The sequence below is a fragment of the Nocardia cyriacigeorgica NBRC 100375 genome (assembly GCF_000308555.1).
Classification (GTDB): Bacteria; Actinomycetota; Actinomycetes; order Mycobacteriales; family Mycobacteriaceae; genus Nocardia; species Nocardia cyriacigeorgica.
This window is the reverse complement of sequence record NZ_BAFY01000326.1, coordinates 1-55,533: the sequence shown is the minus strand read 5'-3', so window position 1 is coordinate 55,533 and position 55,533 is coordinate 1. Positions and strand designations below refer to the sequence as shown.

The 55,533-nt window shown below is 67.3% G+C and carries 56 protein-coding genes and 1 tRNA gene (1 of these 57 only partly in view); 27 read left to right on the top strand and 30 right to left on the bottom strand.

All coding sequences use genetic code 11. The features are described 5' to 3' along the window. Window positions 1–871, top strand: the 3' portion of a protein-coding gene (locus RJ05_RS28470) for a beta-ketoacyl-ACP synthase III (RefSeq protein WP_036543119.1). Its footprint begins 167 nt before the window's first position; the window shows 871 of its 1,038 coding nt (coding positions 168–1,038); its start codon lies beyond the left edge, outside the window; its stop codon occupies window positions 869–871. A gap of 56 nt (window positions 872–927) precedes the next feature. On the opposite strand, the gene RJ05_RS29660 is transcribed toward RJ05_RS28470, so the two are convergent. Continuing rightward, window positions 928–1,293: a PepSY domain-containing protein gene (locus RJ05_RS29660; RefSeq protein WP_051017077.1), complete on the bottom strand. Its 366-nt coding sequence runs from the start codon at window positions 1,291–1,293 to the stop codon at window positions 928–930. A gap of 119 nt (window positions 1,294–1,412) precedes the next feature. Here RJ05_RS29660 and RJ05_RS28460 point away from each other — a divergent pair, with 119 nt between their 5' ends. Both RJ05_RS28460 and RJ05_RS28455 read left to right on the top strand, forming a co-directional pair. Then, entirely contained in the window at window positions 1,413–2,090 is a 678-nt protein-coding gene (locus RJ05_RS28460; protein WP_036543116.1) for a response regulator, read from the top strand. A 4-nt stretch (window positions 2,091–2,094) separates the two neighbouring features. Beyond that, complete coding sequence (locus RJ05_RS28455; RefSeq protein WP_036543113.1) at window positions 2,095–3,843, top strand: sensor histidine kinase; 1,749 nt, start codon at window positions 2,095–2,097, stop codon at window positions 3,841–3,843. A gap of 12 nt (window positions 3,844–3,855) precedes the next feature. Here the strand turns inward: RJ05_RS28455 and RJ05_RS28450 are convergent, their stop codons facing one another. Together RJ05_RS28450 and RJ05_RS28445 are read right to left on the bottom strand one after the other, a co-directional pair. Next, window positions 3,856–4,809 carry an acyl-ACP desaturase gene (locus RJ05_RS28450; RefSeq protein ID WP_036543110.1) on the bottom strand — a complete coding sequence of 318 codons (954 nt, stop codon included), beginning with the start codon at window positions 4,807–4,809 and terminating at the stop codon, window positions 3,856–3,858. 318 nt (window positions 4,810–5,127) lie between these two features. Continuing rightward, window positions 5,128–5,201, bottom strand: a tRNA-Ile gene (locus RJ05_RS28445). 114 nt (window positions 5,202–5,315) lie between these two features. Between RJ05_RS28445 and RJ05_RS28440 the strand changes: the two genes are divergently transcribed. Next, window positions 5,316–5,747: a nitroreductase family deazaflavin-dependent oxidoreductase gene (locus RJ05_RS28440; protein WP_036543107.1), complete on the top strand. Its 432-nt coding sequence runs from the start codon at window positions 5,316–5,318 to the stop codon at window positions 5,745–5,747. A 223-nt stretch (window positions 5,748–5,970) separates the two neighbouring features. Here RJ05_RS28440 and RJ05_RS28435 read toward each other — a convergent pair whose 3' ends face one another. Next, window positions 5,971–6,981, bottom strand: a complete 1,011-nt coding sequence (locus RJ05_RS28435; RefSeq protein ID WP_036543104.1) for a zinc-binding dehydrogenase — start codon at window positions 6,979–6,981, stop codon at window positions 5,971–5,973. Between the two features lie 450 nt (window positions 6,982–7,431). Next, a complete protein-coding gene (locus tag RJ05_RS30450) occupies window positions 7,432–7,716 on the bottom strand; it encodes a hypothetical protein (protein WP_081597605.1) in 285 nt (94 codons plus the stop codon). Between the two features lie 37 nt (window positions 7,717–7,753). Between RJ05_RS30450 and RJ05_RS28420 the strand changes: the two genes are divergently transcribed. Continuing rightward, on the top strand, window positions 7,754–8,272 hold the full coding sequence (locus tag RJ05_RS28420) for a UCP032817 domain-containing protein (RefSeq protein WP_051017068.1): 519 nt from the start codon (window positions 7,754–7,756) through the stop codon (window positions 8,270–8,272). A 54-nt stretch (window positions 8,273–8,326) separates the two neighbouring features. Here the strand turns inward: RJ05_RS28420 and RJ05_RS28415 are convergent, their stop codons facing one another. The 3 genes from RJ05_RS28415 to RJ05_RS28405 are packed head-to-tail and all read right to left on the bottom strand — an operon-like array spanning window position 8,327 to window position 12,102. Further along, window positions 8,327–10,099 (bottom strand): SDR family oxidoreductase, encoded by a 1,773-nt coding sequence (locus RJ05_RS28415; protein WP_036543099.1) that lies wholly within the window; start codon window positions 10,097–10,099, stop codon window positions 8,327–8,329. 12 nt (window positions 10,100–10,111) lie between these two features. After that, window positions 10,112–11,203, bottom strand: coding sequence for a PDR/VanB family oxidoreductase (locus RJ05_RS28410; RefSeq protein ID WP_036543096.1), 1,092 nt, complete (start codon window positions 11,201–11,203; stop codon window positions 10,112–10,114). Continuing rightward, entirely contained in the window at window positions 11,200–12,102 is a 903-nt protein-coding gene (locus tag RJ05_RS28405; RefSeq protein WP_036543092.1) for a metal-dependent hydrolase, read from the bottom strand. The genes RJ05_RS28410 and RJ05_RS28405 overlap by 4 nt, the downstream gene beginning before the upstream one ends. Before the next feature lie 215 nt (window positions 12,103–12,317). Here RJ05_RS28405 and RJ05_RS28400 point away from each other — a divergent pair, with 215 nt between their 5' ends. Further along, a complete protein-coding gene (locus RJ05_RS28400; protein ID WP_036543089.1) occupies window positions 12,318–13,706 on the top strand; it encodes a WS/DGAT/MGAT family O-acyltransferase in 1,389 nt (462 codons plus the stop codon). A gap of 54 nt (window positions 13,707–13,760) precedes the next feature. Here the strand turns inward: RJ05_RS28400 and RJ05_RS28395 are convergent, their stop codons facing one another. Beyond that, window positions 13,761–14,645 carry an alpha/beta fold hydrolase gene (locus RJ05_RS28395; RefSeq protein ID WP_051017066.1) on the bottom strand — a complete coding sequence of 295 codons (885 nt, stop codon included), beginning with the start codon at window positions 14,643–14,645 and terminating at the stop codon, window positions 13,761–13,763. A 214-nt stretch (window positions 14,646–14,859) separates the two neighbouring features. On the opposite strand from RJ05_RS28395, the gene RJ05_RS28390 reads away from it, so the two are divergent. Next, window positions 14,860–15,600 (top strand): glucose 1-dehydrogenase, encoded by a 741-nt coding sequence (locus RJ05_RS28390; protein WP_036543086.1) that lies wholly within the window; start codon window positions 14,860–14,862, stop codon window positions 15,598–15,600. A 13-nt stretch (window positions 15,601–15,613) separates the two neighbouring features. On the opposite strand, the gene RJ05_RS28385 is transcribed toward RJ05_RS28390, so the two are convergent. Beyond that, the gene (locus RJ05_RS28385) at window positions 15,614–17,152 is read right to left on the bottom strand and encodes an aldehyde dehydrogenase family protein (protein WP_036543083.1); all 1,539 of its coding nucleotides are present in this window, start codon (window positions 17,150–17,152) and stop codon (window positions 15,614–15,616) included. 209 nt (window positions 17,153–17,361) lie between these two features. On the opposite strand from RJ05_RS28385, the gene RJ05_RS28380 reads away from it, so the two are divergent. From RJ05_RS28380 to RJ05_RS28355, 6 genes are read left to right on the top strand one after another with little or no spacing between them, the layout of a single operon-like run. Then, window positions 17,362–17,817 carry a PhlB family protein gene (locus tag RJ05_RS28380; protein ID WP_036543080.1) on the top strand — a complete coding sequence of 152 codons (456 nt, stop codon included), beginning with the start codon at window positions 17,362–17,364 and terminating at the stop codon, window positions 17,815–17,817. After that, a complete protein-coding gene (locus RJ05_RS28375; protein WP_036543077.1) occupies window positions 17,814–18,314 on the top strand; it encodes a Zn-ribbon domain-containing OB-fold protein in 501 nt (166 codons plus the stop codon). The genes RJ05_RS28380 and RJ05_RS28375 overlap by 4 nt, the downstream gene beginning before the upstream one ends. Continuing rightward, window positions 18,307–19,377, top strand: coding sequence for a thiolase family protein (locus RJ05_RS28370; protein WP_036543074.1), 1,071 nt, complete (start codon window positions 18,307–18,309; stop codon window positions 19,375–19,377). The genes RJ05_RS28375 and RJ05_RS28370 overlap by 8 nt, the downstream gene beginning before the upstream one ends. Beyond that, window positions 19,374–20,528, top strand: a complete 1,155-nt coding sequence (locus tag RJ05_RS28365; protein ID WP_036543071.1) for a thiolase family protein — start codon at window positions 19,374–19,376, stop codon at window positions 20,526–20,528. The genes RJ05_RS28370 and RJ05_RS28365 overlap by 4 nt, the downstream gene beginning before the upstream one ends. A gap of 46 nt (window positions 20,529–20,574) precedes the next feature. Beyond that, window positions 20,575–21,774 (top strand): lipid-transfer protein, encoded by a 1,200-nt coding sequence (locus RJ05_RS28360; protein ID WP_036543069.1) that lies wholly within the window; start codon window positions 20,575–20,577, stop codon window positions 21,772–21,774. A 9-nt stretch (window positions 21,775–21,783) separates the two neighbouring features. Next, window positions 21,784–22,446, top strand: a complete 663-nt coding sequence (locus RJ05_RS28355) for a TetR/AcrR family transcriptional regulator (protein ID WP_036543065.1) — start codon at window positions 21,784–21,786, stop codon at window positions 22,444–22,446. Between the two features lie 142 nt (window positions 22,447–22,588). On the opposite strand, the gene RJ05_RS28350 is transcribed toward RJ05_RS28355, so the two are convergent. Next, on the bottom strand, window positions 22,589–24,181 hold the full coding sequence (locus RJ05_RS28350) for an AMP-binding protein (protein WP_051017064.1): 1,593 nt from the start codon (window positions 24,179–24,181) through the stop codon (window positions 22,589–22,591). Between the two features lie 159 nt (window positions 24,182–24,340). After that, entirely contained in the window at window positions 24,341–24,523 is a 183-nt protein-coding gene (locus RJ05_RS28345; RefSeq protein WP_138445820.1) for a hypothetical protein, read from the bottom strand. A 414-nt stretch (window positions 24,524–24,937) separates the two neighbouring features. Here RJ05_RS28345 and RJ05_RS28340 point away from each other — a divergent pair, with 414 nt between their 5' ends. After that, the gene (locus tag RJ05_RS28340) at window positions 24,938–26,131 is read left to right on the top strand and encodes an esterase/lipase family protein (protein WP_051017062.1); all 1,194 of its coding nucleotides are present in this window, start codon (window positions 24,938–24,940) and stop codon (window positions 26,129–26,131) included. Window positions 26,132–26,657: 526 nt separating this feature from the next. Here RJ05_RS28340 and RJ05_RS28335 read toward each other — a convergent pair. Next, window positions 26,658–28,211, bottom strand: a complete 1,554-nt coding sequence (locus RJ05_RS28335) for an acyl-CoA carboxylase subunit beta (protein ID WP_036543059.1) — start codon at window positions 28,209–28,211, stop codon at window positions 26,658–26,660. A 142-nt stretch (window positions 28,212–28,353) separates the two neighbouring features. Further along, complete coding sequence (locus tag RJ05_RS31210; RefSeq protein WP_156090877.1) at window positions 28,354–28,500, bottom strand: hypothetical protein; 147 nt, start codon at window positions 28,498–28,500, stop codon at window positions 28,354–28,356. A gap of 260 nt (window positions 28,501–28,760) precedes the next feature. On the opposite strand from RJ05_RS31210, the gene RJ05_RS28325 reads away from it, so the two are divergent. From RJ05_RS28325 to RJ05_RS28315, 3 genes are all read left to right on the top strand, one after another. After that, complete coding sequence (locus tag RJ05_RS28325) at window positions 28,761–29,984, top strand: serine hydrolase domain-containing protein (RefSeq protein ID WP_036543185.1); 1,224 nt, start codon at window positions 28,761–28,763, stop codon at window positions 29,982–29,984. A gap of 45 nt (window positions 29,985–30,029) precedes the next feature. After that, window positions 30,030–31,379: a WS/DGAT/MGAT family O-acyltransferase gene (locus RJ05_RS28320; RefSeq protein ID WP_036543181.1), complete on the top strand. Its 1,350-nt coding sequence runs from the start codon at window positions 30,030–30,032 to the stop codon at window positions 31,377–31,379. Between the two features lie 121 nt (window positions 31,380–31,500). Beyond that, window positions 31,501–31,704, top strand: coding sequence for a cold-shock protein (locus RJ05_RS28315; RefSeq protein ID WP_036543053.1), 204 nt, complete (start codon window positions 31,501–31,503; stop codon window positions 31,702–31,704). Window positions 31,705–31,762: 58 nt separating this feature from the next. Here RJ05_RS28315 and RJ05_RS28310 read toward each other — a convergent pair whose 3' ends face one another. After that, a complete protein-coding gene (locus tag RJ05_RS28310; RefSeq protein WP_174343982.1) occupies window positions 31,763–33,847 on the bottom strand; it encodes an MMPL family transporter in 2,085 nt (694 codons plus the stop codon). 113 nt (window positions 33,848–33,960) lie between these two features. Next, window positions 33,961–34,821: a MerR family transcriptional regulator gene (locus RJ05_RS28305; RefSeq protein ID WP_036543050.1), complete on the bottom strand. Its 861-nt coding sequence runs from the start codon at window positions 34,819–34,821 to the stop codon at window positions 33,961–33,963. Between the two features lie 116 nt (window positions 34,822–34,937). Between RJ05_RS28305 and RJ05_RS28300 the strand changes: the two genes are divergently transcribed. Together RJ05_RS28300 and RJ05_RS28295 are read left to right on the top strand one after the other, a co-directional pair. After that, complete coding sequence (locus RJ05_RS28300; RefSeq protein WP_051017060.1) at window positions 34,938–35,552, top strand: lipocalin family protein; 615 nt, start codon at window positions 34,938–34,940, stop codon at window positions 35,550–35,552. A gap of 13 nt (window positions 35,553–35,565) precedes the next feature. After that, window positions 35,566–36,927 carry a cryptochrome/photolyase family protein gene (locus RJ05_RS28295; RefSeq protein WP_081597607.1) on the top strand — a complete coding sequence of 454 codons (1,362 nt, stop codon included), beginning with the start codon at window positions 35,566–35,568 and terminating at the stop codon, window positions 36,925–36,927. A gap of 47 nt (window positions 36,928–36,974) precedes the next feature. Here RJ05_RS28295 and RJ05_RS28290 read toward each other — a convergent pair whose 3' ends face one another. Together RJ05_RS28290 and RJ05_RS28285 are read right to left on the bottom strand one after the other, a co-directional pair. Continuing rightward, complete coding sequence (locus tag RJ05_RS28290) at window positions 36,975–37,460, bottom strand: hypothetical protein (protein ID WP_138445791.1); 486 nt, start codon at window positions 37,458–37,460, stop codon at window positions 36,975–36,977. A gap of 207 nt (window positions 37,461–37,667) precedes the next feature. After that, window positions 37,668–38,225, bottom strand: a complete 558-nt coding sequence (locus RJ05_RS28285; RefSeq protein WP_081597604.1) for a TetR/AcrR family transcriptional regulator — start codon at window positions 38,223–38,225, stop codon at window positions 37,668–37,670. A 75-nt stretch (window positions 38,226–38,300) separates the two neighbouring features. Here RJ05_RS28285 and RJ05_RS28280 point away from each other — a divergent pair, with 75 nt between their 5' ends. Continuing rightward, entirely contained in the window at window positions 38,301–39,899 is a 1,599-nt protein-coding gene (locus tag RJ05_RS28280; RefSeq protein ID WP_036543045.1) for an FAD-dependent monooxygenase, read from the top strand. A 197-nt stretch (window positions 39,900–40,096) separates the two neighbouring features. Here the strand turns inward: RJ05_RS28280 and RJ05_RS28275 are convergent, their stop codons facing one another. Beyond that, window positions 40,097–40,531: a tautomerase family protein gene (locus RJ05_RS28275; RefSeq protein WP_036543042.1), complete on the bottom strand. Its 435-nt coding sequence runs from the start codon at window positions 40,529–40,531 to the stop codon at window positions 40,097–40,099. 83 nt (window positions 40,532–40,614) lie between these two features. Between RJ05_RS28275 and RJ05_RS28270 the strand changes: the two genes are divergently transcribed. Then, the gene (locus RJ05_RS28270; protein WP_051017055.1) at window positions 40,615–41,130 is read left to right on the top strand and encodes a winged helix-turn-helix transcriptional regulator; all 516 of its coding nucleotides are present in this window, start codon (window positions 40,615–40,617) and stop codon (window positions 41,128–41,130) included. Between the two features lie 80 nt (window positions 41,131–41,210). Here the strand turns inward: RJ05_RS28270 and RJ05_RS28265 are convergent, their stop codons facing one another. From RJ05_RS28265 to RJ05_RS31205, 7 genes are all read right to left on the bottom strand, one after another. Next, on the bottom strand, window positions 41,211–41,714 hold the full coding sequence (locus tag RJ05_RS28265; protein WP_036543038.1) for a GNAT family N-acetyltransferase: 504 nt from the start codon (window positions 41,712–41,714) through the stop codon (window positions 41,211–41,213). Window positions 41,715–41,942: 228 nt separating this feature from the next. Then, a complete protein-coding gene (locus tag RJ05_RS28260) occupies window positions 41,943–42,362 on the bottom strand; it encodes a DUF6463 family protein (protein ID WP_036543035.1) in 420 nt (139 codons plus the stop codon). Between the two features lie 218 nt (window positions 42,363–42,580). Continuing rightward, on the bottom strand, window positions 42,581–43,492 hold the full coding sequence (locus tag RJ05_RS28255; RefSeq protein ID WP_156090876.1) for an alpha/beta hydrolase: 912 nt from the start codon (window positions 43,490–43,492) through the stop codon (window positions 42,581–42,583). 33 nt (window positions 43,493–43,525) lie between these two features. Then, window positions 43,526–44,467: an NAD-dependent epimerase/dehydratase family protein gene (locus RJ05_RS28250; RefSeq protein ID WP_036543032.1), complete on the bottom strand. Its 942-nt coding sequence runs from the start codon at window positions 44,465–44,467 to the stop codon at window positions 43,526–43,528. Window position 44,468: 1 nt separating this feature from the next. Further along, complete coding sequence (locus RJ05_RS28245) at window positions 44,469–44,834, bottom strand: hypothetical protein (protein WP_255220974.1); 366 nt, start codon at window positions 44,832–44,834, stop codon at window positions 44,469–44,471. Between the two features lie 138 nt (window positions 44,835–44,972). After that, the gene (locus RJ05_RS28240) at window positions 44,973–45,722 is read right to left on the bottom strand and encodes an SDR family NAD(P)-dependent oxidoreductase (protein WP_036543029.1); all 750 of its coding nucleotides are present in this window, start codon (window positions 45,720–45,722) and stop codon (window positions 44,973–44,975) included. Then, window positions 45,719–45,856 carry a hypothetical protein gene (locus RJ05_RS31205; RefSeq protein ID WP_156090875.1) on the bottom strand — a complete coding sequence of 46 codons (138 nt, stop codon included), beginning with the start codon at window positions 45,854–45,856 and terminating at the stop codon, window positions 45,719–45,721. The genes RJ05_RS28240 and RJ05_RS31205 overlap by 4 nt, the downstream gene beginning before the upstream one ends. A gap of 83 nt (window positions 45,857–45,939) precedes the next feature. Here RJ05_RS31205 and RJ05_RS28235 point away from each other — a divergent pair, with 83 nt between their 5' ends. The 6 genes from RJ05_RS28235 to RJ05_RS28210 all read left to right on the top strand — a co-directional run bounded on the left by RJ05_RS28235 (window position 45,940) and on the right by RJ05_RS28210 (window position 51,453). Further along, window positions 45,940–46,644: a TetR/AcrR family transcriptional regulator gene (locus RJ05_RS28235; RefSeq protein ID WP_081597601.1), complete on the top strand. Its 705-nt coding sequence runs from the start codon at window positions 45,940–45,942 to the stop codon at window positions 46,642–46,644. Between the two features lie 251 nt (window positions 46,645–46,895). Then, on the top strand, window positions 46,896–47,273 hold the full coding sequence (locus tag RJ05_RS28230; protein ID WP_036543026.1) for an RNHCP domain-containing protein: 378 nt from the start codon (window positions 46,896–46,898) through the stop codon (window positions 47,271–47,273). A 4-nt stretch (window positions 47,274–47,277) separates the two neighbouring features. Then, window positions 47,278–47,697, top strand: a complete 420-nt coding sequence (locus tag RJ05_RS28225; protein ID WP_249040602.1) for an RNHCP domain-containing protein — start codon at window positions 47,278–47,280, stop codon at window positions 47,695–47,697. 169 nt (window positions 47,698–47,866) lie between these two features. Then, a complete protein-coding gene (locus tag RJ05_RS28220) occupies window positions 47,867–48,886 on the top strand; it encodes an alpha/beta hydrolase (protein WP_051017049.1) in 1,020 nt (339 codons plus the stop codon). A 174-nt stretch (window positions 48,887–49,060) separates the two neighbouring features. Next, window positions 49,061–49,714 (top strand): fasciclin domain-containing protein, encoded by a 654-nt coding sequence (locus RJ05_RS28215; protein ID WP_036543149.1) that lies wholly within the window; start codon window positions 49,061–49,063, stop codon window positions 49,712–49,714. A 170-nt stretch (window positions 49,715–49,884) separates the two neighbouring features. Next, complete coding sequence (locus RJ05_RS28210) at window positions 49,885–51,453, top strand: molybdopterin-dependent oxidoreductase (RefSeq protein WP_036543023.1); 1,569 nt, start codon at window positions 49,885–49,887, stop codon at window positions 51,451–51,453. Window positions 51,454–51,485: 32 nt separating this feature from the next. On the opposite strand, the gene RJ05_RS28205 is transcribed toward RJ05_RS28210, so the two are convergent. The 4 genes from RJ05_RS28205 to RJ05_RS28185 form a co-directional block, all read right to left on the bottom strand. Further along, window positions 51,486–52,205: an anti-sigma factor gene (locus RJ05_RS28205; RefSeq protein WP_051017047.1), complete on the bottom strand. Its 720-nt coding sequence runs from the start codon at window positions 52,203–52,205 to the stop codon at window positions 51,486–51,488. A 4-nt stretch (window positions 52,206–52,209) separates the two neighbouring features. Beyond that, entirely contained in the window at window positions 52,210–52,863 is a 654-nt protein-coding gene (sigK, locus tag RJ05_RS28200) for an ECF RNA polymerase sigma factor SigK (RefSeq protein ID WP_036543017.1), read from the bottom strand. A 362-nt stretch (window positions 52,864–53,225) separates the two neighbouring features. Beyond that, complete coding sequence (locus tag RJ05_RS28195) at window positions 53,226–53,495, bottom strand: GlsB/YeaQ/YmgE family stress response membrane protein (RefSeq protein WP_036543014.1); 270 nt, start codon at window positions 53,493–53,495, stop codon at window positions 53,226–53,228. 555 nt (window positions 53,496–54,050) lie between these two features. Next, the gene (locus RJ05_RS28185) at window positions 54,051–55,202 is read right to left on the bottom strand and encodes a 3-ketosteroid-9-alpha-monooxygenase, oxygenase component (protein WP_036543008.1); all 1,152 of its coding nucleotides are present in this window, start codon (window positions 55,200–55,202) and stop codon (window positions 54,051–54,053) included. Window positions 55,203–55,533: the final 331 nt, after the last annotated feature.

Sequence of the window (55,533 nt, the reverse complement as noted above, 5' to 3'; positions counted from 1 at the left end):
CGACGCCGACGAGACCATTGTCGGCATGAGCACCGCCGCCGCCCGTGACGCGCTGAAAGCCGCCGGCCTCGCCGCCGGCGAAATCGATACGGTGATCCTGGCGACGTCGTCGCAGATGGTGCTCGGCCCCTCGGCGGGCGCGGTGGTCGCCACCGAACTCGGCATGCACGACACCGCCGCGTTCGACGTGTCGGCCGGATGCGCGGGCTTCTGCTACGCGCTGGCAAACGCCGCCAATCTGGTGCGTGCGGGCCAGGCGCGGCATGTGCTGGTGATCGGGGTGGAGCGGCTGTCGGATCTGCTCGATCCGACCGACCGCAGCTGCGCCTTCATCTTCGCCGACGGCGCGGGCGCGGTCGTCGTCGGACCGTCGGAGACCGAGGGTATCGGCCCCGTCGCCTGGGGTTCGGACGGCAGCCAGACCGCGGCGATCAAGCAGGACAAGGATTTCCAGCAGTACTTCGCCGAGGTCGCGCAGGCCGAGGCCACCGGCGGAACCACCGAGCGGCCCTATATCCGCATGAACGGTCAGGCGGTCTTCCGTTGGGCGGTCACCTTCTTGGAGAAGGCCTGCCGTGACGCGCTCGACAAGGCCGGGGTGACCGTCGACCAGCTCGACGCCTTCGTCCCGCACCAGGCGAATATGCGCATCACCGACGCCCTCACCCGCGCACTGCATATTCCCGAATCCGTCGCCATTGCCCGCGACATCGTCGACACCGGAAACACCAGTGCTGCCTCGATTCCGATGGCTATGCACCAGCTGCTGCGTACCGGAGCATCGCAACCGGGCGATACCGCGTTGCTGGTGGGCTTCGGCGCCGGATTGGCCTACGCCGGGCAGGTCGTGCAGCTACCCGCCTTCGCCTGAGCCACGGATATGACGATCGGCCCGGCGCCGCCTCCGGGCCGATCGCGACGGCACCGTCAGTCGTGGTCGACGGTGCCGAGCACCTTGCCGGTGTTGGCATCGATGGTCACGTCGTATTCGACACCGGCCGGTGTGCGAACGTCGACCTCCCAGACCGGGGTACCCAGTTCGGTATCGAATTCGGCGGAGGTGGCGACGCCGTCCGGGACCTGCGCGGCGGCGGTGTTCATGGCCTCCTGGCGGTCGATACTCGGGTTCGCCATCAGCGACCATTCGGTGATCGGGCGGTCGAGGGAGATGGTGCTGTGCGAATCGTTGCCGAGAACCAGCGCGGCAATGCCGATGCCGGCAGCCGCGAGGACCACGACCCCGACGACGACCCAGCGAAGTCCGGCGGTGGCCCGGCGCAGGATGCTGACCATGGTGAAACCTCCTGTGGGAGTGTGCTGTCGAATGTGGTGACCACTGTGGCAGGGCAATGCTGAAGCCGACCTGAACCAACCTGAAGGACGTTTCAGCAAGAATCTGCCACTCTTGGCGCATGCGTCTGCTGATCGTCGAGGACGAGAAACGTCTCGCCCTCGCACTGGCAAAGGGTTTGGCCGCCGAGGGTTTCGCCGTCGACGTGGTACATGACGGTGTCGAAGGGCTGCATCGGGCCACCACCGCCGACTACGACCTGATCATCCTCGACATCATGCTGCCCGGCATGAATGGCTACCAGGTGTGCGCGGCGCTGCGGGCCGCGGGCCACGAGACGCCGGTGCTGATGCTCACCGCGAAAGACGGTGAGTACGACGAGGCCGAGGGCCTGGACACCGGTGCCGACGACTATCTCAGCAAACCGTTCTCCTACGTGGTGCTCGTCGCCCGCATCCGGGCCTTGCTGCGCAGGCGGACGCGTGTGGGCGCGCAGGTGCTGCGCGTCGGACAGCTCGTCCTGGATCCCGCCACCCGCCTGTGCCGGCGCGGCGACCAGGAGGTCTCGCTCACCGCCAAAGAGTTCGCCGTCCTCGAGCACCTGGCCATCCGCGCCGGCGAGGTGGTGTCGAAAGCCGATATCCTGGAACATGTCTGGGACTTCGCCTATGACGGCGACCCGAATATCGTCGAGGTCTACATCAGTGCCCTGCGCCGTAAGATCGACGCCCCCTTCGCCTGCCGGACCATCCTGACCGTCCGCGGCGCCGGCTATCGGCTGACGGCCGACCGTGGTTGACCGGATGCGCCGCCGCAGCTCGCCGTGGAGCTCGGTACGAGCGCGCACCACGACCGCCGCGACGGTCGTGGTGGCGCTGGCGTTGACCGCCACCGGTCTGCTGGTGCTCGGGGCGCTGCGCAACAACCTGGTCGAGAGTGCGAGCCTGCAGGCGGAAGGCAATGCGCGCGATATCGTCGCCCAGCTCGAAGCGGGAACCGACCTCACCCGGCTGCGCTTCCCCGACCCGGATGACGAACCAGCGCAGGTCGTCTCACTCGACGGGGCCGTCCTGGCTGCCGACGAAGAACTGACCATCACCGGGCCGCTCACGGACGTCACGCCACAGGCGACCGGTAGCGGTCAGAGCTCGTCCAGCGAAGGCGCGGGCGAGGGCGAAGAAGAGGACGGCGAGGAAGAGGAAGGCGAAGACGAAGATGACGACGAGGACGAGGAGGAGGAGGGCACCGAAGGCGTCGGCAATGGAGGTTCCGGGGACGAACCGGCGGAAGGCTCGTCGGCCACAGGTGCGAACGGTGCCGGGAGCGCCGGGCGCATAGGTGCAGGGGCAACGGGCGGCGGTGACCTCGCCGGCGCAGGTAACTCGGGAACAAGCAACAAGGCCGCGAGCGGCGCAGGCGGACCGGGTAGCGCAGGTGCGGCAGGCGTTGGCCCAGGTACCGGCGGCGCACACGATGGCGGTGCGGGCGCGCCCGGCTCCGCCGACGCGGCAGCCGGCGCCGCGGAAGTCACCTTCAGCGACGTTGCGCTGACCCCACCCGACGCCGACGCTCCCGAAAACTTCCGCGTAGCTGCCGTTCCGTCCACGCTCGCGACCGGGCAACCGGTCATCGTCTACGCGGCCGCCTCGCTGGAAACCGCTGAGAGCGCGGTGGCCGACGCGCGTCGCGCCATGCTGATCGGGCTGCCGCTGCTGCTGGCCGTGGTCGCCGCGGTGACTTGGCTGGTCACCCGCCGCGCCTTGCGACCGGTGGAAGCGATCCGCCGCGAGCTCGCCGAGATCATGCACGGTGACCTCTCACGCCGGGTCCCCGAACCGCGCTCGCGCGATGAGATCGCCAGGTTGGCCGCCACCACCAACGAGACGCTCGCCGCGCTGGAGAAATCCTCGGAACGCCAGCGCCGCTTCATCGCCGACGCCGCTCATGAGCTGCGCAGCCCGATCGCCAGCCTGCGCACCCAGCTCGAGGTGGCGCAGGCACATCCGGATCTGCTCGAAATGGACGGCGTGCTCGGCGATACCGTCCGGATCCAGCAGCTCGCGGCCGATCTGCTGCTGCTGGCCCGGCTCGACGCGGGTGAGCAACCGCGGGCCGACCGGGTTGATCTGCGGGCATTGATCGAACAGGAGATCTCGCACCGGATCGGCGACCGCATACCGGTGGAGTACACGCTGCCCGACGAGCCGATCGAGGTCACCGGAAGCCGCTCGCAGCTCGCGCGGGTGCTCGGCAATCTCGTCGACAATGCCCAGCGGCACGCGGCAACGTCGGTGCGGGTGGGTCTCACGCGCAACGCCGGCACCGCCGTCATCGACGTCGTCGACGACGGCTCCGGCGTGCCAGAGGCCGATCGGGAGCGGATCTTCCAGCGTTTCGTCCGCTTGGACGAGGCCCGCAGCCGCGACGATGGCGGTGCCGGCCTCGGCCTCGCCATCGTCCGCGAGGTCGTCGAGCGCCATGACGGCGCGATCGGTGTCGAAGGGGCGCCGCAGGGTGGCGCCCGCTTCGTCGTCGAACTCCCGGTGGCGTGAGACCCGGGTCCGCTATCCCACGCGAGCGGCTTCGCGGGCCGCCTCGCGGGCGAGGATGCGTTCGCGCTGCTCCTCGAACTTGATCACATCACGGGTCAGCTTCTCCATGTACTCGCCGAGTTCTTCCCGGCTGCGTTCGCCGCGCGGCCCGAAATCGTTGCGCTTGAATACATTCCAGATGCGCAGCACGGGCAGCACGACCTCGTCGAGGTGCTGGCGCAGATCGTAGATCCCGTGCTTGACCATCAGCACGCCGTTGCGTCGCCAGTTCGGCATGCCGGTGCCGGGCATGGAGAACGTCTTCACGATGTGGGTGACCGATTCCATCGTCTGATCCGGGGCGATGTCGAAGGCCGCCGCGGTGACGTTGCGGTAGAACATCATGTGCAGGTTCTCGTCGGCGGCAATGCGTTGCAGCATGCGATCGGCGATCGGGTCCTCGCACACCCGTCCGGTGCTGCGATGGCTGATCCGGGTGGCCAGCTCCTGAATGGTCACGTAGGCGACCTGATCGAGCACGCCACCGAACCCCTCCGGGGCGTGCACACCGCGCGTCATGTGCACCATCCGGTCGTTCTCCAGGGCGACCGGATCGACCGCCCTGGTGCAGATCAGATAGTCGCGCATGGCGATGGCGTGCCGATTCTCCTCGGCCGTCCACCGCCCCACCCAGGTGCCCCAGGCGCCGTCCTGGGAGAAGTTCTCCGAGATCACCCTGTGGTAGGAGGGCAGGTTGTCTTCGGTGAGCAGGTTGGTCACCATCGCGACCTTGGCGACCTCCGACAGCCGCGACTGCTCCGGATGCCAGTCCTCACCACCCATGGCCGCGAAGTTGCGGCCCTCATCCCACGGCACGTAGTCGTGTGGATGCCAGTCCTTGGCCGTGGCCAAGTGCCGGTCGATATTGGTCGCCACCACCGGTTCCAGCTCGGTGAGCAGCTCGAGTTGCGTCAAGCCCCTTGCCATGCAGCGCCTTTCAATTCGATGGAGCACACCACGAACATCCCGCTGATCACGCATCACTGACTGTGCGGCCTAACCGCACCCACACCCTAGACGAGCCCGATCGGTGTGGTGCTCGATTCGCCGAGCGGCCGGCATCCTGCTCGCCGCATCCCGTCGGTCCCGGCCGTCCACGGCCGTATCGAGCTGGTAGAAGAGTGTAGCGAGCCCCCCGCACCGCCGCGACGGGCAACGATCGCGCACATACATTGCTCCGACGGGAGAACCCGCGGATCGCCGGCCATTCGAACAACGCGTTTTCGCTGGCAGATAGGTGTTTTGTGGGGCGGGCGGGGCTCGAACCCGCGACCAATGGATTATGAGTCCACGGCTCTAACCGACTGAGCTACCGCCCCCGGATGCGGTGGGTCCGCAGGTGCTGAGAATGGTACCGGGTCGGGCGCGGCGTGGGCCAATCGGGATGGGGCGTGGTTAGGGTGGGGCGTTGGCGCTACTGCTGAGGGGTTTGTATGGCCGGGGTGTTCACGAAAGTATTGCAGGCACACCAGTGGATCTATGAGCACAGCGGCGGATGGGTGGGGCATCGGCTGTTGTTCGGGAATCCGACATTGTTGTTGCGGACGGTCGGGCGCAAGACCGGGAAACCGCGGACGTCGGCGCTCACCTACGCGAAGGACGGGCGCGATTATCTGGTGACGGCGTCGAATGGCGGTTCGCCGCGTCCGCCGGGGTGGCTGGCGAACCTGAAGGCGCACCCGGAGTGCGAGATCCAGATCGGGCGGCGCACGATGTGGGTGACCGCCCGGCCGACGCTGCCGGACGACCCGGAGTACGCGCGGCGCTGGGAGCTGGTGGATCGGGTGAATCAGGGTCGCTACAGCGAGTATCAGGCCCGCACGCGGCGGCCCATCGCGGTGGTGGTGCTCACCCCGGCCGGATGACCGGGGCGAGCATCACCGTCTAGGTGGAGGTGGACGGTCAGTACTGACGTTCCCGTTCTCGTTCCGTGCCAGAGCCGGCACTTCGCCGGTTCGGCACCGCCGCACCGCGTGGTGGACGGCTGGCGAGATGTACTACGGACGCAACGAGAATGAGGATCATGACAACTATGGCTGCGGTAAGCACGCAGGCACCATAGCCCCAGAATCCGCTACCCGCTGGTATTCATTTCGGTCGGTTTGTGTTACTCAACAGTGTGCGTCCGATGGCGCTGCGCGATTCGATCGCCGCGTGCGCCGAATTCGCCTCCTCCAGCGGAAAAGTCTGTCCGATCACCACTTCCACTCGACCGGTCGCGACTTCCTTCAGGGCACGTTCGGCCAGAGCCGACCAATCGGTCGTTTCGGAGGTGATATCGAACAGGCCGAGCACCGTGAGCGCACGGCGTTGCGCGGAATCGGTGTCCACGGCCGCGAATTCGCCCGCCGCGGCGCCGTACCCGATGAACCGGCCGCCGTCGGCGAGCGCCTCGGCCGCCGCGCCACCGAGTTCACCACCGGCGCCGTCGAGCACCACCCGCACACCGGCCCCTCCGGTCGCGGCGCGCACCTCGTCCACCCAGCCGGGTTCGGAGTAGTCGACCAGTACGGCGGCGCCGAGCCGTTCGGCCAGTTCGAGCTTGGCCTTGCCGCGCGCCGCCGCGATCACCTTGGCGCCCGCGGCGCGCGCGAGTTGGGTCAGCAGGGTGCCGAGCCCGCCGCCCGCGGCGGTGATGAGCACCCATTCGCCGGATTCGATCGCGGCCTTGTCGAAGACGGCCAGCGCGGTCTTGCCGTCGTGGCTCAGTGCGACCGCCTGCTCCAGGGTGACGTCATCGGGCACCGGGGTCAGCGTGTCGACCCTGGCCAGGGATTTCTCCGCGTACCCACCGATCGGCAACCCACCGCCGACCCCGCTGCGCACCGTCTGGGTGCTGACCCGTCTGCCGATCCAGGAGGGATCGACCTCCGGCCCGACGGCGACGACCACACCGGCGACGGCCCCACCCGGGACATACGGCGGCTCGACGGGAAAGAAATCGGTTCCCCACCCCGAGCGCAGCTTGGTGTCGAGGAACATGACGTCGGCCGCGGCCACATCGACCAGAACCTCTCCGGCCCCGGGGACCGGTTCGGGCACTTCACGCACCTCGAGCACGTCTGGACCACCGAACTTCGTGGCGTACACCGCTCGCATGACCAACCTCCATCGTTTCCGGTTCTTCGGATACGACAAGCCTCAACCCTGAAGTATGGTTCAGGTCAAGCGCAGTGTGGAAGCGGTCACCAATGCGTGCGCGGCTCAGCCACCGCCACCCCCGCAGCCACCGCCACCGCCTCCTCCCCCACCGCAGCCGCCACCGCCACAGCCGCTGCCACCCGAGCCGCCATCACCCGAACCGCCGCCCCCGATGCTCCACCACCCACCGCCCGCGGCGGCCGCCGACCCGGTGCCACGCCTGGCGCCGGCGCGGCGCTTGGTTCGGGACCGCTGGGAGTCTCTGGTGAGCTTCGACATGGTCGATTCTTCCGATCGCCGCTGCTTTATGAGGAACACGATCGCCACCGCCGCAGCGACCGCGATCAAAACCAGCGCGAGCCCGATGAGAAAATCCGTCATCGCCATGGAGTACCCCGCGTGGAGGTATCAGGAACCTCCACCGCCACAACTGGATCCGCCGCCGCCACCGCAACTCGATCCACCACCGCAACTCGATCCGCCCGAGTCCGCCCCGGTGCCGTAGTCGCCGTGGTCGTGGCCACCACCCCCGCCCGGATCTCCGGCGGATCCCGCCACCCAGTACTGCCCGCGTGGCGCGCCCCGATGCTGCGCACGACCGACGCGCTGGACAACGACAACGATCAGCACGACGCCAACGGCCACGATCGAGACCAGCGCGGTCAGGACGAACAGCGCGATCAGAATCTCCATGCTCGCAGCGTAACGACCGCCGGTCCTACACTGAACTGTGTTCGGATTCGGTAAACGCAGCATCCAGCCGGTCGATCTGGCCACGGTCGACCGCGTCGTTCGCGAGCTCGAATTGCCCGACGCCATCTACAAGAGCTGTCCGTGGCAGCCACGCGAACTGGTGGACACCGGTCTGCGCCAATGGTTGCGCTGCTGTGGTGCGGCGATGCGCGACGGTCAGGTGATCGGGATGCCGTCGCATGCGGTCGATGAGGCCTGGCACGGTTTCATTCTGTGCACCCGACTCTATGCCGAGTTCTGCACGGCCGCCTACGGCCGCTTCTTGCACCACTTCCCGGAAGGCGTTGCGACACAGTCCGACTCACATGGTTCTATGGCGGATCAACTGGGCCGCACCGTGGTCGCCTGGTCGATGGTCGCGGCCCCCGGTGAGCGCTGTGTGCTCTGGGATCTGGACACCCGGGTCGGCGTGGACCAGCCGTGGGGCATCGGCGCCGAGCGGGTCGCCGCCATCGAAGCCGAGCTTCGCAGAGCGGGCGCAACCAAGACCGAGTGAACCGGCGGCCACATGCGCGCTGCCTGACGGCCGCCGGCTCGGCTGTCACTCGGTTCAGGTGAGCTTCACCCGCGCCGCCACGAAACGCACCACACCGGGCGCGAATCGGCTGAGCCGATACTGGAGCTGGGACTCCGGCGTCACCGGGACGATGCTGCGGCCGCGGGCGACCGCCCGCACGATCTGCTCGGCGACCTTCTCCGGACCGTAGTGGCGCATCCGGTAGAGGTTGTCGTAGTGCTGCTGCTTGCGCTTCTCCTCATCGGCATCGACACCCGAAAAGGTGGTGGTGGCAACGATATTGGTGTGCACGATGCCGGGGCAGATGGTGTGCACCCCCACTCCGCGCCCCGCGAGTTCGGCACGCAAGCAATCCGAGAACATGAATACCGCCGATTTACTGGTGGCGTATGCGCTGAACCCCTGCTGCGGCGAATACGCGGCCATGCTCGACAGATTGACGATGTGCCCGGCACCGCGCTCGGCCATCGCGGGACCGAATGCCCGGCATCCGTTGACGACACCGCCGAGATTGATCCGCAGCACCCGGTCGAACTCCGCCGAGGGCGTATCGAAGAAGCCGCCCGCCTGACCGACGCCCGCATTGTTGATCAGGATGTCGGGCACGCCGTGCGCTTCCAGCACCGCACGGGCGTGGTCGTTCACCGCGGATTCGTCGGAGACATCGAGTTGGTAGGCGTGGGCGATCCCACCGGCGGCGGCCACCAGTTCGGCCGTCTCCTTGGCCGCGGCCAGGTTGATATCCGACAGCACGATCTCGGCGCCGCGGCGAGCGAACGCCAGCGCGGTCTCACGTCCGATGCCGCTGCCGCCGCCGGTGATCACCACCAGCTGATCGCCGAATTCGCCTCGGCGGCGGCCGATCTCGGCGCGCCGCAGACCACGCGGTATCGGCTTGCCCGCGAGCGCGTCGATGAGTTCGGTTGTCGCGCTCGCCAGCAGCTCGGGATGGGAGAACGGCATCCAATGCCCGGCGGGAACGTCGCGCCGCCACAGTCGTGAGACCCATGTGCGCTCGTCGTCGTAGCCCGCGGGGCGAACCGCCACATCGCGTCCGGCGACGATCAGCTGCACCGGAACCTCGGTGTGCCGCTCCCGCGGCGCGAGCATGCGCGGCAGGATGTTCGCGCGGTAGATCAGCAAACCGTCGACGATGTCCTTGCGAAAGGTGTTGCCCACCGACACATTCGACGACGAGGTCTCGTTCATCAACCCCACGAACTGCCGCCAGCGCCCCTCGGTGGCCAGCTGACCGAGCACGACGCGCGGCACGACCGGCGTCATGAAGAAGAACGTGTACGCCGAGGAGGCCAGCTGGGTCAGCGGCTGCCACACATTGCGCGGTGTCGGCCGCGACAGCCGCGCACGCACCCATTTGCCCAGGTGGTCGAGGTTGGGCCCGGAGACCGACGTGAACGAGGCAACCCGCCGCGCCGCGCCGGGTTCGCAGACCGCTTCCCAGACCTGGACCGATCCCCAGTCGTGGGCCAGCACATGCACGGGCCGGTCGGGGCTGACCGCGTCGACGACCGCGAAGAAGTCCGAGGCCAGCTCCTCGAGCCGGTAGTCGGCGGTGCGCTGGGTCCGGGTGGATTCGCCGTGCCCGCGGGTGTCGTAGCTGACGACGTGGAACCGGCGTGCCAGCAGCGGCACCACCTTGTCCCACAGGTGGTGGGTGTCGGGCCAGCCGTGCACCAGCACGACGGTCTCGGCGGCCGGGTCGCCGTATTCGTGCACCGCGAGCGCGAATTCACCGTTGTGCACGGTGCGCCGGATGTGCTCCGGTTCGGTTGAACGGGTGGTCACGGGTGGTCTCCTCTACAGGTCCAGGGTCAAACGTCCACCCGCCGAACGGGATACGCAGATGAGCATCTCCCCCGCGGCACGGTCGGCGTCGGTGAGTACGGTGTCGCGGTGATCGGGTTGTCCGGCCAGCACCCGCACCGCACAGGTGCGGCAGAAGCCCTGACGGCACGAGTACGGCCGGTCCGGCCGGGTGTCCAGGACGACGTCGAGGGCCGTCCGGTCGGCGGGCACATCCAGCACCTCACCCGTGGAGGCGATCTCGACCTCGAAGGGCACCCCGTCGACGATCGGCGGCGGTGAGAACCGCTCGGAATGCAGTTCCACACCGGGCAGGTGCCGGACCGCGTCGGCGACCATCCCGGTCATCGGTGCCGGACCGCAGCAGTAGACGGCGGTGCCGCTGGTGACGGCGGGCAGCAGCGCGTCCGCGTCGGGCAGACCGTGCTCGTCGTCGGTGCGCACGGCGACCCGGCTGCCGAAGCGCCGCACCTCGTCCAGGAACGGGATGGTGTCGCGGTTGCGGCCGGTGTAGACCATCGACCAGTCCACGCCGAGCCGGTCGGCAAGCCGCATCATCGGCAGGATCGGGGTGATGCCGATACCGCCGGCGACGAAATGCAGCCGGGTGGCGGGCGAACCGTATCCGGGGACCGCGAACGGGAAGGCATTGCGCGGTCCACGCACCGTGATCGGCGTGCCGGCGACGAGGTCGCGGTGCACCTCGATCGAGCCACCACCGCCCTCGGGGATGCGGCGCACGGCGATTCGATAGGCGCGGGTATCGGCCGGGTCGCCGCACAGCGAGTATTGGCGCAGCCGGCCCGACGGTAGTTCCAGGTCCAGATGCGCGCCCGGACGCCAGGGCGGGAGTTCGCGGCCGTCGGGGGCGCGCAGCACCAGGCTGATCACGTCGGTGTCGCGGGCTTCGATGCGGCGTTCGGCGACGACCACCCGGATCCGGCCGTCGTCGGCGCGCGGCGTCCGTGGCCTTCGGTGCACCAGTGCGGCCCACCGCAATCGGGCCTCGACCACCGCATCGAGCAGCCGCACCGTGCGGTCGTGCGGCCGCTTGCCGTACAGGTCGGCGGGCGGGGTCGTGGTCACGACGCGGCTGCCCGGGCTGCCGGGGACGCGGCCAGATACGCGATGGCCTGCGCGGTGGAACCAACGGTTTCCGGGGTGTAGCCCGGCTTGAAGGTCGACAGCGCACTGCGCAGCAGCGATGGCACACCCGGCAGCGCCCCGCGCCACATCGCGGCGAACACCGCGGGTACCAGCCGGGGGTAGCCGTAATCGGGCAGCTCCGGATCCTGGCGCACCAGAAACTTGGTGCCACGCAGGACCAGCCCGAGGAAGACCGGGAAGACCAACATCATGATCGCCGCTCGCCGCACATAGCCCGCGCCGAAATACACCGCGACATCGTGGGCGACGTGCCGATGCTCGACCTCTTCGGCGCCGTGCCACCGGAACAGGTCGGCCACCCTTGGATCGGCGTCGAACTTTTCCAGATCGGCATTGAGCACCCAATCGCCGAGATAGGCGAAGAAATGCTCCAGGCAGGCGATGACGGTCAGCCGTTCCACCAGCTGCTGATGGCGCGCATTGCCCGTGTCCTCGCGCGGCCCGAGCGAGATGCGGAACAGGTATTCGGCCTGACGCAAGTACGGCGCCGGATCGATGCCGTGGGCGGCCAGCACCTCGTGCAGCACCTTGTCGTGGGTCTGGGCGTGCATGGCTTCCTGGCCGATGAAGCCGAGCATGGCCTCGCGCAGCTTCTCGTCCCGCACCGACGGCAGGGCCTCGGTGTAGGTGGCGCAGAACATGCGCTCGCCCTCGGGCAGGAGCAGGTTCAGGGAGTTGATCAGATGCGAGGCGATCGGCTCGGCGGGCATCCAGTGCAGCGGCGTGCTCGACCAGTCGAAACGCACATTGCGGGCATGCAGCGCCACCGGGCCCGGATCGGTGTCCGGGCGCGGGCGGCCCCGGCGAAGTAGCTTCATCGATACTCCTCAGCGTGTCACGGCGCATCGGCGACGATCATCGTCGATCTTCCTTCACGACCGTAGCAACAGCATACACATAGATGCGACCATGAGTTACATACAGATTCCGGACCGAGATCACCCGGTCACGATCTGGCAATATCGCCCGCTACTGTGATCGACTTCGCGTCGAACGAGCGCATTTCTAGAACACGTTCTAGTAGTCTTTTGCTATGGAACAACTCACCGGACTGGACGCAAGTTTCCTCTATCTGGAGACCGGAACCCAGCATCTCCACGTCTGCGCACTGCTGATTCTCGACCCCGTCGAGGGCACCTACTCCTTCGACGAGCTGAAGGCCGAACTCGGCCGCAGGCTGCCGCTCATTCCGCATATGCGGCGCAAGGTGCACGAGGTGCCGTTCAACCTCGACCATCCGGTCTGGGTCGACGACCCGAATTTCGACGTGGACTACCACATCCGCCGCGTCGGGCTACCCAAACCGGCCGGGCGTGCCGAACTCGCCGAACTCATCGGCGATATCGCCAGCCGCGCGATGGACCGGGACCGGCCGCTGTGGGAGATGTCGGTGGTGGAGGGCCTCGACGACGACAAGATCGCGGTGATCTGCAAATACCACCACGCCGCCGTCGACGGCATCACCGGCACCAACATGATGATGCACCTGTGCGATCTGGAACCGGGCGCCACCCGCCCCGACCCGCAGCCGTGGCAGCCCGAACCGGAACCGAGCGATCTCGAGCTGGCGGCCCGGGCACTGGTGCGATTCCCGGGCAAAGTGGGCGTGCTCGGGATGGTGCCCAAGACCCTCGGAATGGTCGCGGGTTTCGCACAGCGGCGGCGAAAGAACCAGGCGGGCATGGCTTTACCGTTCTCGGCGCCGCGTACCCCGTTCAACAAGGCCATCACCGGCCACCGCGCCGTCGCCTTCACCAAGGCCGATCTGGGCGCGATCAAGGAGATCAAGGCGGCCTTCGGCGTCAAGGTCAACGATGTCGTGCTCACCATCGTCGGCGGGGTGCTGCGCACCTACCTCGACAGCCACGGCGAGCTGCCGGACCGATCGCTGATCGCCTCGGTGCCGGTCTCGGTACACGAGTCCACCCGGCACACCGAAGGCATCAACAAGGTCTCGACACTGTTCTGCCGGCTCGGCACCGATATCGCCGATCCCGAACAGCGGCTGGAGATGCTCGCCGCGGCGAACGAGGAAGCCAAGAAGGAGCACGACCTGATCGGCGCCGACTTCTTGCAGGACTGGTCGAAGTACGCACCGCCCAACACCTTTCAGCTCGCCTCGCGGGTCTACTCGTCGCTGAAGCTGGCCGAGGCGCATCCGGTGGTGCACAACCTGGTGGTGTCGAATGTTCCCGGACCGCCGATGCCGCTGTATTTCCTCGGCGTCCGGGTGGACGGCATGTATCCGTTCGGACCGGTCTTCCACGGTGCCGGGCTCACCGTCACCGTGCTGTCCAACTGCGGCGATTTGGATTTCGGATTCATCGCCTGCCGTGAACTGGTGCCCGATATCGGCGAGCTGGCCGATGCGGTACCCGCCGTGATCGCCGATCTGCTGGCCGCGGCGCGAGCTCGGGGCTGATCACCGCTCCGACCGACCGCCCTGTTCGCCACCGGCGTCGAACAGGGTCGTCATTCACAAGCGCGCCGCCACCGCCGCGCAAGCCTGGTCGAGCACCGGAACGAACCGGTCCGCGGCGAACGCACAGGCGGTATGCCCCGCGGGAACCGGATGGATGGTCGTCCCCGGTATCGCGGCCGCCAACTCGATCTGCCGGTACACCGGAATCGCCTTGTCTTTCGTGGTGATCACCACCGCCGTCGGCATCGTCAGGCTCGACAGCCAATCGGTCGCGTCGAAGCGTCCGATCTCCGCCAGTATCGGCGTCAACGCCCAGCCACTGGTGCTGCGGAACTCCCCCATCGCCCAGCGGCGCAGCTGCCCGGGAACCAAGGCCACCGGCAGCTCCGGCAAGGCGCCGGCCAGCCGCTCGGCCCGCCGATACGGGTAGTCACCCAGCGCACCCGCCACGGCCGCGAAGCTGCGATGGAAGGCCCGTTCGCGCCATTTGTCCTGGAAGCGATACGGCGTCGCGCACAGCACGAGCCCGGCCACCCGCTCCGGATGACGATGCGCGGCCAGCAGCGACACCACACCGCCCAGCGAATAGCCAACGCTGACAAAACGTTCCAGACCAAGCGCGTCGGCCACGGCGACCACGTCATCGGCGCAATCGTCGAGCCGGAACCGTTGGGAGCGAATGCCGCGCCCGTGCCAGCGTTGATCGAAGAGCACGATCCGGTAGCGCTTGGACAGGGTTTCCAGTGCGGGGAACCAATTGAGCATCGCGGTGCACGCCGTGCCGTGCAGCAGGATCAGCGTCGGCGCGTCCGGCGGGCCGGGCAGGTCGACGACGTAGGTGCGTCCGCGGCCCGGCAGTTCGAGCAGGCGTCCGCCGGGGATCTCATCGATCGCAGGCACCACGAACGGACCGGTCCGCACCGATCGGTCGGTTCCCATCGCGAACCTCCAGAGGCTCTTCCGCGCACATTTCTAGAACTCGTTCTACTCGATGATGCCACACCACGCCTACCCGCCCCCAGCGTCATCGATACGGAATCATCCGGCCACCGGACCAACCCAACCGAGAGCTTCACTTCGACAACGAATACGCGGCTACTTTCTGTAACGTGTTTCACCAATAGTCAGGGATAAACCGAAGAGGAGATCGGCAATGGCACGATTGACCGGCAAGGTGGCATTGATCAGCGGCGGATCGCGCGGGATGGGCGCCGCGCACGCCCGGGCGATGCTGGCCGAGGAGGCCAAGGTGGTGATCGGTGACGTCCTCGACGAGGAGGGCAAGGCGCTGGCCGAGGAGCTGGGTCCCGATATCGCCTACGTGCATCTCGACGTCCGCGAACCCGAGGACTGGCGCGCCGCCGTCGCCGCCGCGGTCGACCAGTTCGGATCGCTGAACGTGCTGGTCAACAACGCCGGCATCGCCAACGGCAACCTGATCGCCGACTTCGAATACGCCGAATGGCAGCGAATCATCGATATCAACCTGACCGGCACCTTCCTCGGCATGCAGGCCGCCACCCCGGCCATGATCGCGGCGGGCGGCGGCTCGATGATCAACATCTCCTCGGTGGAAGGACTGCGCGGCAGCCCCGGCCTGCACGGGTATGTCGCCAGCAAGTTCGGCGTGCGCGGGCTCACCAAGTCGGTCGCGCTGGAACTGGCGCCCCAGGGCATCCGGGTGAACTCCATCCACCCGGGGCTCATCCGCACACCGATGACCGAGGGCATCCCGGAGGACTTCCTGCAGATCCCGCTCGGCCGCGGTGCTGATCCGGAGGAGGTCTCGGCGCTGGTCACCTATCTCGCCAGCGACGAGTCCTCGTATTCGACCGGCGCGGAGTTCGTGGTGGACGGCGGGTTGACGATCGGCGTGCCGCACAAATCGTCCTGAACCCGCCTGTCCGTCACGACATGAGCTTGCGGGCGATGGCGCTACCGAACGCCAGATCGATCATCCGCTCCAGCGTCCGCACGGTCTTGTCGGTGTACGGGTACCAGATGTTCTCCTTCTTCAAGCCCCAGCGGTCCAGCAGGACCGGCTGGGCATGGGTGAAGCCGCGCAAGGCGTCCCGGCCGTTGACGTGGCCGAGCCCGCTGTCCTTACGCCCGCCGAACGGCGCCTCGGGCACCCCGTAGATCACCGAGGCGTCGTTGTGCACCACCGACCCGGTGCGCAGCTGCTTGGCGAGGCGGACCACGGTGTCGGGATTCTTGCTGAACACGCTGCCGCTGAGGCCGTAGGCGCAGTCGTTGGCCATGCGGACGGCCTCGTCCTCGTCGGCGACCCGCATGATCGCCACCACCGGGCCGAAGGTCTCCTCGCGCATCAGATCCATGTCATGGGTGACGTCGACGATCAGCGTCGGCTGGAAGAACACGCCGTCGGCGGTGTCGCTCTTGCCGCCGACCAGCACCTTGGCGCCCTTGGCGACGGCGTCGTCGACGTGCCGGGTGACGATGTCGAGCTGGCGATCCCAGAACAGCGGGCCGACATCCTTGCCGGTGCCGGGACCGTAGGTGACGGCCTCGGCCTTCTCCTTCACCTTGGCAATGAACTCGTCGGCGACGCTGTCCACCACGTAGATCCGCTCGACGCCGACGCACACCTGCCCGGTGTTGAACATCGACAGGTACACCGCACCGGCGGCGGCCCGCTCCAGATCGGCGTCGGCGCAGACGATCATCGCGTCCTTACCGCCGAGCTCCATGGTGCACGGGATCAGCCGGGCCGCGCAGGCCGCGGCGATCTTCTTGCCCGTGGGCACGCTTCCGGTGAAGGAGATCTTGTCGATATTGCTCGCGACCAGCGCGGCGCCGGTCTCGCCGTCACCGTGGATCACCTGGACGACGTCGTCGGGAACGCCGGCCTCAAGCAGCACCTTCACCGCCCACTCGCCCGAATGCGGGGTCACCTCGGAGGGTTTGAGCACCACCGCATTTCCTGCCAGCAGCGCCTGCGCCACCGGGTTGAGCGAGAGCACGAACGGTCCGTTCCACGGCGTGATCACGCCGACCACACCGAGCGGCTGATAGTTGATGACGAGCTTCTTCAGCGGGGCGATGTAGCCGTGCAGCCGCCGCTTCTCGTCGGCCAGATCCTTGCGGGCCCGGCCGCTCCAGTAGTTGAGGAAATCGCAGGAGGGCACGATCTCCACCGCGAGCGCCTCCACCCGCGGCTTACCGGTTTCCGCCTGCACGGTGGCCACGATCTCGTCGCGCCGCGAGACCAGCACCTCGACCGCGCGGCGGATGATGTCAGCGCGTTCTTCGACCGGCCGCGCGGCCCATCCCGGCTGCGCCACGCGGGCCCGCCGGACCACCTCGGCCACGTCGTCCGCGGTGCTCACCACGATCTCGCCGACGTCGTCGCGGGTCGCGGGGTTGCTCAGGCCGAGCCTGCGGTGGCCGTCGGCCGTGGCGGGCAGCGATTGGACTATGGCCATGGGAATCTCCTCACCCGAGGAACGCTTCTGAAACAAGTTCTACTTTCGGCGCCAGACTACGACATCACCGACCAGCTGTACATGCCCTCAATCACCTGATTGAAACAACCGATTGACACGCGGTGCGGCCCTGGGTCACGATCGACTCGCGGCCCGCTCCCCCGCCGGGGCCCGACCGCCACTTCCCGGTACCAGTCGGCAGGAGCCTCATGACAGCCGAAACACCCCAGGACAGCCTGAACGCGCCCTACAGCCTGCAATTCCCGTTCAACCGGACGGTCGGCCCCACGGTCGGGACCTTCCTCGGCGGCCTGCGCGAGGGCAGGCTCTTCGGCGCCCGCACCGATCGCGGCACGGTCCTGTGCCCGGCCGCGGAGTTCGATCCGGTGACGGCCCGCGCGACCGGCGAACTGGTCGAGCTCGCCGCGACGGGAACGGTGAAACACTGGACCTGGGTGCCGCAGCGCGCCGGCGACGACCTCCCCCACGCCTACGCCTGGGCGTTCATCAGCATCGACGGCACCGAGGGCTGCCTGTTCCATGCCGTCGACACCGGCGGCGACCCCGCGCGCATGACATCGGGCCTTCGGGTCACTCCGCGCTGGCGCGACGAGCGGGTGGGCAGCATCCGCGACATCGTCTGCTTCGAGCCGGTGGATTCATGAGCACCCGGCTGCCCGAACCCGTCACCGAGTTCACCAATCCGTTCCGGATGGACTACACCTACGTCGCGGGGGTGGGCCGTTCGGTCTTCCTGCGCGGACTATCGCAGCGGCAGCTGCTGGCGCGCCGCTGCCCGAGCTGCGCCCAGGTGTACCTGCCGCCGCCGGAATTCTGCTCACGCTGCCTGACCGAGCTGTCCGCACCGTTCGAACTGCCCGGCGACGGCACCATTTCGACGTTCTGCGTGGTGAATTTCCCGTTCCCCGGCCAGGTGTTCACCCCGCCCTACGTGGTGGCCCACATCCGGGTTCGCGGCGCCGACACCCGGCTGATGCATCTGATCCAGGAGATCGAACCGAGCCGGGTGCGCATCGGCATGGCGGTCGAACCGGTCTGGTGCGCCGACGACGAACTCGATACGTCCATGAACGCCATCCGGTACTACCGGCCCGTCTCCTCCGGCGAAACCGCCGCCGAGGCAGGGGGTTCCGATGCGTGAGGTGGGAATCGTCGCCTTCGCCCAATCGCCGTGCACGGCCGCCGACCGCCGCCACGATATGGCCGAGATCCTGCTTCCGGTGATCCGGCGTGCGCTCGACACCGCTGGCATCACCCGTGACGAGGTGGACTTCTTCGCCTCCGGCAGCCACGACTTCTTCGAGGGCCGCACCTTCGCCTACATCGAATCCCTCGATGCGGTGGGCGCGTGGCCGCCGATCTCGGAATCGCATGTCGAAATGGACGCGGCGTGGGCCTTCGCCGAAGCGTGGAGCTGGTTGCAGCTCGGCGAAGGCGATATCGCCGTGGTGTACGGCATCGGTCGCGGGTCCTTGCCGCAGGATCTGGATCAGGTGATGGCGGCGCAGCTGGACCCGTATTTCCTCGCGCCGTTGCGCCCGCATCGCGACGCCATCGCCGCGCTCCAGGCGGCCGCGCTCATCGAGTCCGGTGCGGTGAGCGAACGTCAACTGGCCGAGGTGGTGTCGCGCAGTCTCGCCGCGGCCACCGGTAACCCCGCCGCGCAGAAATCCGGGGAGTATCCGGTCGATCAGCTGCTCGACGCGCCCTACATCGCGTCGCCGCTGCGCGCCCACGATGTGGGGCCGGCCGGTGACGCGGCGGCCGTCGTGGTGCTCGCCGCGGGTGAGACCGCACGCAGGCTCACCGATCGGCCCGCGTGGGTGCGCGGCGTCGATCACCGGATGGACAGCCACTACCCGGGAACCCGCGACCTCACCCGCGCCGGCACGGTCGACGCCGCCGCCGCGCGTGCCGCCGAGCTCGCGGGCTTCGGTCCGGGCGAGGTCGATATCGCCGAATTGCAGTGCGAATACAGCTATCAGGAGCCATTGCTGGCGCGCACGCTCGGCCTAGACGGGGCCCGGATCAATCCCGGTGGCGGCCCGCTGGCCGGACGTCCAGCGACAGCGACCGGGCTCATCCGCATCGGCGAGGCCGCCCAGCACATCCTGGACGGTCGCGCCGACCGCACCCTCGCCCACGCCACCAACGGACCCGCACTCCAGCAGAACATGATCTGCCTGATGGAGGGAGATCGATGAGAACCGCGGTCATCGGCATCGGCCAGAGTAAGCAGGCCAAGAAGCGCGAGGTCACCATCGGCGGGCTGGTGCGCGAATCGGTCGACGCCGCCCTGGCCGACGCCGGACTCGAACACCGCGATATCGACGCCATCGTGCTGTCGAAGACGCCGGACCTGTTCGACGGGGTGATGAATCCGGAGCTGTACCTGGCCGACGCCATCGGCGCGCGTGGCCTGCCGGTCACCCGGGTGTTCACCGGCGGCAGCGTCGGCGGCCACGCCGCGATCTACGGCGCGCACCTGGTGCAGACCGGGCTCGCGCGCCGGGCGCTGGTGGTCGCCTATTCCAAGGAATCCGAGGGCGATTTCACCTGGGCGCTCTCGCGCGGCCTGCCGTTCAGCGCCAATCTCGGCGCCGGCGCGGGCGGGCATTTCGCACCGGTCATCCGCGAGTACGTCCGCCGCTCCGGCGCACCCGAGCACATCGGCTGGCAGGTGGCGGTCAATCATCGGCTCAACGCGACCCGCAATCCGTACGCGCACATCCAACGCCCGGATATCACCGTGGCGGAAGTGCGGGATTCGCGGATGCTGTGGGATCCGATCCGATACCTGGAGTCGTGTCCGTCCTCGGACGGATCGTGCGCGGTAGTGATCGCCGGCGAAGCCGACGCCGAGCACAATCCGCAGCCGCCCGCCTGGATCCACGGCATGGCCTGGCGCACCGAGACCGGCCATTTCGCCGGGCGCGACGAGGTGAACCCGGAAGCGGGCAGGCAATGCGCCGCCGAGGCCTACCGGCAGGCGGGCATCACCGACCCGGCCCGCGAGATCGACACCGCCGAGCTCTACATCCCCTACAGCTGGTACGAACCGATGTGGCTGGAGAACATCGGTCTGGCCGAGGCCGGAGCGGGCTGGAAGATGGTCGATTCCGGCCGCACCGCCTTCGACGGTGACCTGCCGATCAACCCGTCGGGCGGGGTGCTGTCGGGCAATCCCACCGGCGCCACCGGTCTGTTGCGTTTCGCCGAGGCAGCGCTCCAAATGCGCGGCACGGCGGGCGCCCACCAGGTGCCGGACGCCAGACTGGCCATCGGCCACGCGATGGGCGGCGCCTCGCAATTTCATGCCCTGTGGGTCGTCGGCAGCGACCGGCCCGAGCACTGATCACCACCACACAACAACGCGCACAGCGCTTTCGAGGAGAATCACCGTGAGTCAGCGAGCCTTCGTCATCGGCGTCGGGATGACGAAATTCGAGAAGATCGCCAGCCGCGACTGGCAGTACCCCGACATGGTCGCCGAAGCGGTGGGCAAGGCGCTGGCCGACGCCGGCATCGACTACGACCGGGTGCAGCGGGCGGCCGTCGGCTACGTCTTCCAGCCGTCCACGGCGGGCCAGCGCGCGCTCTACGACGTGGGGCTCACCGGTATTCCGATGGTCAACGTCAACAACAACTGCGCCACCGGTTCCACCGCGCTGATGCTGGCTCGCGAATGGGTGCAGGCCGGGCTGGTGGACGTGGCGCTGGCCGTCGGCTTCGAGCAGATGACCAAGGAGGCCATGGCGGGTTCGGGCACGCCGGCGGTCAGCACCATCGACCGGCATATCGCGGTCCTGAAGTCCACCAACGGTTTCGGCACCGCACCGCTGACGGCCCAGTTCTTCGGCGCCGCGGCCGCCGAACACATGCGCCGCTACGGCACCACCCGCGAGCAGCTGGCCGGCGTCGCGGTGAAGAACCACGAACACTCGACCCGCAATCCGTACGCGCAGTTCCAGGACGCGTACAGCCTGGACCAGGTACTCGGCGACAAACCGGTGCACGATCCGCTGACCCGCTCGCAGTGCTCGCCCATGTCCGACGGTTCGGCGGCCGCGGTCGTCGTCAGCGAGGCGTTCGTGCGCGAACACGGTCTCGCCGATCGCGCCGTGGAGATCCTCGGCCAGGCGCTGGCCACCGACGACACCACCTCCTTCGCCACCGAATCCATGATCGACGTGGTCGGTGCTCCGATGACGCGCAAGGCCGCCACCGAGGTCTTCACCGCCACCGGCAGCACCATCGACGAGGTCGATGTGATCGAACTGCACGACTGCTTCTCGATCAACGAGCTGATCACCTACGAGGCGCTCGGCATGTGCGCGCCGGGCGAGTCGGGTGCGCTGATCGACTCCGGTGCCACCACCTACGGCGGACGGTGGGTGGTCAACCCGTCCGGCGGGTTGATCTCCAAGGGGCATCCGCTCGGCGCGACCGGTCTGGCCCAATGCGCCGAGCTGACCTGGCAGCTGCGCGGAGAAGCCGGGCCGCGTCAAGTCGATGGCGCCCGCCGCGCGCTCGCCCACAACCTCGGTCTCGGCGGAGCGGTGGTCGTGACGCTCTACGGTGCGCCCGCACCGCTCGATTAGGGTGCGCACGTGAGCCGAGGACTTTCGACGGAAACCGCGCCGGCCGGGCCGGAAGACACCGCCCTACCCACCGACCAGCGCCTGATCCTCGCCGCCGAACGGCTGTTCGCCGAGCGCGGGATCGACGCGGTGTCGCTGCGGGCGGTGATGTCGGCGGCCGGCGCGAACGTCGCCTCGGTGCACTACCACTTCGGTTCCAAGGACGCGCTGGTCGAGGCCCTGCTCGAACAGCGCGGCGGGCAGGTGTCGCAGCGGCGGTCCGAAGTGCTCGACAGCATCGAGGCGTCCGGCGACGCCACTGCCCGCACCTTGGCCGAGGCGTTCGTCCGTCCGGTGGCCGAGCAGATCGCCGCCGGCGGGACCGCGTGGGTGACCATCGTCGCGGGGATCATCGGCAGCAGGCATCCCGCGCTGTCGCGGATCACCGACGGCTTCGCACCGCAGGCGCGACGGTTCACCTCGCTGCTCGCCGCGATCTATCCCGACGTTCCCGCCCGGACCATCCGGTTCCGGCTGACCCAGGCGATGAGCCTGACCTTTCAGGCGCTCGGCGATCTCGACGGCCTTCGCGACATGCTCGCACTCAGCGGGACGCGGTTGTCGCCGGACGAGGTGCTCGAGGAGCTGATCGATCTGGTGACCGCGATTCTCGCCGGGCCACCGGATCGCTGATTCTCGCAGCCGTTGTCGCGGTCCTGCCCATCGATCCGGAATCGCTGGTCGTCATTGGCATTCCGCATGCCGACGATGGCCGCGCCAGGCAACGAAGGGCGGCGCCGGCGGAATCATCCGCCGACGCCGCTTCGTGGAGAGCTCAGTTCACCTGACGGGCGCCGTCGCTCCAGTACTGCGCGCGCAGGGCCTTCTTGTCCGGCTTGCCCAGCGGGCTGAGCGGGATGCTGTCGGCGAAATCGATGGACTTGGGTGTGTAGACGGCGCCTTTGCGTTCCTTCACCAACGCCTGCAACTCCTCCACCGCCACCTCGCGGCCCGCGCGCAGCACCACGACGGCCTTCACGGCTTCGCCCCACTTGTCGTCGGGCACACCGATCACCGCTGCCGCGCTGACGGCGGGGTGCGCGGACAGCACGTCCTCCACTTCGCGCGGATAGACGTTGAAGCCGCCGGTGACGATCATGTCCTTCTTGCGGTCGACGATGTAGAGGAAGCCGTCGGCGTCGCGGCGGGCGATGTCACCGGTGTGCAGCCAGTCGTGTTCGGTGGCCTCGGCGGTCTGTTCGGGCTTGTTCAGATACCCCTTCATCACCAGCGGGCCGCGCACGCAGATCTCGCCCGGCTCACCCGTTGGCACCTCGTTGCCCGCGTCGTCGAGCAACGCGACGTGCAGCCACGGCACCGGGCGGCCGCAGCTGGCCAACCGCTCGGGCACGGCCGGATCGTGATCTTCCTTGCGCAGCACCGAGATCGTCATCGGGCATTCGGCCTGGCCGTAGAACTGGAAAAAGATCGGGCCGAACTTCTCGATCGCCTCGGCCAGGCGGGTGGGCGAGATGGCCGAGGCACCGTAGAAGACCGTCTCCAGGCTCGACAGGTCGTATTTGTCGAGATCGGGGTAGTCGAGCAGGGCGTAGAGCATGGTCGGGACCAGCATCGTCGAGGTGATGCGGTACTTCTCGATGGTGGCGAGCACCGTGGCCGGATCGAAGCCGGGCAGCACCACGATGGAACCGCCTTGCAGGCTGGTCGGGTTCCAGAACGCGCCGCCGGCGTGGCTGAGCGGCGTGCAGACCAGAAACCGCACCTCCTGCGGCCACTGCCATTCGGTCATCTGGATGCGCAGCAGGGTCGCGCCGCCGCGGAAGCTGAGCATCACGCCCTTGGATTTGCCGGTGGTGCCGCCGGTGTAGGCGAGGCTGACGGTGTCGCCGGGCGCGACATCCGGGGCCACCAGCGGGGCGGGCTCGAACGCGTCGGCGGCGGCCAGCAGATCGGTGCCGGCCTCGGTGGGTCCGAAGGCCAGCAGGTTCTTCAGCCCGGGCACCCGTTCGGCCAGCTGAGCGGCGCGCTGCTCGTACTTGTCGGGGTCGTAGATGAGGGTCTCGATGCCCGCGTCCTGGAGGACGTAGGCGTGATCGTCGAGCGAGCCCATCGGGTGCAGCGCGGCGAACCGGACGCCGGTCACCGCGTTGGCGCCCTGGGTGAACAGCACCTCGGGCCGATTGGCCGACAGGATCGCCACCGGGCTGCCGATGCCGAGCCCCAGCGAAGCGTAGGCCTGCGCGAACTTGCTGATCTGGTCGCGCACTTGACGGTAGGTCAGCTGCTCGTCACCGATGTGCACGGCGGTCCGATCGGCGTACAGCTCGAGCGAGCGGATGAGCATATCGACCGCCAACGGCTCCCGATGGAGGAGATCGACCTCGGTGATCTGCGGATCAGTGTTCATTCATGCGCCTTCCGGGCCCGCGTCGTCGACAGATGCACCCTCAAAGTTAGAACGCGTTCTAGTTCGGGGCAAGGGGTTGCGGCACATCTGTCCGGTACCCGATCGGTGCGCGATACTCCGAGCGGCCGACACTCCGGACGCGGGGCGACGCGATAAGCCCTACCAGCCGGCTGCGACCTGCATCCACACCAGCATCACCACGACGCTCAACAGGCAGATCGGGCCGAGGGAGCGTTGCACTTTTACGCGGGTGGGCCCGGGTGCCGCCCAGACCACCCACAGCGAGGTGGTGCCGAGTGCGGCGAAGGTCAACCAGGTCACGAATATGCTCGCGAGGTACATCCGGGATCGACCTCCTGGCGGATTGACCGAGACGATCACCGTATCCACAGCCATATCGGAAAACATCACTGCGGATTATCGATTGGACAGGTCACAGACTCTGTTGATCGAGAATTGTTTCGGCACACACTGTCCCCGAAACCCTCCCGGGACAGCCGCAGTCGAGTCGCCACGAAACTGGCGCCTGCGCCCAGAAGTACTGGTAACTCGAACTTCTCAGCAGAATACACGCCGACGTGACCCTCCACTGTCCATCGTTCCGAACACCGGTGACCGTTTTTCGTGAAGTGTCCAGACACCGCCGTTATGGATCGGTCCACAGCCTTTCCGCAAATACCGTTGGCGCAGTTTTGGTGCCGCCGAATTACGGGGGCGCCATCACTGGAACGTTTTTGTTGCTCGGGAAGGCACGTGATGAGACGAAGTACCTCTGGTCGGTTGTGGCGTTCGCTGGTGGTGGTGAGTGCGGCGGCGTTGGCGTTGACCGCGATGGGTGGGCAGGCCGCGGCCGCGCCGACGGAGCAGGATTTGGCCGACTATATTGCCGCGGGGCGGTCGGTGGCGGGGCCGGTGGCCGATTCGGGGTCGAGTTCGGGGTCGGCGTGTGATTCCGGGAGCGGCGCGGGCTCGGGTAACGGGTCCGGTGACTGTTACGGCGGGTCGGGCTCGAGCTCGGGCTCCTCGGGTGGGTATGCCTCCGACACCATCGGCTGGGGTCCGGCGCAGACCTCGTGGGTGGCGGCGTTCGCCTACGGGCTGGCCAATGGTGATGCGGCTCCGCCGGGGGCCAATGATTGGAATTGCAAGCCGACCCCGCAGCATCCGCGGCCGGTGTTGTTGATCCACGGGACCTGGATGAATGCCTATAACGGGTTCGCCTATATGGGTCAGCCGATCAAGGATGCCGGGTTCTGCACCTTCACCTTCAACTATGGTCGCTCCAACCTGCTCGAGGGTGGTGGTCTGGGGTCGGTGTTGCCGGGGGTGATGGGTACCGGCTATATCCAGGACTCGGCCAAGCAGTTGGCGGTGTTCGTGGATCGGGTGCTGGCTGCTACCGGGGCGGCCGAGGTCGATATCGTGGCCCATTCCCAGGGTGGGTCGATGTCGAACTGGTACACCAAGTTCGAGGGGGGTGCGGCGAAGGTGAAGAACCTGATCACCTACGGCGCTACCCATCACGGCACCAGCCTCGACGGGATCGGTGCGCTGGGGCGCGCGATCAACAATCTGGGGATCGATATCCTCGGGTTCATCGAGATCTTCGTCGGTCATGCCGGTATCCAGCAGACCATCGGCTCGGATTTCGTCAACCAGCTCAACGCCAATGGTGACACCGTGGCCGGGGTGGATTACACGATTGTCGGGTCCCGTTATGACGAGATCACCAACCCCTATGACCTGACGTTTTTGAAGCCGGGTCCCGGGGCCACGGTCCGCAACATCACCCTGCAAGAAGGCTGCGAACAAGACATCTCCGACCATTTGACGATGATGTACTCCCCACGCGCGCTGTCGATCGCACTCAACGCCTTGGATCCGGTGCAGTTCCCGCAACTGCAATGCACCTTCAACCCCTGGCTCATCGGCGGCGGCGGACAACTCTGACCCGACCACCCCATGGACCGGCGCCCACCGGACCGGATCGACACCGACTCCGGCCGGTCCGGTGCGGAGCCCGGCCGCCGCACCTCAGCGAAACCCGGTGACCCGCGCCGGTTTTCGATAGAGGAACGGCGGATGCCCACCGAGCGGCTCAGGCCCTGCCCGCTCGGTGGGCATACCCATGTGCGGGGACGTCCGGATTCATCCGATGCGGGGAGCCTTCCATATCGAATGAGTTGCCGCGGCCGGGCGATCACGGCCGGTTGTGGACGCAGCCGGGAACTTCGTCGGCCGACCGCCCCGTATCCGTGCCGGTCCGGTAGTGGCTCGACCCGGTCCACCGCCCGCAGGTTCCCCGCGAACCATCCGCACTACCCGTGCACAAAACGGCGACGGGATCGAGTGGAATGGCTGCGGCGAGACCGCTTCCGGTGACAGCACCGCAGACCAGGGCCGCGATGACGAGCACGGCGTAACGCCGGAAACCGCCCATGGTGCACTTCCTGAACTGCCGCGGACCGGCCGCGTCTCACATCGGGTACAAGCTGTGCTTGCGCGGGTTGAACTCGGCCGTCGCCGCCTTGTCCTGCAGCAGGCGCAGTGCGTGCCGCAGCTCCAGGCGCGTCGTGGACGGCTCGATGACGGCGTCGATGTAGCCGCGCTCGGCCGCCACCCACGGCGTCGCCACGGTCGCGTTGTACTGCTCGATCATGAACTCGCGCACCGCGGCCCGCTGTTCGGGCGGCACCTGCTGCAACTGCCGGCGGCCCGCGATGTCGACCGCGCCCTCCGCGCCGATCACCGCGATGCGGGCGGTCGGCCAGGCGAAGCTGATATCGGCGCCGAGCTGCTTGCACGCCATGAACCCGTACGCACCGCCGTACACCTTGCGCACGACCAGGTTGATGATCGGCACGGTGGCCTCGATGATCGCACGCGGCACGCGCCCGCCCCGGATGATGACGCCGTTGCGTTCTTCTTCGACGCCCGGAAGGATCCCCGGCGTATCCACCACGAAGATCAGCGGCAGTCCGAACGCGTCGCACAGGCGGATGAAATAGGTGGCCTTATCGGAGCAATTCGCATCCAGCGCGCCACCGAGCACCAGCGGTTGATTGGCCAGCACCCCTACCGGACGGCCGTCGACGCGGGCGAACCCGGTGATCAGATTCGGTGCGTGGGCGGCGCGGACCTCGTGGAAATCTCCGTCGTCGAAGATCCGCAGCAGGATCTCGTGCATGTCGTAACCCTCGCGATCGGAGTCGGGAATGATCGACTCCAATTCCAGGTCGTGCATGGTGATCTCGGGCTCGAGGCCGGGGTTGACGACGGGCGGCTGCTCCAGACAGCTCGACGGCAGATAGCTCAGATATTTACGCGCCCAGTCGAAGGCATCCTGCTCGGTCTCGCACACCTGATGGATCACCCCGTTGCGGGCCTGCACCTCGGCGCCACCGAGTTCCTCGGCGGTGACATCCTCACCGGTGACCGCCTTGATCACCTCGGGGCCGGTGACGAACATATGCGCCTTCGGAGTCGCCACCAGTACATCGGTATTGATCGGCCCGTACACCGCACCGGCCGCGCATTTGCCCAGCATGATCGACACCTGCGGGACGAACCCGGACAACCGCTCCTGGCAGCGGCTCATATGCGCGAACCAGGCCAGCGAAGCGACGGCGTCCTGGATGCGGGCGCCGCCGGAATCGTTGATCGTCACCACCGGGCAGGCCTTCTCGAACGCGAAACGCAGGATGTGGGTGAGCTTGCGCCCGAACATCTCACCGACCGAACCGCCGTACACGGTCTGGTCGTGCGCGATCACCACCACCGGCCTGCCGTCGATGCGGCCGTGGCCGGTCACGACACCGTCGCCGTACATGGCGTCGGGGTCGCGCGGATTGCGTACCAGCCCACCGATCTCGGTGAAGGTACCCGGATCGAGCAGCGCCCGCACCCTGGACCGCACGCTGGGGATGCCCTTCTGCGCACGTTTGGCGATCCCGGCCGCACCCGCCGGTTCCGCCGCGATGGCCAGCACCTCGCGCAATCGGTCCAGCTTCGTTTCGGTGCCAGTCGTCATCCGGATACGCCTCTCGCCGTGCAGTGGTCCGGCCGAAGATAACCGGGCGAGCACGCGAGTCCGGCGCAGTAGGACGCAGTCTGGACACACTCACAGCGTCAGCGGATCAACCGCTGGCGATATGACCAAAGAATCCGCCTGATCAGGCTCCGCTGTCGCCGCGGCGCAACCGCTGGGCCGCCGCGACGGCCTCCTGCTTGGAGAACCCGTCCGCCATCCACTCCGAGTCCACGTACCACGCTCGCCAGGTGCCGTCACCACGCTGTTCGGTCCGCAAACTCTGGTCCATGGCAATCACCCGGGACTCCCCTGTCTGGTCGTCGGTCATCGACCTCGCGGTCGATCTGAGGCGGACCAGACCATACAGCCCCGGCCCGTCGAGGGCACGCATTCCAGGCCCGGCCCGCCCGGTCGTAATACAACTGGCATCAGGACGCCACGGGCGCAGCGGGCCCGACTGCTGTGCCGCCGGCAATGCGGCCAGTATCGTGGATGGGTACCGGTCGTCGCGCGGCTGCGTGCACCGGTATGACACGAAGGATGACGACCATGCTCGAACCCGTTCGCCCCGCCTCGGGTGGCGCTACGATCCGCGGCGGCGCCGCTCCCGGGTACCACAGGGCGGTCAGCGCTTTCGCGCGGTTCTTCGCCGGCGGACGCGGAGGCGGGGCGCTCGCGGTCTACCATCGCGGGACACCGGTGGTGGACGTCTGGACCGGCACCTCGGACGCCGAGGGCACCGAATGGCAGAAGAACACCGGAGCCGTGTCGTGGTCCACCAGCAAGGGCATCACCGCCACGGTGCTGCACCGGCTCGCCGCCCGCGGCCTGATCGACTACCACGCCCCGGTGGCCGAATACTGGCCCGAGTTCGCAGCCAAAGGCAAGAAGTCGATCACCGTCGCCGAGGTGCTGAGCCATCGCGCCGGGTTGTCCCGCATCGGGCCGCTGGCCCGCAGCACCACCGAGATGCTCGATCATCTGGCGATGGAGGACCGGCTGGCCGCCGCAGCGCCGGACCGGTTCCGCGGCGTCCCCGCCTACCATGCGATCACCTACGGCTGGCTGGCCGCGGGCATCGCCCGCGCGGTGACCGGCAAGGGCATGGCCGAGCTGTACCGCACCGAGTTGGCCGAACCGCTCGGCATCGATGGCCTCTACCTGGGCACACCGCCCGCCGGCAGCGACGTCACGGTGGCGACGCTGTCGGGTTCCTCGCTTCCGCTCGGGATCAGGAACGCCGAGCAGATCCTGCGCACCACCACCCGGCTGATCGGCCCAGGTACGGGTTTCATCCGGTCGATCTATGCCGCCGGGATCGCCGACCTCGCCGCCGGGCCGCAGGCTCCGATCCTGCGCACCGAGATGCCCGCCGCGAACGGGGTGTTCACGGCTCGGGCGCTCGCGGCGGTCTACAACATCCTCGCCACCGACAACGCGCTGCTGTCGCGGCGACGGGTGCGGGCCGCGTCGCGGATCCAGACGTATCTGCCCGACCGCAACCTGCTGCTGCCGATGGGCTGGCGTCTCGGCTACCACTCGCTGCCGATTCCCGGCGCGCCGCGCGGATTCGGTCATGTCGGTCTCGTCGGGTCCGGCGGCTGGGTGGACCCCGACAACGAGCTGGCCGTCGGCTTCGTGCACAACTGGCTGCCCGAGGCCACCAAACTCCCGCGTGATCAGCTCATTCTGGCGCGGCTGCTCACCCCTGTCGTGCGGGCGGCCACCGCGCCCGCCGCCGAGGACCGGTCCAGGCAAGCCAAGGCGGGCTGATCCGGCATCCCGTGCCGCGCGTGTTCGCAGTGAGGAGACGAGATGATCGACCTGATTGCGCCGACCGACGCGATCTTCCTGCTGAACGAATCACGCGAGCATCCCATGCATGTGGGCTCGCTGCAGCTGTTCGAGCCGCCGGAGGGCGCCGGGCCGGAGTTCGCCAGGTCGATCCATCAGCAGTTGATCGATTCACCGGTGACCGAGCCGACGTTCCGTAAACGTCCCGGCCGGATCCTCGGCGGCATATCCAGTCTGGCCTGGACCTACGACGACGAGGTCGACCTCGACTACCACGTGCAGCGCGCGGCCCTGGCCTCACCAGGGCGAGTGCGTGAACTGCTGGCCATGACCTCGCGCCTGCACAGCGGGCTGCTCGACCGGCATCGCCCGCTGTGGGAACAGCACCTCATCGAGGGGCTCGACGACGGCCGATTCGCGGTCTACACCAAGGTGCACCACGCGTTGATCGATGGCGTGGCGGCCCAGCGGCTGTTGCGGCGCACTCTCACCACAGACCCCTCGGACACCGAGATGCGGGCACCGTGGAACCTGCCGAAGCGTTCCCGTTCCGGCTCGCCCGACGGTCGCTCCCGGACCGCCGGCGCGGCCAGGGCGATCGGGAAGCTGGCGCCGTCGACCGTGTCGCTGATCCGCTCGGCGCTGACCGAACAGCAGCTCACGCTCCCGTTCACCGCACCCGACACGATCTTCAACGTCCGCATCGGCGGAGCCCGGCGATGTGCGGCCCAATCCTGGCCGCTGGACCGCATCCGCGCGGTCAAGGCAGCGAGCGGAGTCACCGTCAATGATGTTGTGCTGGCGATGTGTTCGGCTGCGCTGCGTGCCTACCTCCAGGAACAGAACGCGCTGCCCGATACCCCGCTGATCGCGATGGTTCCGGTGTCGTTGCGGACCGAGAGCGAAGCCGACAGCGGCGGAAACATCGTCGGAACCATCTTGTGCAACCTCGCCACCCACATCGCCGATGCCGCCGAGCGACTGGAGATCATCAGCGCGTCGATGCGCGAGGGCAAGCGACTGTTCGCGGAAATGCCCAGGATCCAGGCGCTGGCGGTGTCGGCGGTGATGGTGTCGCCGCTGGGGCTGGCGAGCCTGCCCGGTTTCGTGTCGATGACGCGCCCGCCGTTCAACATCGTCATCTCCAATGTGCCCGGCCCGCAGCAGCCGATGTATTACCGCGGGGCGCGGATGGACGGCAGCTATCCGATGTCGATCGTGCTGGACGGTCAAGCTCTCAACATCACCCTGTCCTCCAATGCCGACAATCTCGACTTCGGCATCGTCGGCTGCCGCCGCAGTGTGCCACATCTGCAACGGCTCCTCGGCCATCTCGAGGCCGGGCTCACCGAGCTCGAACAGGTCACGTCATGACCTACTGTGTCCCATTCAACAGCGCAGGCGCGGGATATGGCCCGCAAGTGTGACATGCTGGGTGACGAGCACGGGTAGTTCACGTGATCGCTCGGCTCGCAACAGGAAGTAAAAACAAAGTATGTCGCAAGGCAGTGTGAAGTGGTTCAACGGCGAAAAGGGCTTCGGGTTCATCGCGCAAGATGACGGCGGTCCCGACGTTTTCGTCCATTACTCCGAGATTTCCGGCTCCGGCTACAAGTCCCTCGAAGAGGGCCAGCGGGTCGAGTTCGAGGTCGGGCAGGGCCAGAAGGGCCCGCAGGCCCAGGCCGTCCGCGCCATCTAGCAGCGTTCAGCCCAGAAACCCGCGCCGAGGCGCGGGTTTCTTGCTTTCCGGACCGTGATCACCGGTTGGCCGCGACGGTTTCATGATCCGCGGCCGAGGATGTCACCGGCTTGCTCGGCCACCAGATGCGATCGCCGATCGTGGCGAACAGGGCCGGAATGATGATCGTGCGCACGATGAAGGTGTCGAGCAGGATACCGAGACCCACGACGATGCCGAGTTGGGTGAGGGTGATCAGCGGCAGCACACCGAGCACGCAGAACACGGCCGCCAGTACGAGTCCGGCGCTGGTGATGACCGTGCCGGTGGTCGAGACCGCCCGCACGATCCCCTGTGTCGTCCCGTGCCCTGGCGTCTCTTCCCGAGCGCGGACCACCAGGAAGATCGAATAGTCCACGCCGAGCGCCACCAGGAACAGGAAGGCGAACAGCGGCACGTTGGTGTCGATGGCGGGAAATCCGAACAGGTGCACGCTGACCCAGCTGCCGACGCCGAGCGCCGCGAGCGCGGAGAGCACCGTCACCGCAACCAGCACCAGGGCGGCCGGAATGGCCCGCAACAGCGCGATCAGTATGAGCAGCACCACCACCAGGATCAGCGGCATGATCACGGCGCGGTCCCCGCTCGCGGCGTCCCGGGTATCCAGGGCCTGCGCGTCGCTGCCACCGACCAAGGCGTCGGCGTCCGGTATCTCGGCCACACATTCGCGTATCGATTCGACCTGATCGAAGGCCCGTTCGGATTCCGGCGGCGCATCGATCACCAACGCCCAGCGCGTCAGTCCCGTATCGGACGTGCCGGTCCTGGTGACCCGCTGCACGCCGGGTGTATCCGTCAACACCTGCTCCACCTGCGCGGCCGATGCCGAGCGTGCGACGACAACGGCGGGATCGCCGGTGCCCGCCGGGAAGTGCGCCGCCAAGGTATCGAAGCCGGCCACCGACTCGGCCTGCACCCGGAATTGCTCGGTTTGCGAGAGCCCGACGTCGACGGTGAACAGCCCGGCCGCGCACACCACCAGCGCCGCCGTCGCGCTCGTCGCCACGACGGCCCGCCGCGCGACCACGCGAGTCGCGATCGCATGCCAGATCCCGGTCTCGGATGAATCGGGGCAACCGGCTTCCGGTACGAAGGGCCAGAACACCTTTCGGCCGAACAATGCCAGCGCGGCAGGCAACCCGAAAAGGACGAACAGCACCACCACCAGCAGGCCCGCCGCGGCCGACGCGCCCAAGCTGCGAGTGCTCGGCACCGAGGCCAGCAACAAGATCAGCAGCGCGGCGACGACGGTGAGGTTGCTGGCGAGAATGGCGGGTCCGCCTCGGCGGCACGCTTGCCAGAGCGCACGCCGATGGTCGGGTTCGCGGCGCAGTTCGTCGCGATAGCGCGAGACCAACAGCAGTGCGTAGTTGGTGCCCGCACCGAACACCAGCACGCTGGTGATGCCTGAGGTGGAGCCGTCGAAACTGAGATCGGTCACCTTCGCCAGCCCGGTCCCCACGCTGGTCGCGACCCGGTCGGCGAGCCCAACGATGAGCAGCGGAATCAGCCACAGCACCGGCGACCGGTAGGTGACGATCAGCAGGATGGCCACCACAGCCGCGGTGACCGCCAGCAAGGTGGCGTTCGCGCCGGAGAACGAATCGGCGATATCGGCGCCGAAGGCCGGCCCACCGGTCACCTCGAGATTCAGGGCGCCGGGCAAGCCGGTGGTGGACACCGTTCGGAGACGGTCGATCTCGTCGGTCAGCGCGAACCCGCTCAACTCCGCAGGGACCGGAACCTCGGCGATCGCGGCGACACCATCAGGTGAGGTGATCAGACGGACGTCGCCGGGTGCGCCGGACTTCGCCCGCGCCACCGCCTCGCGCGCCGCGGACAGGTCGGCCTCGGTCAGCGCGGCGCCGTCGGCGCGGGAGACCACGAGGACGGCCGAGGCGGAACCGGCATCGGGAAACTGCGCGAGCGCCTGTTCGATCCGCGCGGACTGAACACCGTCCGGCAGCGATGTCGGCGCCGCACCGGCGGACTCGTTCTCCCCCACCCCACCGATCACCCTGATCGCGGCAATGGCGAGCACGACCAGCAGCCACCACGACCTGCGCGAGCTGACCGCCGAGGCATACCGGCTCCAGATGTCCACCCGACCACCTTCTCAGAATCGACGTCCGTACTACGCTGGACCGCGATCACGGTCCGCAGACGCGGCCGTAACAAGCTATCGCATTTCGACGCGAAAACGATGCGTAAATTCGGTCAATGATCCTGGCCGATGATCAGGTCCACCGCCTCGGCGAGACCGGTCAGACCGGTTGTGGTAGCAGGCAGGATCGCCGACTCCCAGCCGGGTCCGCCCACGAACACCCGGGCACCAGCGGTCTCGCCGGCGCGGATCGCCGAGATCAGCGCGGTCGATTCCTGCTGAGACCACAGCACAACGACCGGCGTGCGGTCGGTGCGTGCGAGGGTGTCGGAGAGGGCGGAGGTGGGAACGTTCGCGCCGAGCATCCAGACGCCCACGCCCCTTTCGGCGAGAGCGGCCCGCAATGCCTCCAGCGGGAGCACGTGTGTTTCCCCGCTCGTGCAGGCCAACACCGCCGAGCGCGGGTTCGCCGCAGCGGTCGGCGGGATGTAGCTGTGCAGCGCCGCGGTGATCGACCAGGACAGCAGATGTTCGACATCGACGCAGCCCTCGCCACCGAGTTGTCGTTCGACGATCTGCGCGAAAGCCGGTCGGCACAACAACTCCCAGGTATCGATGACGCCATGCGCGCGAAGATGCGCGCCGAGCAGTTCGGCCATCGTCTGGGTGTCCATCTCGAAGGCCGACGCCAGTAGCGGCTGCCAGTCGCCACGTTCGGGCGCCCGCACCCGGCTGGTGACCTCCGCGGCGGCACTCGCCGGGCTCGCACCCGCCCGGACGAGTTCCAGCATCCGTTGCACCACGGCGATATCGGCCTCGGTGTAAAGGCGATGGCGGCCGGGCTCGCGGGCCGGGCCGATGCCGTAGCGCTGATTCCAGCTGCGCAGGGTCGCGGTGGGGATGCCGAGACGCTCGGCAACCACACGCACCGGGTATCCCGACGCGTCGGGGTGAGAGGCGGACCCGGCGAGCATGGTCTCATTCTGCCTGGTCCACCGGTGCAGCTCCGGACCACGACGCCCATACGCATCGTTTCTGCATCGTTTTATGGTAGCGTTGGTCCGGTCACCGCAGACCTGAGGAGCCTCCGATGAGAACACTCAGCACGTCCAGGCGTTGTCGAGGCGCGGTCCTGGCCTCGATCGCCGCCGCGGCGGTGTTGCTGCCGCAGACCGCGGCAGCCGACCCGCTCCCTGGCCCGCCGCGTCCGGTCGCCGGACTCGAGGTCGATCGCTACCTCGGTACGTGGCGCCAATTAGCCGCGATACCACAGGTTTTCAACGTTTCCTGCGCTCGCGACACGACCGCGAATTATCGGCTGACCGAGCGCGGCGACATCGCCGTGCACAACTCGTGCGTGACGTGGACCGGCGAACTGAACGAGATCCGGGGTACCGCCACCGTCAACGATCCGCAGACCAACGCCCAGCTGCACGTCAGCTTCCCCGGAGTGCCCGGCCAAGACCAGCAGCGCGGCGCCACCAACTACATCGTCACAGCCCTGGCGCCCGACTATTCGTGGGCCCTGGTGACCGACCCGACTCGGCTGTCCGGCTTCGTGCTGGCCCGCGAGACCGCCCTCGACACCACGACCTGGGACGACGTGCGTGCCGCGATCACCGCCGCCGGACAGAGCCCCTGCGTCTACCTGACCTCACCCACCACCGGCGGGATCGGCGACATCGCCCCGCTGTGCACGCGATGAAGCGGTGCACGCGATGAACGGACCGACCGACACGTCCGCCGCGCCGACCCCAGCCGGGGCGGCCCCCGCGATCGCCGTGTTCACTCGCGATCTGCGGGTCGAGGACAATCCCGTCCTCTCCGCGGCCCAGCACACCGGGTCGGTGGTGGTGCCGTTGTTCGTGCTCGATGACGAGCTCATCGCCCGGTTCGCCGCGCCCAATCGGGTGCGCTTCCTGCTCGCCGCACTCACCGAACTCGATGCCGAATTGCACCGTCTCCGTAGTCATCTGGTCATTCGACGTGGTGACACGGTGCTGGAGACCGCACGTCTGGCCCACCAGGCCGCCGCCGCGAGCGTGCATATCGCCGCCGATGTGAGCGCCTACAGCGCGCGCCGGGTGCGCCGCATGCGCGAGGAACTGACCGAGTGCGCTGTACATGTGCACGGCGCCTCCGTCACCGCCGTCGATCCGGGTGCTGTGCAGCCTTCCGGCGGTGGTGACCATTTCGCGGTCTTCACGCCCTATTTCCGCCGGTGGATCGAGGCGCGTCGGCGCACGCCCCTGCCGACGCCCGTCGGACTCGGCACTCCCCCGGTCGGCGGGGATCGGCTGGCCGCCGCCGCCGACCTGTGCCACGCCACCGGATCGCCACATCTGAATGTCGGCGGCGCCACGACCGGACGAAAGCTGCTGCGCCAGTGGGCTTCACGAGCGGTCCACGATTACGACCGGCTCAGCGATTCACTCGACGCCGACGCCACTTCGCATCTGTCGCCCTACCTGCATTTCGGCTGCCTGTCACCGACACAGGTGCTCGCGGCGGTCGACACGAACACCGAGGGCGGCCACGCATTCGCCAGGCAACTGGCGTGGCGCGACTTCCACCATCAGGTGCTCGCCGCTCGCCCCGACGCCGCCTGGTCCGATTACCGCGCCCGCCGGATCACCTGGCGTTCGGATCCGCATGCCGTCGCCGCCTGGCAACAGGGACGGACCGGTCTGCCGATCGTCGACGCCGGGATGCGGCAGCTGCTCGCCGAGGGCTGGATGCCCGGGCGGGCGCGGTTGATCGCGGCGAGCTTCCTGACCAAGACCCTGCGGATCGACTGGCGCATCGGCGCGCGGCATTTCCTGCACTGGCTCGTCGACGGCGATCTCGCCAACAACCAACTCAACTGGCAGTGGGCGGCCGGAACAGGCACCGATACCCGGCCCAACCGCGTCCTCAATCCGCTGCGCCAAGCCGCCCGATTCGATCCCGACGGTGACTACGTACGCCGCTGGATCCCGGAGCTGACGGAGCTGGCCGGCGCCTCGATCCACCGTCCCTGGCGTCACGGCGTCGACCCTGCGCGCTATCCCGCGCCGATCGCGGAGTGTGCGGGCATGTGAGGAGAAGACACCGCCACTCGCGACGGACTACCTGATCGACGCTGTGCTCATGCCGCCGAGGTGAATCCACCGCGGGCACCGGCCAGCTCGCGCAGCGCATGGGTGCCGCGGGTGCTGCATCGGCCGCGGTCCCAGCGAAACTGCATCTGCGTCCAGAAGCCGTCACCGGTGGTGTCGGGCCGGGAACGCACGGTCGCCGACGGCGCGAGCGCGTAGACGATCTGCCAATCGAGATCGTCGGCGTCCTGGCGCGGCACACTGTGGGTGGCCGCGCCCAACTGCACGTGCACAACGCTCGCGCTGGAGGTGATCTCGCAGTGCACCACGGCCTCGTCGTCGGCACTGCCGACCAGTTCGGTGGTCATCTCGTTGACGACCAGGCCGATCGCGTCGACGTCGTCGTGGCCGAAAGCCTCTGTCACCGCCACGGTTTCGGCGATCGTCTGCAAGGTCGCCGCAGCGTCCGGCCCGGCCGGAAGGCCGAGACTCACTGCCGCAGCGGCAATCGGTGTGGATTCGGAATCAGGATCCATTCTGCGCACCTTTCGGTCTCGCGGCCGGATTTCTCGGCGCTGCGCGATACAGGCCGACCTGCTGAACTATCTCGCGTCGAAATGACGCATGGTCAATGCCACGATGATGAGCAGCACACTGGGCACCAGCAACACCACGATCGCACTCGTCATCATCAGTGGTTTTTACCCGTCGAGTCGCGGAGGCAAACTTTCCCCACTTCACCGCTACTCGAGAAAACCTCGCAGCACGGCTCGCGCAATCGCAGCGGTATCCATCGCCGGGACCTCGAGGGTCAGGCGATCGAAGGCGATGCCGGTCAGCAGGGAGGCAATCGCGTCGGCCTGCTGCTCGGTGGCTTCGGGGTAGACAGCGCGAATCCGGGCCGCGCGCCTGCGCAGGGTGACGGCGCGGAGTTCGCGCATGACGGCGGCCAGGTCGGCGTTTCGACTGGCTTCCAGCGATAGTTCGAACCGGGCCAGGTAACGGTTCCTTGCCGGGCCCGCGCCGGCGTCGCCGGCGGCGGCCAAGTAGTCCGCGACGTCCTCGGCCGTCGCCTCGCCGTCGGCAGTATCGGCTTCGGCCTCGAGCTGCTGGTCGAGGATGCGACGCGCGATGGCCTCGTACAGCGCCGCGCGGGTGGGGAAATAGTTGGAGGTGGTTCCGATGGGCACACCTGCTGCGGCGTCGATGGCGCGGTGCGTGACCTGGGCCAGTCCGTAGTCATCGATCAGCGCCAACGCCGTGTCGGCCAACAGCACGCGGCGCTCACTTCTCTTCGGCATGCCTTGAGATTACTACATCGTAGTATTACATTGTCGTACTACAACGTAGTAGTTCCGCAGTGAAGGTGAGAACCAATGGCAGACAATGAGGTTCCTGACACCGGCGTCCTGATAGTGGGTGCCGGACCGACCGGCTTATGCCTCGCCGTCGAGATGGCCCGCAGAGGGGTTCCGCACCGGCTGATCGATGGCAAGCCAGCGCCCGCCATCGGTTCACGAGGAAAGGGGCTACAACCGCGAAGCTTGGAAGTTCTCGACGATCTCGGCGTGGTCGAGACGATCCTCGCGGCAGGGACGACCGGAATACCGCTGCGATTGCACCAGGAACGCGAGTTCGTAGTGGAATTGGCGACGGCCGGCTCCGGACCGCGTCCAGGCGTGCCGTATCCGGACCTGCTGGTGATCCCCGAATGGCGGGTCGAGCAGGTGCTGGCCGATCGGCTGCGCGAACTGGGCGGTGACGTGTCGTTCGGATGCGCGTTGACCTCGTTCCGGGAAGACGACGGCGGCGTCATCGCCGAACTCGACACCGGTGAGACCATTCGAGCCCGCTACCTGATCGGTTGCGACGGCGGGCATTCCACGGTGCGCCGCGAGCTCGGCCTCGGCATGGACGGGCGCACGCACGCCGACCAGCACTTCCTCGTCGGAGACGTGGTGATCGACGGGCTCGACGACGAGGCCGCGTATGCCTGGTTCGGCGAGGACGGCGGCTACCTTGCGGTGTCACCCCTGCCACATGCCGACGGAGCGTGGCAATTCCAGGCCAACGTCGTGCCCGGGCCGGACGGTTCGGTCCCCGAGCCCACGCTGGACCTGTTCCGCCGCTTGTTCGCCGATCGAACCGGCCGCACAGACGTCACCATGAGCCGCCCGACGTGGTTGTCTCGCTACCGGTTCAATGCCCGCATGGTCGACCGATACCGAGACGGAAGGGTGTTGCTGGCCGGCGACGCCGCGCATGTGCACTCCCCCGCGGGCGGCCAAGGCATGAATACCGGCATCCAGGACGCCTACAACCTCGGCTGGAAGCTCGCCGCGGTGCTCGACGGCGCATCGGAGGTTCTGCTCGACAGCTACGGCCTGGAACGAATCCCCGTCGCCACCAAGGTGCTTGCCGACAGTTCTCGCGGATTCGAGTCGGTGTTCGCGCTGCGCGGAATGCGGCGAGTACTGCGCGACCATCTGATCTTTCCGGTGATCAAGCGGCCCGCTGTGATGAGCAGGCTCCTCGCCGCGACCAACCAACTCGCCATCTCCTACCCGAACTCCCCGCTCACCGTCGCTGCCACCCGTCGCCACCGAGGGCCAGGCCCCGGAGACAGGGCGCCGGACGCTCGCGGCGTCGACGCCGACGGTTCACCGTCGCGCCTGTTCGACATCCTGCGCGGAACCCACTGGACCGTGCTCGGCTTCGGCCCCGGCTCGATCCATCCCCTCAGCGACCTGGCAGCCACTGTCGCCCCCGCTGTCCGCACCTGCCTCGTCCTCGATACCGCAGCCCGCACTCGCACAGGGTTGCCGGAGCTGCTGGTCAGTGCCGAAGCGGAGCGGATCTACCGAGCCCGCCCCGGCACCCTGATCCTCATTCGCCCCGACGGCTATATCGCCGTCCGCACACCCACCGCCCCGGCGATCTCCGACTACCTCCGCAGGTTCGACCTCGCTGAGTGATCGACCGATGGCCGGTCTGCACTCGACGCACTCACCTGGTCGCACGCTCCATGCAGGCCGGCCCGGACTCGAGTCAGCAAGATATCGACGCAATGTGGTCGATGCACTCGGATGCGTCCTGGCCATCAGGCTGGGCCAGCGCGATTCAGCTCGAATTCCTCGAGTGAGGCCGGCGACGCTGGTCACCGGCCCCAGCGCTAGCTCACGGCGACGAGGGCGACGATATCCTCGGTCCGGACGATCTTCCCGTGCGATCCCCAGTTGCCTTCCGGCACTTCGTTGATATGCACCCAAGCACTCGACGCCTGGCCGAATCGCGCCGGGTCCGTGTCGGCTTCGGCCAGCACCGCATTGACCCTGCGCACGATCTCGCTGCGCTTGTCATCATTCATAGTGCCCGCCGGGACACCCACTCGCACCAAGTATTTCGGCTTCTCCCCGACGGGAAGCTGCTGTCCGCCGACGAACCACGCGTCTATCTCGTTCACCACGAGCCACGAGATGGAGCGGGCGACCTCGGTGTCGGGCGCTCCCTCCGCGATCATCACCTCATGTACCAGGCGGCTACCGATCTTCTCTCGCTGCTCGGGATCGAGCGAGCCCTTGGGAACGAACAATTCTACGAACGGCATCAGTAAGTCCTTTCATTGAACTCTCTCTCTCGCCACACGATACGCAGGTGAGTTCAATGAAGCAACCCTCTACACTCGGGAACATGCAACGCACCAGCTTCGCGGAAATGCACTGCTCGATCGGGCAGACGCTCGAGCGCGTCGGTGAATGGTGGACTCTGCTGATCGTGCGAGACATCTATCTCGGCTTGCACCGCTTCGACGACATCGCCGAAAACCTCGGCATCTCACGCAACCTGCTCACTCGACGATTCGAATCCCTCGTCGCGGACGGCATCGTGGAGCGGCGGGCCTACCAGGAGCGGCCCCCGCGCTATGAATATCACCTCACCGAGGCCGGGTCCGAACTCGTGCCGGTGCTGATGGCGATGATGGCCTGGGGCGACAAGTGGGTGACGCCACCGGGCGGGCCGCCGGTTCGATTGGTACACAACGACTGTGGCGAAACATTCACACCGACGGTGTGTTGTTCGCAGTGCCGGGAACCGGTCCACGCGGATACCGTGTCGCCACACTCCGGCCCTGGAGCCGCGTCGGGACCCGGCACCCGCGTATTGGCACGCCACAGCGGGCGCAGTGAGCCGTCGACGGCACCGTAGGCCCGGACAGCAGCGGGCCGAGGCCTGTGCGTCGGAGCCGAGGACGGCGGCGGCATCACCACCATCCTCGGCAGCGACCGTTACCGGCTCGGCGCCGTGGTACTGAACCGGACTGTCGTCCCGTCGCCTGCGACGCGGCGCAACCCGGCCTTCTCCAGCACGCGGATCGATGCCGGATTCGTCTGGTCCACATCGGCGTAGACGGTGTGGACCTCAGGCGAAGTCAGGGCGAAGGAGACCATCACCCGAGCAGCCTCCGAGGCATACCCACGGCCCTGCCGCGATGCGACGACGCCGTATCCGAATTCGACGGCGCCGCCATTCGGCGGCCACAGCAGGCTGATACTGCCGACCACCAAGCCGGACGCCCGCTCGACGATCTGCCGGTGGGCCTGCCGGGTCCCGACCCTCTGCTGGGCGATCACGCCGGCGATCACCCGATCGCCCTCGGTGGGGAAATCATCTGCCCAGTGCGCCCGCCGGCTGTCGTCGCCGACGGCAGCGAGGTCGGCAGCGGGCCACTGCCGCAGGCAGAGCCGGTCGCTGAACAAATCAGCACTGGACAAGGGAAACGTTGTTGACACGCGACACTCCTGGTCGTGAAAGACCGGGCCGCTCGATGATCAATGATGTCGCGCAGCCCGGAAAAGGACATGCTGGTGGGATGCCTGACGGGCCATATTCATCACCTCCCTTGCGTTCTGGCACCTGCCATTCCGGTGCGTCGGGGACTATCTCACAGTGTGTCCGTACCTCCTCAGGAGGAGATGGCTTCCTACGTGGCTCGGAGGCCCGATGGCGCCGCGACGGGTTCAGCTCGCATGAACGGCCACCGCGGCGGCGCTTCCGGGCTTGCCGTTGCGGGCTGCGCGCCGGGAGCCCGCCAGTAGCAGACCGGCGACGAGCAGGAGGACGAGCAACGGAGAGGGGCCGCCCACCGCGACGGTGATCAGGGTCCACCCGGCCACCAGCCAGGCAAGGAACGCCGGCGGGGTGATCCCGTGACGATCCATCCACAGCACCAGCAGGCCGATGACGAGAAAGGGCACACCGAAGCTGAACACCGTGTACCACAAGGTGGCTTCGGCGTAGTCCATGGCGTTGGCATCCGCCGTCCACCCCGTTCCATCGAGCCATTCGTCGGCATGTTTGGGCGCCGACTCGATGAGAGAGCCCGTTGTGTGCCCGATTCCGGGGAACAGCACGATGAGCCAACCGGCCCACTTGATCATGTGAACTCCTTGTCCTCACGCGAAACCTGTCGGCTCCGCCAGGCACCCACACGGCGAGCAATTCCATCGCCGCGCTCGCCCTCAGCGAATTCATGTATACGGGTGCGTATAGTTGAGCATAGCTCCATGTATACGGCACCGTATATATGGAGCCGTAATGAAAGGGATCACACAACAGCGTGAGACATTCTTCGGCGAGCCCGCCGCGGCTACTACCGTCACGCGGCGAGGGCGTCGTCGAGAAAATTCAGGACGAGTTCGGTATAGCGCTGTCGCGCGAGCTTCAATCCCTCTAGGTGACCCGCGCCCGGCAGCACCCGCACCTGGCACCGCGGATACCTGGCAGCCAGGGCATGCACGGCATCCGGAGTTGTGATGGGGTCGTTTTCCCCGCAGATGAACAGTGCGGGTACCCGCTCAGCCGTCGGCGTCACCAGCGGCGGCCAGTCGACGCCGAGCATCGCCAGCCCGGTGGCCGACATCGCCGACCTGGTCATCGTCCCGGCTCTGCCGTCAGCGAGCAGGCCGGGAAGTGGCAGAGGCCCCGCTGCGAGGAAGCGTTCGAACAGTGCCCGCCCGTCGTCCACCGGCCCGCTGTCGCAGATGATCGCGTCCACGGCGAAACCCGGACGAGTCAGCGCGTTGATGGAAGGGAATGTGGAGAACGAAAACCCGAACAGCGCGATCTTGGCGTCGCGGAACTCGGCGCGTGCCCGCAGCGACGCGACGACTTCGACGATGTCGGTGGTGAATTGCTCACCCAGCCTGCGCAGTCCGTAGCGGTAGCTGCTCGCCCCGTGGTTGCGATGGTCGAACAGGCATACGGTGTAGCCGGCCTCGTGGAGCACCTTGGCATGCGCCAAGGACGCGGATTTACTCAGCCCGATGCCGTGGCCGAGGACGACCACGCGGTCACGGGCACCCGCACAAAACCACAGATGAAGCCGCCCGCCTCCCGGAACCTCGATCGCGTGCTCCGTCGAGGGCAGTTCGACGTCCTCGGGCCGTCGGTGATGCGGCCGTCGCGGCGGGTGATACATCCGAAACCCAAGGGCGACACCATAAGCGGCGCCGAGCGGCGCGGCCATCAGGGATAGCAAGCCCTTGCTATTCGAGCGCGGTGTGCTCACCGGGAGCTCCTTCCGGGTAGACGGCGGCGTCGTTCATCGAAGCTGGTGGTCGTCGGCATCGAGATCGACCAGCCCCTCGTGGCAGCTGGGGTAGCGCGGCATCCACCCGAGCTCCCGCTTCGCTTTGTCGTTCGACAACCGGATGCTGGTGCCGACCATCAACCCGTGCAGGTAGGGGGTGGGACGTAGTAGCCAACCAGGAATTCGCCGCGGTTCCGGCGCGCCGGACGCCCGGGCGATCGCGCGAATGTAGTCGTCGAATCCGAGCGGGGTGTCGTCGGCGATGTTGTACGCCTCACCACCGCGGCCGTGTTCGAGCGCCGCGACGGTCGCCGCGGCCGCATCGGTGATGTGGATCGGCGAGGTGACGCCGGCACGCGTGGGGACCGGGAGCCGGCGCGCGCGGGTCAACGCGGCGAAACGCCGCGTGCCGGGTTCGGGTCCGTAGAACAGCCCGTAGCGCAGGGCTATGCCATCGATCCCGTTGGCGGCGAAGACCTGATCCTCGTTCGATCGCATCGACCGCAGATGGCGATCGAAGGGGGTCCCGTCCGGGCGGCCGAAAAGATGGTCCTCGGTGACGGGCTCGCTGCCGTGATCACGGTAGCCGTAGCCGAGGAAGAACGACTGAGTGAGGAACCGGCGCGCACCGACCGTCTCGGCTGCCAGCAACAGGTGCGTTGTGCCGATGTCGCGCAGGGCATTCGTGGCATCGAGGCGGCTGTGTGTGATGGGCATCCTGGTGAGTGCGGTGGCCTGGTGGATCACGGCGTCGGCGGTATGGCCCGCCAGCGCCGTCAGCAGGCCCTGCTCGTCCATCACATCGGCCACAACAGCTTCCGCACCGACAGCCGTCAGTCGTTGGGCGCCCTCCGGTCGGCGGCACAAGCCGGTCACCGCATGTCCTGCGGCGATCAACTGCTCGGTCAGGGCCATGCCCAGCGTGCCGGTCGCGCCGGCGACGATCACCTTCATTTCATTCACCCTTACGCTGGTCGAGAATTCGTAAACGCACGCCGAGCGCAGCCACCGCGATCACCGAAGCTGCTCCCAGCGTCCAGAAGTCCGAAGAATTGCCACCGAGGTCGGCGTCCATCGCGTGGTTGATGGCGTGGAAGGTATTCGCGAAAGCGAAGCCGAACAGCACCACCGCCAAGGCATCTCGCCACCACAGGGCACACAGCATCATCAATCCGATACCCAGCTGGAATACGCCCGCGTCGTGCAGGAAATGCACATGGTTGGGCCAGTTCGCCCACTCGGCGAAGCCCGCCGGATCCACCCGCATCCAGGCACCGAACACCACCATCGTCGCCGAGCAGATCACCGTCGCGATTGTCACGAAACGCCCGGAGGCTCGGACCCGTGTGCCATCAGCCGTCATCATTACCTCACCTCGTCGAATGGGAGCCGCGAGCTCCGTCTCTTCGAATCCCCTGTAGACCACGCCTTTCCGGCGTGTACCTGGGCAATTCGCGGGTCAACCCCGCTGCGTTCCCAGCCGGAGCGCACCGTCGATGCGAATCGTTTCGCCGTTCAGCATGGCGTTCTCGATGACATGGATGACCAGTTCAGCGAACTCACCTGAGTCACCGAGGCGAGACGGATGCTGCGCGACCGACAAGGTGGCTTGCTGCGCGTAATCCGGGAGTCGAGCGAACATCGGGGTATCGAAAATGCCGGGGGCGACAGTCACGACGCGAATGAGCGCCGGGGCGAGATCCCGGGCCGCGGACAAGGTCATCCCGGCCAATCCGGCCTTGGCGGCGACATAAGCGACCATGCCGGGAGGAGCATCGAGGCCGGCGATCGAACCGACGTTGACAATGACACCCCGCTCCCCCGCCACCGGCTCGAGGTCGGCCATTCGAGCGGCCGCCAAGCGCAGGATATTGAACGCGCCGATCAGATTGACGCGAACCACCTCGGCGAACTGGTCGATAGGCAAGGGCCCATTCGCATCCAGCGTCATTCCGACCCGGTCGATTCCGGCACAGTTCACCACCGCGCGCAGGTGGCCCAGTTCGCCGGCATGATTCAGCGCCGAGGCGACATCGTCCACGTCGCAGATGTCGCCTGCGACGTGGTGAATTCGACTGCCGCCGTCGTTGTGCGAGTCGATATCGAGGACGACCACCCGCGCCCCCAGCCGATCGAGATGTTGCACCACCGCGCGTCCCAGGCCCGAGGCACCGCCCGCGACCAGCACAACCGAGCCGTCGACCTTCATCGCCTGGTCCCCATCGGTCGGCCGACCGCATAGAGCGGTACCGCACACAGCCGGATGGCTTCTCGGTGCTCACGCTCGGTGAGCCTGCGCTCGGCCTCGTCGATCCGGTGCGGGCTCGAATCAGTTGTTGTCATCGGTTTTCCATCTCCCATCGGGGCAAATGCGCACGGCGAACTTGCCGACGCGGTAACGGGAACGAAGCGAACTCGGCGAGCCGATGGCCGGCGCGTTCTATGTCAGCCAACATAGTCCGTGCTGGCTGGCTGGTCAATGGCCGACTGAGCTAGGCTTGCGCCGCCGGGACCTGGAAGGACGGAACGAAGAGATGGCAGATCGACGTGCCGAGACCACACGGGAGAGCCGCAGGCTGCTGATCGACGCCGCTGCCGGGCTCTTTGTCGAAAAGGGCTACCAGCAGACCACTTTCGCGGATGTGGCCGCCCGCTCGGGCGTCAGCCGCGGGTCGATCCCATGGCATTTCGGCAACAAGGAGGGGCTGCTCATCGCGGTTCTCGACGAGGCGGGCGAAACATTACTGGCAGGAACCGACGCGATGGTTGCCGAAGGCTCGCCGAATCCGGCCCCCGATCTCCTGGCCCGGGTCAAACAGCCGGAGATCGCGAGATTGTCCCTGCTGTTCGTGACATTGTTCGTCGAAGCAGCGGACCCGGCCTCGCCCATCCATGGCAAATACGCGGAGCTGCATCAACGCCTACGTCGAACGACCCAACGATGGGTCGATGCGCACATTCGATTGCCAGACGGCGTCCGAGCGGACGGCCTCGCCGCCATCTTGGTCGGCGCCGCCATCGGAATTCATGTCCAGGCCGCGATGGAGCCGGGTGTCGTCACCGTCGATGACATGGCCGAGCAACTCGAAGGGTTGATACGGCCATTCCTCATCGAACAACCGCCCCGCTGAGTAAGGCCGAAGAAATTCGCTGGTGCCCGCGCCCGGCCGAGGTCTACAGTCCTCGATCGACCCCATGACACAAAGATTTCCGACCTTCGGAGGATGAGGCATGTTTACTCCCCGGATGGCGCCGAGCGCGCCTCACCGAATGACCGATTCGGTTATCGACCAGGCCCGGCCTGCTCGATAACGCGCTATCCCCGAGGCGCACTCGGCCGGCTCTCGCTGTTACTTTCCTCGTCTCAGTCAGGAGCTTCCGGGTGTCCGACACCACCACACACAACAACCCGAGTCCAGCACAACGGACCGGCACTTTCACCTGCCTCAGATGCGGGCTGGTAGTCACCGAACTCGCGACCGACGACAGCAGGCGCAATCACTGCCCGAGCTGCCTTCATTCCCGGCATACCGTCGACCATCGCGAAGGCGGCCGCTCCGAGTGCGGTGGCCGGATGGCTCCCCTGTCCATCGCGGCATTGCGAACCGGGCAGTGGGCCATCGTGCACCGATGCGTGCGGTGCGGCGAACTATCGCTGCATCAGGTCGCGACCGATGACAATCAGCTGATCCTGATGCGCATGGCTGTCCGGCCGCTCGCCGAACCTCCCTTCCCGCTCGAAGTCTTCAGCGAGCTGTGAGGACATGGTGATGCCGCGAAAAAACACCACGCGACAACGCCGGCAGCGCACCAAGGACGTGCTTCACGCAACGCACACCGGATCGCCGGCGGGCACCTTCCGCTGTCTGCATTGCCGGTTCGATGTGCCCCTTGTCGCACCGGGCACCGCACATCGCAACCACTGTCCGCAATGCTTGACCAGCCGGCACGTCGACGGCCGGCGTCCCGGCGACAGAGCCGAGTCCTGCCGGGGCCGGATGACGGCGATCAGCGTCTCGGTGCGCGACAGCGGTGAGTGGGCGCTCATCCACCACTGCCTCGCCTGTGGCGCCGTGCGCTCGAACCGCATCGCCGGCGACGACAACGCCCTGGCGCTGATGCGCATAGCGGTTCGGCCCCTGGCTGATTCGCATGCCGGAAGGCGAGCCCTGCTCGCGCTGTAGCACCACCGCTGCGGCCGTCCTGCCGGGACGGCCGCAGCGGATCACGCGTGCCCACTCGGCCATGAAGGCTCGGTCCGCACCAAACCGGCAGCATCGGCGACACGAATCCCCTGCTGTGAATTTCGACGATGATCCGTCATCCCGCAGCCGAAGGGGCTCGCCAGTGAAAATGGCACGATCGACGCGAACGACAATCCTGCGGTGGGCATTGGCCGGCATGCTGGCTGCCGTGGCCTCGGCGGGCGTGGCCGGCACCGGAGCCGCTGCACCGGAGATTCCCGGCATCGTGTCCGCGAATCAGGTGAACAGCCGTGAGTTCGACGTCATGGTCTACTCGGCGGCCATGGGCCGGCCCATTCCGGTGCGGGTACTCCGTGCCGCCGACCCGGCGACGCCGCGGCCGACGTTGTACCTGCTCAACGGATCCCAGGGCGGCCCGAACGAGAGCGGCTGGGACGCGCAGACCGACGCGATGGCTTTCCTGCGCGACAAGACGATCAACGTCGTCATGCCGATCGGCGGAGCCGGCTCCTACTACACCGACTGGGTACACGACGATCCCGTCCTCGGCCGCAACGCCTGGCAGACCTTCCTCAACGAGGAGCTGCCGCCGGTGATCGAGCGATATCTCGGTGCCAGCGGAAAACGTGTGCTTGCCGGCGTATCCATGAGCGGCACCTCGGTCCTGAACCTCGCCATCGCCAAGCCCGGGTTCTGGCACGGTGTCGCCGCCTACAGCGGTTGCGCGCAGACATCCGATCCGATCGGACAAGAGTTCGTCCGTATCACGGTGGAGAACTGGAGTGGCGCGCGAAGCGTCGAGAACATGTGGGGCCCGCGCAACGGCCCGCTGTGGCGCGCGAACGATCCACTGCTCAACGCGGAGAAACTGCGCGGGACAGCGCTCTACCTGAGCTCGGGCAGCGGCATCCCGGCCGCACCACACGACACCCCGGCGGATCGCCGGGTGGCGGAAGGACGTATCCCGCTTCCGGTTCAGATCGCCTTCGGCGCGCCGATCGAGGCCGCGGTCCGCTTCTGCACGGTGAACCTGACCGACCGGCTGCGTGCGCTCGATATCCCGGTCACCTTCGATGATCGGCCGGTGGGCACCCACTCCTGGGGCTATTGGGAGGACGACCTGCACCGCTCGTGGCCGTTCCTGGCTCGCACAGTCGGTCTCGGATAGCGACCGAGCAACGCCGGCTCGGGCCTCGGCGGCATGCGCGGTGCAGGCCCCAGTGGATGGTCATGGAATTCGATCACGACCCGACCCGTCCGGCCTCGATCGCAAGACGAACTCCGTACGGCAGATACGAACTGAACGACCGTCCAGGTCGTCGAACCGAAAGAGATGAACCCGATGAGAACCACTCGCAGCACCCTCGCGATCGCGGCGATTTCGGCCGTGGCATTGCTCGGCGCGTCGGCATGCGGAGACGATTCGTCAAGCGAATCATCTCCTGCCACGACGACGTCGTCGCCCGCGATGCAGACCAACGAGCCCACCGCCGACGCCGCCGCGGCAGATCTGGTCGGCCCAGGATGTGATGACTACGCCGCACAACTGCCCAGCGGCGCAGGATCGGTCAGTGGCATGGCACAGGACCCGGTGACGGTGGCGGCGTCGAACAACCCGATGCTGACGACGTTGGTCAAGGCCGTGTCCGGGCAGCTGAACCCGCAGGTCAATCTCGTCGATACGCTCAATGGCGGTGAGTTCACCGTGTTCGCACCGGTCGACGCCGCCTTCGCGACAATCGATCCAGCCACCATCGAGTCGCTCGGAACCGACGCCGACACCCTCACCACCATCTTGACCTACCACGTCGTCCCCGGCCGGATCGCGCCGTCCGATATCGCGGGCGAACAGACGACAGTGCAAGGAAGCAAGGTGAACGTCACCCGCTCCGGCGACGACATCAAGGTCGGCAACGCGTCGGTCATCTGCGGCGGAGTGTCCACCGCCAACGCGACGGTATACATGATCGACGGCGTCTTGATGCCTCCCGCCTGACCTGGTGTCGCGCATACGCTTGCTGCGGAGCCCGCCGGCCTGACCGCGCACCTTCATCGCCGGGTGGAGAGCCCAACCGAGGTGCTCGCCACCCCGGCGATGGAGGCACTCGGCGGTGACCACAGGACGTACTCGACCACTTTCTCGTCAGATTTCGATACGAGGGCGCTATGGACCCCACGCACGACCCGAACCGTCCGGCCCCGAGCGCGCCGTCACCGCCGAGACCCCCGGGAAAGACCGCGGCAGCACTCGCGGGAGCGGCCGCTACCGCGGTCGTGCTCGGTGTGGCAGAGCTCCTCGCCGCAGTGACGAATCCCGCGGCAGCCCCCTTCCTCGCGGTCGGTTCCACCGTCGTCGATCGCACACCGGAACCGTTGCGCGAGTTCGCCATCGAACAGTTCGGTACCCGCGACAAACAAGTCCTCTTCTTGTCGATGGCCCTCGTGATCTCGGCGCTGGCGATTGCCATCGGGCTCCTCGAGCGCCATCGGCCGTGGGGAAGCGCGGCCCTCGGTGTGCTGGGTATCGCGGTCGGCATCGTCGTGCTGCAACGACCGGACGCCGCGACGACAGACGTGATCCCGACCGTTCTCGGTGTTGCCGCGGGAATCGTCACCCTGCGGGTGCTGATCAGCCGCGCGCCCCGGTCCGGGGCCGGGCGGGCCGACCTTTCGCGACGCCGGTTCTTGATCCTGACCGGCGGTGCGGCCGTCGTCGCGGCCGGCGCGGTGGCGACCGGACAGTGGCTCGGCCAGCGCCTGCGCGCGATCACCGCCGACCGCGCGGCCTTCCGGCTGCCGAAACCGCAGACAACCGCGGCGCCGCCGCCACCGGGGACCGACCCGCCGGTGCCCGGACTCACTCCCTTCGTGACTGCCAACGACCGGTTCTACCGCATCGACACCGCATTACGAATCCCTACCGTCACCCGCGACGACTGGCGGCTGCGCATCCATGGCCGAGTCGCCCGGACCGTCGAGTTCTCGATGACAGACCTCGAGAAGTTCACCGCGGTGGAGAAGATGATCACCCTGACCTGTGTCTCCAACGAGGTGGGTGGGGACCTCGCGGGCAATGCGGTGTGGACCGGATACTCCCTGGTCGAGCTGCTCTCCGCGGCCGGCGTCGCACCCGAAGCGGACATGTTGCTCTCGCGCAGCGCCGACGGATTCACCGCCGGGACCCCGATCGCGGCGATTACCGACGGACGGGATGCCCTCCTCGCGGTCGGCATGAACGGCGAACCGCTACCACTCGAGCACGGGTACCCGGCACGCCTGGTCGTCCCCGGACTGTACGGCTTCGTCTCCGCGACCAAATGGGTTGTGGACCTGGAAATCACCCGTTTCGACGAAGCGACGGCATACTGGACCGCTCGCGGCTGGGCCGAACGCGCCCCGATCAAGGTGGCCTCGCGGATAGACACGCCCAGTGCGTTCGCGACCGTGGCGGCCGGACCGACGATGGTGGCGGGGGTGGCGTGGGCGCAACAGCGTGGCATCGCCATGGTCGAGGTCCAAGTCGATGACCAGCCATGGGCTCCGGCCTGCCTGGTCCCCGAGTACTCGGCAGACACTTGGCGGCAATGGACCTGGCGATGGGATGCGGAACCCGGAAGGCACACCCTGCGGGTGCGGGCGACAGACGCCACCGGGCAGCGGCAGACCGACCAGCGCGTACGGCCGATCCCGGATGGCGCCACCGGTTGGCACTCCGTCGCGGTGACGGTGGCCTGAGCAGCAAGCCCACGGGCCCGGCTTTCCCAGGGTCAACCCAGAGATACAGCGGCGACCGGGTCGGTGGTGGGCGCGGGAGAGCCGCCGGCGGGTTCGACCGTGACCGCCAATTGCGAGGCGTCACCGATGCGCACGACGAGCGGGGAGCCCCGGGTCGGGATGGTATCCAGAACTCCCGCCGAAAGCGGTTGCCCGTCAGCCGGAATCAGCCACATCTGATACACCTTGCCGGCGGGCGGCGACGGCAGATCGTCGAAAGATACCGCGGCGGCGGCCAACCCCGGCGACGCGAAGACCCACATCGTCCCACCGTTGGATGCTTCGGCCACCCGGCTGCGGGTGTCGGGCTCGTCGAGAACCTCTTGCGCCGTGATCCCTGCCGTCTCCTCGCCGCCGCCGATGGAAACGGCAACCCCCACCCCGACGGCAATAGCGACGATCGCCGCGGCCGCTGCCGCCAGCCAACGCAGCCGTCGTACCCGGTGGGCGTGCTCGGAGAGCACCTCGACCGTGGCCGGCTGCTCATCGAGGGCCTGCAATATCGCGGTCTCGACCCTCGGCGGCGCCGGCACCGCATCGATCACGGCCATCCGCGCCAATGTCTCGCGCACGGATCGAACCGTGGCCCGGAATTCGGCCGCTGATCGCTCATCCGCCTCGTCGAGCAGACGTTCGGTCGCTCGCCTGTCCGCATCGGGCAGGGCATCGAGCGCGTACGGGTAGGCGAGATCGACCAGCTCGCCGGGCGGCATATCTTCAGGCATCGCTCACCGCTCCTGCCAAACAGCTCTGCAGGCGTTTGAGCCCGTCACGGATGCGGGTTTTCACCGTCGACAACGGTATGCCGAGGTAGTCCGCGACTTCGGAATACGTCCGGCCACCGTAATAGGCGAGGGCTACCGTCTCACGTTGCCGATCGGTCAGGGTCTCCAGGCATCGGATCACCGCCTGCTCCTCATCGCGCTGACCGACGGCCTCGGCGACCGTATCGTGGTCACGACCGAGATTGCGTTGACCGTACGCGAGGTCTCTTGTTGCCGAGGAGGTTTCGGTTCTGACGCGGTCGACGGCTCGACGATGGGTGATCATCATCAGCCAGCCGATCGGGCTGGCCAGCCGCTGGTCGTACTTCGCGGCGGTATTCCACACGTAGAGATAAACCTCTTGGGTGACCTCTTCGGCCGCCGCAGGTCGCCGCAGGATGCGCAGCGCGAGGCCGAACACCCGGTCATGAGTGGATCGGTACAGCTCGGTGAACGCCGTACGGTCGCCGTCGGCGATGCGTCCCAGGTATCCGCCGAGCCGAACCATGAGTTCTTGTTCCGCACCCGTCCCGGCCACCGGGCACGCGGCGGGCGGATCGGATTCGCGGTCGGGTTCCTGCTGGCCGAAGCGAGGTCCGTCCGCCATTGCTGTCCGTCTCCGTGGGTCGAGGGTGCCCGAGGGCGGTTGCGCGCCGCAGCAATGACCCGTCCGACCGGTCCTGCCGGGCGCCGGGCAGGATGCTACTCGATGGTCGGCCGGTGCTGTCGGCTGATACCTATCGATGCGGCGTAGCTCGACGGGGCCTGCCCGCAGTAGTCGCCGATACATGCGAGGGGTTCGATACGGCCGGGCGATCGGTTTGGTCCGATGGCGAATCGAGGCGAGATCCGCACCGGGGAACTGACGCCGAACGCGGGTACCTCGGCACCGACAGGCCGATGCCCGGCCGGGCTACTGGGAAAACCAGTGAGCCGACCGGGCACCGGCGGTTCGGTCCAGGCCGCGAGTCAGTGCACGCGGCGTCCTGTGACGGCCAGATACAGGGCGATCAGAATGACCGCGACCACGATGCCGACCACCAGCGGGATGATCTGGAAACCACCATTGCTGTTGGAGTACCCCACCTGATAGGAGATCCAGGAGCCGGCGAAGGAGCCGATCACACCCAGCAGGATCGTCATGATGACACCGATGTTCTGCTTACCCGGCATCACCAGCCGCGCAACCGCGCCAACGAAGAGTCCGACGATGATCGCGCCGATAATTGTTCCGAGCATGGAGATCCTCCTTCTGCGACACGGGCCGGCGGGCCCACGATCGGGCATTCCACCGATCCCGGCGACCAAACACCCACGATCGAAAGCCGCCGCGCTCCCCGCTGCTCCTCGCCTACGGCACGGCGTACGCACCGGGGCTCAACGAGATTCCTGGAGGATCCGCGGCGGCTACGCATCAACGATGAGCGCGGCCACCATCTGGCGGATGGCCGGGCAGGTGAACAGGCCCATCGTCTCCCAATGCCGCAGAACACGGGTGGCGGGGCCGAACAGCGTGGCCCACGAACCTTTATGCCGATCGTGATTCGACGATGTGCAGCTCCCCGGAGGCAACCGCCGCATCGATCGTATGCCGGATCCGTGAACATCCTGCCAGTGCCGGTCCCGACGACGGCGACGCGGCCAATTCATAGCAGGCGGAGCGCGCTTCGGCGTTCCACTGCAGGCTCGTCTGGGCTCGGCTGCTCTTGCGAACCAACACTAGGGCGGCGCACTCGTGGCAACGCAGAGGTCGCAGGGGGACGTCGTCGAGTCGGTTGTCGGTGCGTTCGGTGGTCATGCCGGTGATCCGGTCGACTTCGCCTGACCAGCCATGTTGTCGGCTACTTCCTTGCGCCACACCGCCTGAGCCCTGGAGAGGTCGAGTTCGTGTTCGAATCGGTCCACCATCTCGGGGGTGACCTCGGCACGGTCCAGATAGAACTGGTTGTACCAGCGACGCAGCTGGTAGACCGGCCCATCCTCCTCGCACAGCAGCGGATTATCGATGCGAGCCTTGTGCCGCCAGATCTCGACGTCCTGTTCGAATCCGAGGCGGATGTAGTCGCCGAGCGCGACCGCGGCCTGCACCGCCACCTCCTCGGGCACACCGGGCATCTTCTTACCGATGATGCCGTACATCAGCACGAACTTGTCGGCACTGACCGGGTAGTGGCAGTTCAGCAGCACAGTTTGCTGATCACCGGTCTCGTAGTGGTAGGTGAGGTCGTCGATCATGAACGCGGGCCCGTAATACGAGGCGACCGAGGTGGAACCGAGCAGTTTCGGCTGCCCCTCCGGCGCCGCGAAGTCCGCCCGAGCCTCGCTCTTGAAGTACTGGGTGGCGATATGCCCCTCGAAGACGTTCTTGAAGTACGACGGCAGGGAGCCGTGTACATAGTAGAAGTGCGCCATATCGACGACGTTGTCGATGATTTCGCGGCAGTTGTTGTCGACAATCGTTGTGTACCAATGCCAGTCGGTCCACTCGTCGCTCTCGGCGCCTTCGATACGCGGGATGGTCTCCTCTGCGGTAGGGGGCTTGCCTTCCGGGTCGTGCCAGACGAACAGCATTCCGTCTTGTTCCAGGCTGGTCCACTCCCGGGTGCGGGCGAGGGGAGGAACGCGGCGCGCGTAGGGGATTTGCTTGGAGCGACCGTCGCCACCCCAGCGCCAATCATGGAACGGGCAGGCGATCTCATCGCCTTTGACCTCGCCTTCGGACAGATCACCGCCCATGTGGCGGCAGTAGGCGTCGAGGATATTGATCTTGCCGCCGCCGGCTCCCCGGAAGACGACGAGCTTGGTGCCGAAGGCTTCGACGGTATGTGGCTTCCCGTCGGCGAAATCGCGAAGGAGGCCAAGGCAGTGCCAGCCTCGCGCGAAGCGGGCAGGCGCGGAGTCGGCCTCGATTTCGCGGATGTCGGAGTCTGATCGCAGAAGTGTCATTGCACCCTCCTTGGAGGAAGTGTGTTCGAACGCGGCAGCAGGCTGATGTCTGCCAATCGAACGGCGAGAACACGTTCTAACACGATTCGCATACGCCCGGATCGGTCGATGTTCACTGATCGGGAAAGTACGCATCGGCCACGACACTGATGTCGGTGGCGCGTCAGCGAGGCTGTCAGGACGGCGTCAGGTCCGTGTCAGCGCGACCGGGCAGATTGTGTTCATCGAACGAAACGGCCCGAACCTCCAGGGCCACTAGCGAAACGAGGAACACGACATGACCACCACCATCGCCCTGACCGACCAGGACAAGGCCACCATCCGCACCGCC

Excerpts from the sequence above, each read along its gene's own strand:
- RJ05_RS29660 (WP_051017077.1), bottom strand. The coding sequence starts at position 1,293 with ATGGTCAGCATCCTGCGCCGGGCCACCGCCGGACTTCGCTGGGTCGTC.
- RJ05_RS28460 (WP_036543116.1), top strand. The coding sequence starts at position 1,413 with ATGCGTCTGCTGATCGTCGAGGACGAGAAACGTCTCGCCCTCGCACTG.
- RJ05_RS28455 (WP_036543113.1), top strand. The coding sequence starts at position 2,095 with ATGCGCCGCCGCAGCTCGCCGTGGAGCTCGGTACGAGCGCGCACCACG.
- RJ05_RS28450 (WP_036543110.1), bottom strand. The coding sequence starts at position 4,809 with ATGGCAAGGGGCTTGACGCAACTCGAGCTGCTCACCGAGCTGGAACCG.
- RJ05_RS28440 (WP_036543107.1), top strand. The coding sequence starts at position 5,316 with ATGGCCGGGGTGTTCACGAAAGTATTGCAGGCACACCAGTGGATCTAT.
- RJ05_RS28435 (WP_036543104.1), bottom strand. The coding sequence starts at position 6,981 with ATGCGAGCGGTGTACGCCACGAAGTTCGGTGGTCCAGACGTGCTCGAG.
- RJ05_RS30450 (WP_081597605.1), bottom strand. The coding sequence starts at position 7,716 with ATGGAGATTCTGATCGCGCTGTTCGTCCTGACCGCGCTGGTCTCGATC.
- RJ05_RS28405 (WP_036543092.1), bottom strand. The coding sequence starts at position 12,102 with ATGAAGCTACTTCGCCGGGGCCGCCCGCGCCCGGACACCGATCCGGGC.
- RJ05_RS28400 (WP_036543089.1), top strand. The coding sequence starts at position 12,318 with ATGGAACAACTCACCGGACTGGACGCAAGTTTCCTCTATCTGGAGACC.
- RJ05_RS28395 (WP_051017066.1), bottom strand. The coding sequence starts at position 14,645 with ATGGGAACCGACCGATCGGTGCGGACCGGTCCGTTCGTGGTGCCTGCG.
- RJ05_RS28390 (WP_036543086.1), top strand. The coding sequence starts at position 14,860 with ATGGCACGATTGACCGGCAAGGTGGCATTGATCAGCGGCGGATCGCGC.
- RJ05_RS28385 (WP_036543083.1), bottom strand. The coding sequence starts at position 17,152 with ATGGCCATAGTCCAATCGCTGCCCGCCACGGCCGACGGCCACCGCAGG.
- RJ05_RS28380 (WP_036543080.1), top strand. The coding sequence starts at position 17,362 with ATGACAGCCGAAACACCCCAGGACAGCCTGAACGCGCCCTACAGCCTG.
- RJ05_RS28375 (WP_036543077.1), top strand. The coding sequence starts at position 17,814 with ATGAGCACCCGGCTGCCCGAACCCGTCACCGAGTTCACCAATCCGTTC.
- RJ05_RS28370 (WP_036543074.1), top strand. The coding sequence starts at position 18,307 with ATGCGTGAGGTGGGAATCGTCGCCTTCGCCCAATCGCCGTGCACGGCC.
- RJ05_RS28365 (WP_036543071.1), top strand. The coding sequence starts at position 19,374 with ATGAGAACCGCGGTCATCGGCATCGGCCAGAGTAAGCAGGCCAAGAAG.
- RJ05_RS28350 (WP_051017064.1), bottom strand. The coding sequence starts at position 24,181 with ATGAACACTGATCCGCAGATCACCGAGGTCGATCTCCTCCATCGGGAG.
- RJ05_RS28345 (WP_138445820.1), bottom strand. The coding sequence starts at position 24,523 with ATGTACCTCGCGAGCATATTCGTGACCTGGTTGACCTTCGCCGCACTC.
- RJ05_RS28340 (WP_051017062.1), top strand. The coding sequence starts at position 24,938 with ATGAGACGAAGTACCTCTGGTCGGTTGTGGCGTTCGCTGGTGGTGGTG.
- RJ05_RS28335 (WP_036543059.1), bottom strand. The coding sequence starts at position 28,211 with ATGACGACTGGCACCGAAACGAAGCTGGACCGATTGCGCGAGGTGCTG.
- RJ05_RS31210 (WP_156090877.1), bottom strand. The coding sequence starts at position 28,500 with ATGGACCAGAGTTTGCGGACCGAACAGCGTGGTGACGGCACCTGGCGA.
- RJ05_RS28325 (WP_036543185.1), top strand. The coding sequence starts at position 28,761 with ATGCTCGAACCCGTTCGCCCCGCCTCGGGTGGCGCTACGATCCGCGGC.
- RJ05_RS28315 (WP_036543053.1), top strand. The coding sequence starts at position 31,501 with ATGTCGCAAGGCAGTGTGAAGTGGTTCAACGGCGAAAAGGGCTTCGGG.
- RJ05_RS28305 (WP_036543050.1), bottom strand. The coding sequence starts at position 34,821 with ATGCTCGCCGGGTCCGCCTCTCACCCCGACGCGTCGGGATACCCGGTG.
- RJ05_RS28300 (WP_051017060.1), top strand. The coding sequence starts at position 34,938 with ATGAGAACACTCAGCACGTCCAGGCGTTGTCGAGGCGCGGTCCTGGCC.
- RJ05_RS28295 (WP_081597607.1), top strand. The coding sequence starts at position 35,566 with ATGAACGGACCGACCGACACGTCCGCCGCGCCGACCCCAGCCGGGGCG.
- RJ05_RS28290 (WP_138445791.1), bottom strand. The coding sequence starts at position 37,460 with ATGGATCCTGATTCCGAATCCACACCGATTGCCGCTGCGGCAGTGAGT.
- RJ05_RS28285 (WP_081597604.1), bottom strand. The coding sequence starts at position 38,225 with ATGCCGAAGAGAAGTGAGCGCCGCGTGCTGTTGGCCGACACGGCGTTG.
- RJ05_RS28280 (WP_036543045.1), top strand. The coding sequence starts at position 38,301 with ATGGCAGACAATGAGGTTCCTGACACCGGCGTCCTGATAGTGGGTGCC.
- RJ05_RS28275 (WP_036543042.1), bottom strand. The coding sequence starts at position 40,531 with ATGCCGTTCGTAGAATTGTTCGTTCCCAAGGGCTCGCTCGATCCCGAG.
- RJ05_RS28270 (WP_051017055.1), top strand. The coding sequence starts at position 40,615 with ATGCAACGCACCAGCTTCGCGGAAATGCACTGCTCGATCGGGCAGACG.
- RJ05_RS28260 (WP_036543035.1), bottom strand. The coding sequence starts at position 42,362 with ATGATCAAGTGGGCCGGTTGGCTCATCGTGCTGTTCCCCGGAATCGGG.
- RJ05_RS28250 (WP_036543032.1), bottom strand. The coding sequence starts at position 44,467 with ATGAAGGTGATCGTCGCCGGCGCGACCGGCACGCTGGGCATGGCCCTG.
- RJ05_RS28240 (WP_036543029.1), bottom strand. The coding sequence starts at position 45,722 with ATGAAGGTCGACGGCTCGGTTGTGCTGGTCGCGGGCGGTGCCTCGGGC.
- RJ05_RS31205 (WP_156090875.1), bottom strand. The coding sequence starts at position 45,856 with ATGACAACAACTGATTCGAGCCCGCACCGGATCGACGAGGCCGAGCGC.
- RJ05_RS28235 (WP_081597601.1), top strand. The coding sequence starts at position 45,940 with ATGGCCGGCGCGTTCTATGTCAGCCAACATAGTCCGTGCTGGCTGGCT.
- RJ05_RS28225 (WP_249040602.1), top strand. The coding sequence starts at position 47,278 with ATGGTGATGCCGCGAAAAAACACCACGCGACAACGCCGGCAGCGCACC.
- RJ05_RS28220 (WP_051017049.1), top strand. The coding sequence starts at position 47,867 with ATGGCACGATCGACGCGAACGACAATCCTGCGGTGGGCATTGGCCGGC.
- RJ05_RS28215 (WP_036543149.1), top strand. The coding sequence starts at position 49,061 with ATGAGAACCACTCGCAGCACCCTCGCGATCGCGGCGATTTCGGCCGTG.
- RJ05_RS28210 (WP_036543023.1), top strand. The coding sequence starts at position 49,885 with ATGGACCCCACGCACGACCCGAACCGTCCGGCCCCGAGCGCGCCGTCA.
- RJ05_RS28205 (WP_051017047.1), bottom strand. The coding sequence starts at position 52,205 with ATGCCGCCCGGCGAGCTGGTCGATCTCGCCTACCCGTACGCGCTCGAT.
- sigK (WP_036543017.1), bottom strand. The coding sequence starts at position 52,863 with ATGGCGGACGGACCTCGCTTCGGCCAGCAGGAACCCGACCGCGAATCC.
- RJ05_RS28195 (WP_036543014.1), bottom strand. The coding sequence starts at position 53,495 with ATGCTCGGAACAATTATCGGCGCGATCATCGTCGGACTCTTCGTTGGC.
- RJ05_RS28185 (WP_036543008.1), bottom strand. The coding sequence starts at position 55,202 with ATGACACTTCTGCGATCAGACTCCGACATCCGCGAAATCGAGGCCGAC.